The organism is Kluyvera sp. 142486, from assembly GCF_046569695.1.
Classification (GTDB): Bacteria; Pseudomonadota; Gammaproteobacteria; order Enterobacterales; family Enterobacteriaceae; genus Kluyvera.
Genome location: NZ_JBKHUI010000004.1, coordinates 1 through 57671, shown reverse-complemented (window position 1 = coordinate 57671; position 57671 = coordinate 1). Strand labels below are relative to the sequence as shown.

The window sequence follows — 57671 nt, the reverse complement described above, 5'->3', positions numbered from 1 at the left end:
CTGGCTGATACGCAGCGCTGAGGCGATAACCTGTCCAAGATGCTGGAAGGCACCGGTAACCGGCGCAAGCGCCTCAAAGGCCGCCAGCGCGCAGAAGACAAAGAGTGCAATCAGCGCGCCGGGCTGGCTGTTGCTGCCAACGCCGCCAGCGGCTAACCACAGCATGGAGACCACGGCGACGCCGCCAATCAGTAGCATTAAGGCTTGAGAAAGGGCGGTCAGTTCAGACTGACGGCGCTGGGCATCGTGCCAGTTGAGTTCGGTTTGCTCCATCTGCTTACGATAACGCTGGCTGGCGTTAAAGATAGTCAGCTCAGCTTGCCCCTGCAACCAGCCAGTTAACTGCTGGCGATACTGCCCGCGCAGGCTCGTTAACTGCTCGCCAGTGGGTTTACCCGCACGATAGAACAGCGGCGGTAGTATCAGCAGCGTGGCCAGCATAATGCCGCCGAGGGTCAGCGCCAGACCAACGTCCAGCAGACAAAGCCCGGCGGTCACCACCAGAATGACGACCAGCGCACCGACTAATGGCGAAATAACGCGCAGATAGAGGTGGTCGAGGGTATCGACGTCCGCCACCATACGGTTGAGCAGTTCGCCCTGATGAAAACGCGCCAGCCCGGCGGGTGACAGCGGCAGCAACTTGCTGAAGGTAAAGACCCGCAGGTGTTGTAAAACGCGGAAGGTCGCATCATGGCTGACCAGACGCTCAAAGTAGCGCCCGGCGGTACGGATAATCGCCGCGCCGCGCACGCCGGCAGCAGGCAGCATGTAGTTAAAGGTGTAAGCGCCCGCGAACCCGACAACCGCTGAGGCGGAGAGGAACCAGCCGGAAAGGGTCAGTAAGCCAATACTCGCGAGCAGGGTGATAATCGCCAGCACAACGCCCAAGCTTAACAGCCACTTGTGGCGTTTATAGAGCGCCAGATAAGGTAACAGTGCGCGCATTTAAATCTCCTCCTGACGGCTAGCCAACAGGCTGGCAAACACACCGTTAGCATCAACCAGCTGTTGATACGTTCCCTGCTCAATAATCTGACCGTTTTCCATCACCCAGATAGCGTCCCAATCGGTAATACCTTCAAGCTGATGGGTGACCATTAGCGTGGTTTGTTGGGTCGAGGCTTCGGTGAGCGCCTGCATCACACGTTGCTCGCTGTGGGCATCAAGACTTGCGGCAGGTTCATCCAGCAGCAGCAGACGGCAGGGGGCGAGCAGGGCACGGGCGACAGCGACGCGCTGAGCCTGACCCACGGACAGACGCGCGGCCTGTTCTCCGACCACTGTGTCGATACCGTCAGGAAGTTGCGGCAGAAATTCGCTGACCCAGGCTTTATCCAGAGCTTGTTGCAACTGGTGCTCGCTGGCTTCCAGATTGCCGAGCAGGACGTTCTCGCGCAGCGTAGCCGCTGGAAGCTGCGGGTTTTGTCCAACCCAACTCATCATGCGGTGCCAGCCTTCCGGGTGCAGGTTGCGTAATTCAACGCCGTTCACTTTCAGCGAACCGCTGTAGGGCAGGAAACCGGCAAGCGCATTCAGCAGCGAGCTTTTACCGGAGCCGCTCAGGCCAACCAGCACGGCACGTTGCCCGGCGTTAAGCGTAAAGTTCAGCGGCCCAGCCAGCATTTTGCCTTCCGGCGAGGTGATAAACAGATCCACGGCGTGAAGGGTAACCGGCTCACTGGTGTCCAGCGTCTGGTCACCTTGCTCAGGATGCGCCAGCGGCGCTTCAAGGAACGTTTTCAGGCTGTCGGCGGCGCCAACGGCCTGTGCCTTGGCGTGATAGAAGGTGCCTAAATCACGCAGCGGCTGGAAGAATTCAGGAGCCAGAATCAGCGCGAGAAAGCCGGAAGAGAGCGTCACTGCGGTACCGTAGCTGCCGAAGTTTAGCTCGCCGAGATAGGAGAAGCCGAAATAGACGGCGACCAGTGCAATAGAGAGCGAGGTAAAGAATTCCAGTACGCCGGAGGAGAGGAAGGCCAGTCGCAACACTTCCATCGTGCGTTGACGGAAATCCTGCGATGCTTCACGAATGCTTTCCGTTTCCGCTTCGCCACGACCAAAGATACGCAGCGTATCCATGCCCCGCAGGCGGTCGAGGAAGTGACCGCTCAGGCGCGCCAGCGCCAGGAAGTTGCGGCGGTTGGCATCGGCAGCGCCCATCCCCACCAGGGCCATAAACAGCGGAATTAACGGCGCAGTTACCAGCAGTATTAACGCGGCGACCCAGTTGGAAGGGAAGATCGCGACCACAATCAGCAGCGGCACGCAGGCCGCCAGCGCCATCTGCGGCAGATAGCGGGCGTAGTAATCGTGCATATCATCGATTTGTTCGAGGATAAGCGTCGCCCAGCTTCCGGCCGGCTTGCCCTGAATCCAGGCCGGACCAGCCTGCTGCAGGCGGTCAAGCACCTGACGGCGAATTTCAAATCGAATCTGTTGCCCGGCGTGAAAACCAACGCGCTCCCGCAGCCAGACGACCCAGGCGCGCAGGATAAAGATCAGCACCAGCTGGATAAACGGCAGCAGCAACGCTTCTCGCGGGATGTTCTCCATAATCATGTGATGGAGAATGCGGGCAAGGAACCAGGCCTGGGCGATGATCAGTACACCGCTAACGAAGCCGAGCAGACGGGAGGTCATCAACCAGCGGCGTGACAGGACGCTTTGCTGTTTGAGCCAGCGGGTGAGTTCTTGTTGGCGACTTTTATTCATTGGGCGCTTAGCAGGTGCTTATGGCTAATGGTTTCAGTTATGGGCGCGGCAATGTTACATCGCAGAAAAAATAAAGGCGACTTATCGTCGCCTTTTTTACTTTTGTTACTGACTTGTAAAGATTATTTGCACGCGTCAGCCAGACCGTCGAGGTAGCGCTCAGCGTCCAGCGCGGCCATACAGCCGGTACCCGCAGAGGTGATTGCCTGACGGTAAATGTGGTCCATTACGTCACCCGCCGCGAACACGCCAGGGATGCTGGTTTGCGTTGCGTTACCGTGAATGCCGGACTGCACTTTGATGTAGCCATTTTCCAGCGCCAGTTGGCCTTCGAAGATCGCGGTATTTGGGCTGTGGCCGATAGCCACGAACAGACCCGCGACGTCCAGCGATTCAATCTCGTCGTTTTCAGTAGAACGCAGACGCAGACCGCTCACGCCCATCTGGTCGCCGGTCACTTCTTCCAGCGTACGCTTGGTGTGCAGTACGATATTGCCGCTTTCCACTTTATCCATCAGACGTTTGATCAGGATTTTTTCCGCACGGAAAGAATCACGACGGTGAATCAGATGCACTTCTGATGCGATGTTGGACAGATACAGTGCTTCTTCCACTGCGGTGTTGCCGCCGCCGATGACCGCGACTTTCTGGTTGCGGTAGAAAAAACCGTCGCAGGTAGCGCAGGCAGAAACGCCGCGGCCTTTAAACGCTTCTTCTGACGGCAGGCCCAGATAGCGGGCAGAGGCGCCGGTGGCGATGATTAACGCATCGCAGGTGTACTCGCCGCTGTCGCCGGTCAGGCGGAACGGACGGTTTTGCAGATCCACGCTGTGAATATGATCGAAAATAATTTCGGTCTCAAACTTAGTGGCATGTTCGTGCATACGTTCCATCAGCAGTGGACCGGTCAGGTCGCTTGGATCGCCAGGCCAGTTTTCCACTTCTGTGGTGGTGGTCAGCTGACCGCCTTTTTCCAGCCCGGTAATCAGTACCGGTTGCAGGTTTGCGCGTGCAGCATAGACCGCAGCGGTGTATCCCGCAGGTCCAGAACCAAGGATTAACAACTTACTGTGTTTGGCCGTGCCCATGAGATCCCCATAATTGTTGGCAGACATTGCTCTGGATTGTAGGGAATTTGTAGACGTAAAAAAAGAGCACAGCGATTTTGTTAACGATATGTGTAATAGAATGAGCCGATTGATTGGCTATTTTAACATCAAAAAATATAACTATTTCTACTGCCACGCCGATGATTATAAGACGATTACATGTGAAACCGGACCCAGGATTCATGAATATGTGGCATGTTGTACTAAAAAAAGATGTTTTGCTTTGACAATCCCCTAAGCTTTTGCGACAACATTCAAGGAAGAAGAAAAGCAGTGTTTCGCGTGTGGTGAATTTTCATGCACGCAAATACCATTTTTACCCGGATCACTGAAATCTACGTATGGTGTGGACAGACATCATACGTGATGTCGGAGGGTGGCCGTTAGGCGCCGGGGCTTCTCATACGCATACCCTGGGATATTCGTCGTTGCAGCAACAACGGCGCATTGAAATCGGGAGAAGGCTCTGAACAGTGAAGTGCACAGAGTCAAGACAGGAGTAGGGAAGGAATACAGAGAGACAATAATAATGGTAGATAGTAAAAAACGCCCTGGCAAAGATCTCGACCGCATCGACCGCAACATTCTCAATGAACTGCAAAAAGATGGGCGTATTTCGAACGTCGAGCTTTCCAAAAGAGTAGGACTTTCTCCGACCCCGTGCCTTGAGCGCGTACGTCGTCTGGAACGACAGGGTTTTATTCAGGGCTATACCGCGCTGTTAAACCCGCATTACCTTGATGCATCGCTGCTGGTTTTTGTTGAGATTACTCTGAATCGCGGTGCACCAGACGTGTTTGAACAATTTAACGCCGCTGTGCAAAAACTTGAAGAAATTCAAGAGTGTCACTTGGTTTCCGGCGATTTCGACTATCTGTTGAAAACCCGCGTACCGGACATGTCGGCTTACCGTAAACTTCTTGGCGAGACCCTGCTGCGCCTGCCAGGCGTGAACGACACCCGTACTTACGTCGTTATGGAAGAGGTTAAGCAGAGTAATCGTCTGGTAATTAAGACCCGCTAAAACGGAACAGGTGCAAAATCAGCGTAGTTTGATTACACTCCTGTTAATCCATACAGCAACAGTGTCGGCGCAATCTGGCACTGTTGTCCGTTTTAGCATTCGGCACCTGGAGAGCCTTTCTTGAGCCAGGAATATACAGAAGACAAAGAAGTCAAACTCACAAAACTCAGCAGCGGACGCCGGCTCCTTGAGGCGTTACTCCTTTTATGCGCCATTTTTGCCGTTTGGTTAATGGCTGCACTACTGAGCTTCAATCCTTCCGATCCTAGCTGGTCGCAAACGGCCTGGCACGAACCGATCCACAATTTATGTGGTGCTCCTGGCGCATGGCTGGCCGATACGCTGTTCTTCATCTTCGGCGTGATGGCTTACACCATACCGGTCATCATTGTTGGTGGCTGCTGGTTTGCCTGGCGACACCGTTCGAACGATGAGTACATCGACTACTTCGCCGTCTCGCTGCGCCTGATTGGCGTACTGGCGATCATCCTTACTTCATGCGGACTCGCGGCGATAAACGCCGATGATATCTGGTACTTTGCCTCCGGCGGCGTGATTGGCAGCCTGCTCAGCACCGCGCTGCAACCGATGCTGCACAGCAGCGGCGGGACCATTGCGCTACTCTGCATCTGGGCCGCAGGTCTGACGCTGTTTACCGGCTGGTCATGGGTCAGCATTGCCGAGAAAATGGGCAGCTGGATCCTCAATATTCTGACGTTCGCCAGCAACCGAACCCGTCGTGACGACACCTGGGTTGATGAAGACGAGTACGAAGAAGAAGACGAATATGAAGACGACGGCGAGGAGACGCAGAAAGCGTCCCGTGAATCTCGTCGTGCGCGCATCCTGCGAGGTGCGCTGGCACGCCGTAAGCGGATCGCCGAAAAATTCTCTAACCCGATGGTGCGCAAAACGGACGAGGCGCTGTTCTCTGGTCGTCGTATGGACGAACCGGAAGAGGCAGGTCGCTATGCGGCTCAGGTCGATCCTGATGATGTGCTGTTCTCTGGCGCCAGCGCGACGCGTGCCGCCGAATATGATGAGTACGATCCTCTACTGAGCGGCCATACCGTCGCTGAGGCCGTTGCCGTTACAGGCACAACGGCGTGGGCCGCTGACCCAACATTAGCTGCGCCGTCTATGAACGAGCAGCCTGTAGCTGCACCTGCCGTTGAATGGCAGGCCGTTCCAGCGCCAACGGCGGGTGAACCGGTTATTGCACCTGCGCCAGAAGGATGGCCGCCGGTACAGCAACCTGCTTATGAGCAGCCACAGTATGCACAACCGCAGCAGCCTGCTTATGAGCAGCCACAGTATGCGCAACCGCAGCAGCCTGCTTATGAGCAGCCACAGTATGCACAGCCGCAGCAGCCTGCTTATGAGCAGCCACAGTATGCACAGCCGCAGCAACCTGCTTATGAGCAGCCACAGTATGCACAGCCGCAGCAGCCTGCTTATGAGCAGCCACAGTATGCACAGCCGCAGCAGCCTGCTTATGAGCAGCCGCAGTATGCGCAACCGCAGCAGCCTGCTTATGAGCATCCGCAGTATGCACAGCCGCAGCAACCTGCTTATGAGCCGCCGCAGCATGCACAACCGCAGCAGCCTGCTTATGAGCAGCCGCAGCCAGAACAACCCTATATCGCGGAATCGGATTATCTGAACGTGCCACAGGCTGAACCAACGCCTGTCGTAGAGCCAGAACCGGTAGTGGAAGAGGAGGTTAAACCTGCTCATCGTCCGCCGCTGTACTATTTCGAAGAAGTGGAAGAGAAACGCGCACGTGAGCGTGAACAGTTGGCGGCGTGGTATCAACCCATTCCGGAACCGTTAGCGCCAATGGAACAGCGGGCATCTACCGCGCCGTCCATTCCAGTTTCTGTACCAGAACCTTCCGCTGCTGTTGCACCGGTCGCAGCGAGCGTCCGTCATGCGGCAGCTGCCGCCACCGGAACCGCCGCCGCTGCGGCTTCGGCACCGTTGTTTAGCCCAGCTGAAGGTCCACGTGCGCAGGTTAAAGAAGGCATTGGCCCACAGCTGCCACGCCCTAACCGCGTTCGCGTGCCGACGCGCCGCGAACTGGCCTCTTACGGCATCAAGCTGCCATCGCAGCGGATGGCCGAAGAGCGCGCAGCCCGTGAAGCTGAGCGCTATCAGCCTGATGATAATCAGCCCCTGACCGACGACGAAGCAGATGCTCTGCAGCAGGATGCGCTGGCTCGTCAGTTTGCCGCCTCGCAGCAGCAACGCTATGGCGAAGCGGACGAGCAGGATAACTATGATTTCGAAGAGAACGATGAAGATGTTGCTGCAGAAGCGGAACTGGCACGCCAGTTCGCTGCATCTCAGCAGAATCGTTACGCCAGCGAACAGCCACAAGGCGCGCACCCGTTCTCTCTCGACGATTTTGAATTCTCGCCGATGAAAACGCTGGTGGATGAGACGCCGAAAGCGCCGTTGTTCACGCCGAGCGTGATGCCGGAGCCTGCGGTGACGCCGCCGCCTCAACAGCCGCTGCAGCATGCTCAAGGCTACCATCAGCCGCAGCAACAGCATGCACCTCAGCAACAGTATGCTCAGCCACAACAGCATGTGCAGCAGCCTGCACATCAGCCGGTAACGCCACCGCAGCAGGAGAGCCTGATTCACCCGCTGCTGATGCGTAACGGCGACGATCGTCCGCTGCAGAAGCCGACGACGCCTCTGCCATCGTTGGATCTTTTAACACCGCCGCCAACGGAAGTGGAGCCGGTGGACACCTTTGCGTTGGAACAGATGGCGCGTCTGGTGGAAACTCGTCTGGCCGACTATCGCATTAAAGCGGACGTCGTTAACTACTCGCCGGGGCCGGTTATCACCCGCTTCGAGCTGAACCTGGCGCCGGGCGTGAAGGCTGCGCGTATTTCGAACCTGTCCCGTGACCTGGCCCGTTCGCTGTCGACGGTTGCCGTGCGCGTGGTTGAAGTCATTCCTGGCAAACCGTACGTTGGCCTTGAACTGCCGAATAAAAAACGTCAGACCGTCTATCTACGCGAAGTGCTGGATTGCGATAAATTCCGCGATAACCCATCACCGCTGACGGTGGTACTGGGTAAAGATATCGCCGGTGAACCGGTGGTGGCCGATCTCGCGAAAATGCCACACCTGCTGGTTGCCGGTACCACTGGTTCTGGTAAGTCCGTCGGCGTGAACGCCATGATCCTCAGTATGCTCTATAAAGCGCAGCCTGAAGATGTCCGCTTCATCATGATCGACCCGAAAATGTTGGAACTGTCAGTGTATGAAGGGATCCCGCATCTGCTGACTGAAGTTGTCACCGACATGAAAGACGCCGCTAACGCCCTGCGCTGGAGCGTCAACGAAATGGAACGTCGTTATAAGCTGATGTCGGCGCTTGGTGTTCGAAACCTTGCCGGTTATAACGAAAAAATTGCCGAAGCGGCGCGCATGGGCCGTCCGATTCCTGACCCTTACTGGAAACCGGGCGACAGTATGGATGCCACGCATCCGGTGCTGGAAAAACTGCCGTATATCGTGGTGCTGGTCGATGAATTTGCCGACCTGATGATGACCGTCGGTAAGAAAGTGGAAGAGCTGATCGCACGCCTGGCGCAGAAAGCGCGTGCAGCGGGTATCCACCTGGTACTGGCAACCCAGCGTCCATCGGTGGATGTGATTACCGGTCTTATTAAGGCCAACATTCCAACCCGTATTGCGTTTACGGTTTCCAGTAAAATTGACTCCCGTACTATCCTTGACCAGGGCGGCGCTGAGTCACTGCTGGGCATGGGTGATATGCTCTATGCTGGTCCAAACTCGAACAACCCGGTGCGCGTGCACGGCGCATTTGTCCGTGACCAGGAAGTGCACGCAGTGGTTCAGGACTGGAAGGCTCGCGGTCGTCCGCAGTACGTTGATGGCATCACCTCCGACACCGAAAGCGAAGGCGGCGGCGGTGGCTTCGATGGCGGCGAAGAACTGGATCCGTTGTTCGATCAGGCGGTCAATTTCGTGACCCAGAAACGCAAAGCGTCAATCTCCGGCGTACAGCGCCAGTTCCGCATTGGCTACAACCGTGCTGCGCGTATCATCGAACAGATGGAAGCGCAGGGGATCGTCAGCGAACAGGGGCACAACGGCAACCGTGAAGTGCTGGCACCGCCGCCGTTCGATTGATTGCAAAGATGGGTAAATAAGTCAGAATTCAGTATTTTCTTCTGTCACCGCTCTGGGCGAAGTCTTAGAGTGAGTGCCAGAGGCTCTCCTGCCGGGAGCATGAGGCTAATTAAGGATTATTAATGAAAAAGATCGCGATCACGTGTGCATTACTTTCCAGCTTTGTTGTCAGCAGCGTATGGGCTGATGCCGCAGGCGACCTGAAAAGCCGTCTCGATAAAGTCAGCAGCTTCCATGCCAGCTTCACTCAGAAAGTGACTGACGGCAGTGGCAACGCGGTGCAGGAAGGTCAGGGCGATCTGTGGGTAAAACGTCCAAACCTGTTTAACTGGCATATGACTCAACCGGATGAAAGCATCCTGGTGTCTGACGGCAAAACCCTGTGGTTCTACAACCCGTTTGTTGAGCAGGCTACCGCTACCTGGCTGAAAGACGCGACCGGCAACACACCGTTTATGCTGATTGCGCGTAACCAGGCCAGCGACTGGCAGCAGTACAATATTCAGCAGACCGGTGATGATTTCGTACTGACACCGCGCGGCAACAATGGCAACCTGAAGAAATTCACCATCAACGTAGGGCGCGATGGCACAATCCATCAGTTCAGCGCGATTGAGCAGGACGATCAGCGCAGCAGCTACCAGCTGAAATCGCAGCAGAACGGCGCAATCGACGCTTCCAAATTCACCTTTACACCGCCGCAGGGCGTGACGGTGGACGATCAGCGTAAGTAAGAGGCATGCGTGGGCAATTTGTCGCTCGATTTTTCGGATAACACCTTCCAACCTCTGGCCGCCCGTATGCGGCCAGAAAACTTAGCGCAGTATATCGGCCAGCAGCATCTGCTGGCTGCCGGTAAGCCATTGCCGCGCGCCATTGAAGCTGGTCATCTGCATTCTATGATCCTTTGGGGGCCGCCAGGTACCGGTAAAACGACGCTGGCGGAAGTGATTGCTCGCTACGCTAATGCTGATGTTGAGCGGATCTCCGCCGTCACCTCCGGGGTGAAAGAGATTCGCGAGGCTATTGAGCGCGCTCGACAGAACCGCAACGCCGGTCGCCGCACCATTCTGTTTGTCGATGAAGTCCACCGTTTCAACAAAAGCCAGCAGGACGCCTTTCTGCCGCATATTGAAGACGGCACTATCACCTTTATCGGCGCAACCACTGAAAACCCATCGTTTGAGCTAAATTCGGCGCTGCTTTCCCGTGCGCGCGTCTATCTGCTGAAATCCCTGACCACCGAGGATATTGAGCAAGTGCTTACTCAGGCGATGGAAGACAACGCGCGCGGCTACGGCGGGCAGGATATTGTCCTACCGGACGAGACGCGCCGTGCAATTGCCGAACTGGTGAACGGCGACGCACGACGTGCGCTGAACACGCTTGAAATGATGGCTGATATGGCGGAGCTGGATGATTCTGGCAAGCGCGTGTTGCAGCCTCAACTTCTGACCGAAATTGCCGGTGAGCGTAGCGCCCGCTTTGATAACAAAGGCGACCGCTTCTATGACCTGATTTCGGCGCTGCATAAATCGGTTCGCGGCAGCGCGCCCGATGCCGCGCTCTACTGGTATGCCCGTATTATTAGCGCAGGTGGCGATCCGCTGTACGTCGCGCGCCGCTGCCTGGCCATTGCCTCTGAGGATGTCGGTAACGCGGACCCGCGCGCTATGCAGGTGGCGATTTCTGCCTGGGACTGTTTTACCCGCGTCGGCCAGGCCGAAGGGGAGCGCGCTATCGCTCAGGCAATTGTCTACCTGGCCTGTGCGCCGAAGAGCAACGCGGTCTACACCGCCTTTAAAGCCGCGATGGCCGATGCCCGCGAACGTCCTGATTACGATGTGCCAGTGCATCTGCGCAATGCGCCGACCAAACTGATGAAAGAGATGGGCTATGGGCAGGAGTATCGCTACGCCCATGATGAGCCCAACGCCTACGCCGCTGGCGAAGAGTATTTCCCTAGCGAAATGGCACAAACTCGCTACTATCACCCGACTAACCGAGGTCTTGAAGGCAAGATTGGCGAAAAGCTCGCCTGGCTCGCTGAACAGGATCAAAATAGCCGCACAAAACGCTACCGCTAGTGCAGTCGTTGCGGTAATGTTGTCGACGTACCTCTGCGACCACGGGCTGTGGTCGCATACTCCACTTTCAATTCGATAAGCATAGGATAAGCATGCTCGATCCCAATCTGCTGCGTACAGAGCCAGACGCAGTCGCAGAAAAACTGGCACGCCGGGGCTTTAAGCTGGATGTAGATAAACTTCGCGCTCTTGAAGAGCGTCGTAAAGTACTGCAGGTAGAAACCGAAAATCTGCAGGCAGAGCGTAACTCGCGATCGAAATCCATCGGCCAGGCGAAAGCACGCGGGGAAGACATTGAGCCTTTACGCCTGGAAGTGAACAAGCTTGGCGAACAACTTGATGCCGCTAAATCAGAGCTGGATGTTCTGCTGGCTGAGATTCGCGATATTGCGCTGACAATCCCGAACATCCCGCATGACGACGCACCGATTGGCCGTGACGAAAACGACAACGTCGAAGTTAGCCGCTGGGGCACCCCGCGCGAATTCGATTTCGAGGTTCGTGACCACGTAACCCTGGGTGAAATGCACAGCGGTCTCGATTTCGCTGCGGCTGTGAAGCTGACCGGTTCACGTTTCGTCGTGATGAAAGGCCAGATTGCCCGTATGCACCGCGCGCTGTCGCAGTTCATGCTGGATCTGCACACCGAACAGCACGGCTATAGCGAAAACTATGTGCCTTATCTGGTTAACCAGGACACCCTGTACGGCACGGGCCAACTGCCAAAATTCGCCGGCGACCTGTTCCACACTCGTCCGCTGGAAGAAGAAGCTGATAGCAGCAACTACGCGCTGATCCCAACGGCAGAAGTGCCGCTGACCAACCTGGTGCGCGATGAAATCATCGACGAAGACGATCTGCCGATCAAAATGACCGCGCACACGCCGTGCTTCCGCTCTGAAGCGGGTTCCTACGGCCGTGATACACGTGGTCTGATTCGTATGCACCAGTTCGACAAAGTTGAGATGGTGCAGATCGTTCGTCCAGAAGATTCCATGGAAGCACTGGAAGAGATGACCGGCCACGCGGAGAAAGTCCTGCAACTGCTGGGCCTGCCGTATCGTAAAATTATCCTGTGTACTGGTGATATGGGCTTCGGCGCCTGCAAAACCTATGACCTCGAAGTCTGGGTTCCAGCGCAGAACACCTATCGTGAGATCTCTTCTTGCTCTAACGTCTGGGACTTCCAGGCGCGCCGCATGCAGGCTCGCTGCCGCAGCAAATCCGACAAGAAAACACGTTTGGTTCACACCCTGAACGGGTCTGGCCTGGCAGTTGGTCGTACGCTGGTTGCTGTGCTGGAAAACTACCAGCAGGCAGATGGTCGCATTGAAGTACCTGAGGTACTGCGCCCTTACATGAACGGTCTGGAATACATCGGTTAATCCTTCCTGTTCCACAAAAAAGCGCCGCAAGGCGCTTTTTTTATATCCGCATTGATACTGAACAATACCTCTCCCGGCAGAACGTTTAATACTCCCTTCCAGGTAACACCAGCATATAAAACTACAATAATAGCATTTCGTTATATAAGTAACTATATAACGAATCATGTTTTCAATGTTAGCAACGAAGTGAGAGTCCATGAAAACTGAAACCCCCGATGCTTTACTGGCAACTGAGGTCAGCCGTCGTGGTTTGATGAAAACCACGGCCATAGGCGGACTGGCGATGGCCAGCAGTGCGTTTACGCTTCCCTTCAGCCGTATTGCGCACGCCGCAGAGGCGATTGCGCCAACCACGGCGGTAGAGCGCGTGACCTGGAGTGCGTGTACGGTAAACTGTGGAAGCCGCTGCCCGCTGCGCATGCATGTTGTCGATGGCGAGATTAAATACGTCGAAACGGATAACACCGGCGATGATAACTACGATGGCCTGCATCAGGTTCGTGCCTGTCTGCGCGGTCGATCCATGCGTCGTCGCGTTTATAACCCGGACCGTCTGAAGTACCCGATGAAGCGGGTAGGCAAACGCGGTGAAGGCAAATTCGAGCGCATCAGCTGGGAAGAAGCCTTTGATACCATTGCCGACAATATGAAACGCCTGATCAAAGATTACGGTAATGAATCTATCTATCTTAACTACGGTACCGGTACCCTCGGTGGTACGCTGACTCGCTCCTGGCCGCCGGGTAAAACGCTGGTTGCACGTCTGATGAACTGCTGCGGTGGCTATCTGAACCACTACGGTGACTACTCTTCCGCACAGATTGCCGCGGGCCTGAACTACACCTACGGCGGTTGGGCGGACGGTAACAGTCCGTCAGATATCGAAAACAGTAAGCTGGTCGTGCTGTTTGGTAATAACCCTGGCGAAACGCGTATGAGCGGCGGCGGGGTGACCTACTATCTGGAGCAGGCGCGTCAGAAATCTAATGCGCGCATGATTATCGTTGACCCGCGTTATACCGATACCGGTGCCGGGCGCGAAGATGAGTGGATCCCAATCCGCCCGGGCACCGATGCGGCCCTGGTTTCGGCGCTGGCGTGGGTGATGATCACCGAAAACCTGGTCGATCAGCCATTCCTCGACAAATACTGTGTCGGCTACGATGAAAAAACGCTCCCGGAAGGCGCTCCTGCCAACGGTCACTACAAAGCCTATATTCTTGGGCAGGGCAGCGATACCACGGCGAAAACGCCGGAGTGGGCATCCACCATTACCGGTATTCCAGCGGAGCGTATCGTTAAGCTGGCGCGCGAAATTGCGCTAGCGAAACCAGCCTATATCTCCCAGGGTTGGGGTCCGCAGCGTCATGCTAACGGCGAAATTGCCACCCGTGCTATCTCCATGCTGTCGATTCTGACCGGTAACGTCGGGATCAACGGTGGCAATAGCGGTGCGCGTGAAGGCTCCTATGAGGTGCCGTTTGAGCGTATGCCAACGCTGGAAAACCCGGTACAGACCAGCATTTCTATGTTTATGTGGACTGATGCGATCGTCCGTGGGCCGGAAATGACGGCGCTGCGTGATGGCGTTCGTGGCAAAGACAAGCTGGATGTACCGATCAAAATGATCTGGAACTACGCTGGCAACTGCCTGATTAACCAGCACTCTGAAATCAACCGTACTCATGAAATTCTGCAGGACGATAAGAAATGCGAAATGATTGTGGTGATTGACTGCCACATGACGTCGTCGGCAAAATATGCCGATATCCTGCTGCCAGACTGCACCGCGTCTGAACAGATGGATTTCGCGCTGGATGCCTCCTGCGGCAACATGTCCTACGTTATCTTTACCGATCAGGTCATCAAACCGCGCTTTGAGTGCAAAACGATCTATGAGATGACCACCGAGCTGGCGAAACGTATGGGCGTAGAGCAGCAGTTCACCGAAGGGCGGACGCAGGAAGGGTGGATGCGGCATCTGCATGAGCTTTCTCGTCAGGCCGTGCCGGAACTGCCTGACTTCGATACCTTCCGTAAACAGGGCATCTTCAAGCAGCGTGATCCGGAAGGGCATCACGTGGCCTACAAAGCCTTCCGCGAAGATCCGCAGGCTAACCCGTTGACCACGCCGTCAGGGAAAATTGAGATCTACTCGCAGGAGCTGGCAAAAATTGCCGCGACCTGGGAGCTGCCTGAAGGCGATGTTATCGATCCGTTACCGATCTACACCCCTGGTTTTGAGAACTACAACGATCCGCTGGCCGAGAAATTCCCGCTGCAGCTGACCGGTTTCCACTACAAAGCTCGCGTTCACTCAACCTACGGCAACGTTGATGTACTGAAAGCTGCCTGTCGTCAGGAGATGTGGATCAACCCACTGGATGCGAAGAAACGCGGTATCGCCAATGGCGATCGCGTGCGTATCTTTAATGACCGTGGAGAAGTGCATATTGAAGCTAAGGTAACGCCGCGCATGATGCCGGGCATCGTCGCGCTGGGTGAGGGGGCTTGGTACAACCCGGATGCTAAAGGTATCGACCAGGCAGGGAGCATTAACGTGCTGACCACCCAACGTCCGTCGCCGCTGGCGAAAGGCAACCCATCGCACACGAACCTTGTCCAGGTTGAGAAGGTGTAAGGAGTAACCGATGACTACCCAATATGGCTTTTTTATTGACTCCGCTCGTTGCACCGGTTGTAAAACCTGTGAGCTGGCCTGTAAAGATTACAAAGACTTAACTCCTGATGTTAGCTTCCGTCGTATTTACGAATACGCAGGCGGCGACTGGCAGGAGGACAACGGCGTCTGGAATCAGAACGTCTTTGCTTACTATCTGTCCATCGCCTGTAACCACTGTGAAGATCCGGCCTGTACCAAAGTGTGCCCAAGCGGCGCGATGCACAAACGCGAAGACGGCTTTGTGGTGGTTAACGAAGATGTCTGCATAGGCTGTCGTTACTGCCATATGGCCTGCCCGTACGGTGCGCCGCAGTACAACGAAGCCAAAGGTCATATGACCAAATGCGACGGCTGTCATGAGCGTGTGGCGGAAGGCAAAAAGCCGATTTGCGTGGAATCCTGTCCGCTGCGTGCACTGGACTTTGGTCCTATCGAAGCGTTGCGTCAGAAGTACGGGCAACTGGCGGCGGTGGCGCCGCTGCCGTCCGCGCACTTCACCAAACCCAGCATTGTGATTAAACCCAACGCCAATGCACGTCCGTGCGGCGATACCACTGGCTATCTGGCCAATCCGAAGGAGGTGTGAGATGGGAAGTGGATGGCATGAATGGCCGTTGATGATCTTCACGGTATTTGGGCAATGTGTGGCGGGCGGATTTATCGTTCTGGCGCTGGCATTGATGAAAGGGCAACTGCCTCGTGAAAAGCAGCAGCGCATAGTGCTGAGTATGTTTGCGCTGTGGGTGCTGATGGGCATTGGCTTTATCGCTTCGACCATGCACCTCGGTTCACCGATGCGTGCCTTTAACTCGCTGAACCGCGTAGGTGCCTCCTCGCTGAGTAACGAAATTGCCAGTGGCGCAATCTTCTTTGCCGTCGGCGGTATCGGCTGGCTGCTGGCGGTCACCAATAAGCTTTCCTGCGCGCTGCGCAGCGTATGGCTGGTGGTGACGGCGGTACTGGGTGTGATGTTTGTCTGGATGATGGTGCGCGTCTATAACACCATTGATACCGTACCCACCTGGTACACCATCTGGACGCCGCTGAGCTTCTTCCTGACGCTGTTCATCGGCGGCCCGCTGCTCGGTTATCTGCTGCTGCGCTGGGCAGGCGTTGAAGGTTGGGGCATGCGTCTGCTTCCGGTTATCAGCCTGGCGGCACTGGTGGTGAGCGTGATTGTCACCACGATGCAGGGCGTAGAGTTGGCGTCGATTCAAAGCTCAATTCAGCAGGCTTCGGCCCTGGTGCCTGACTATGGCTCGCTGATGGCGTGGCGTATTGTCGCCATCGCCCTGGCGCTGGTTTGCTGGGTGGCGCCGCAGCTCAAAGGCTACCAGCCTGCGTTGCCGTTGCTGAGTCTGGCGTTTGTGTTGGTGCTGGTGGGGGAGATGCTGGGTCGCGGTGTTTTCTATGGCCTGCACATGACCGTCGGTATGGCGGTCGCTAGTTAAGCAAAATAAGCTGCCAGGGCCACGTGCCCTGGCACTTTTTGTCCATGAATTTTTTCAACTGAACCTTCCTCGATTGTTTCTCCTATTTTTCAATAAAAACAAAATAATAAGATAACTTAAACGATGCTTATCGATGCGTTGAATAAGAAACGTCAATCGTTGAGTCATAAAGCCCTGAATCGCTGAAATCAGGTGGATTGACAATGTTTTTGGCGGTGGCATGATGCGCACGAAATCTGTCTATCCTCACGGTTTGAACCCATGTCCACCTATACTCGCCCAGTGCTATTGTTGCTCTGTGGCTTACTCTTATTGACGCTGGCGATCGCGGTATTAAACACGCTCGTCCCGCTCTGGCTCGCCCATGAAAACTTGCCAACCTGGCAGGTGGGAGTGGTCAGCTCGTCCTATTTTACCGGCAACCTGGTGGGTACCATGCTCACTGGGCGACTGATTAAGCGCCTTGGCTTTAATTTCAGCTACTACATTGCGTCGCTGATTTTCGCCGCGGGCTGCGTTGGGCTGGGCTTTATGGTGGGTTTCTGGAGCTGGATGTTCTGGCGCTTTATCGCGGGCGTTGGCTGCGCCATGATTTGGGTGGTGGTGGAGAGTGCGCTGATGTGTAGCGGCACTTCGCGCAACCGTGGCCGTCTGCTGGCGGCCTATATGATGATGTATTACATCGGTACCGTGCTGGGGCAGATTATCGTTAGCCGCCTGCCGACGGACATGGCGACCATTCTTCCGCTGATGACCGGCGTGGTGCTGGCGGGTATTTTACCGCTGCTGTTTACCCGAATCCTGAACCAGCAGGAGGACGCGCAGGACGCAAGCACACGCGTCTGGCCGATGTTCAAACTGCGTCAGGCACGTCTGGGTGTAAATGGCTGCATTATTTCCGGTATCGTGCTGGGCTCACTCTATGGCCTGATGCCGCTGTACCTGAATCACCGCGGCGTCAGTGACTCCGGGATTGGATTCTGGATGGCGGTGATGGTCAGCGCCGGCATTCTGGGGCAGTGGCCGATTGGCCGTCTGGCAGACCGCTATGGCCGCCTGATGGTACTGCGCGTGCAGGTCTTTGTGGTGATTGTCGGCTGCCTGGGTATGCTGAGTCAGGCCGCGATGGCACCGGCGCTATTTATCCTCGGCGCAGCGGGATTCACGCTGTATCCGGTAGCGATGGCCTGGGCGTGTGAGAAAGTGGAGCATCATCAGCTGGTCTCCATGAATCAGGCGCTGCTGCTGAGCTATACCATTGGTAGCCTGGTTGGGCCGTCGCTGACGGCGATGCTGATGCAAAACTACTCTGATAACCTGCTGTTTATCATGATTGCCGGGGTATCGTTCGTCTATCTGATGATGCTGCTGCGCAAAGCCGGGCATCATCCTACGCCGGTGGCCCACGCCTGATCCTGTAGGCGCGTTGTGGCAACGTAACGCGCCAATCTTCCAGCATCACTATACTCAGTGATGCTGTGCTGCTTTTGCGTAGGTGAGGGCGAGCCTATATTCCTCTGACTTCCAGAAAATAAACCCGATTAAATGTGCGAGATGTTGGAATTTTGCACGTCTACGTTATCCATTTTGGAATAGTACTCGCATAATCTCCGTCGAAAAAAATCGCACTCGCGAATAATAACATTCAAGGAACGGAATTTATGGCAAGCGAACAAGAAAAGCAGCTGCGGTGGTATAACATCGCGCTGATGTCGTTTATTACGGTTTGGGGTTTCGGCAACGTCGTCAACAACTACGCCAACCAGGGGCTGGTGGTTGTTTTCTCATGGTTATTTATCTTCGCGCTCTATTTCACGCCCTATGCGCTTATCGTCGGTCAGCTTGGTTCGACCTTTAAAGACGGTAAGGGGGGCGTCAGTACCTGGATTAAAAATACGATGGGTCCGGGGCTGGCCTATCTGGCTGCCTGGACTTACTGGGTCGTCCATATTCCCTATCTCGCGCAGAAGCCTCAGGCCATCCTGATTGCGCTCGGTTGGGCGATAAAGGGAAATGGCTCGCTTATCACCGAGTATGGCGTGGTGGCGCTCCAGGGCTTCACGCTGGTGCTTTTCGTCTTCTTCATGTGGGTAGCATCCCGAGGGATGAAATCGCTGAAGCTGGTAGGATCGATTGCCGGAATCGCCATGTTCGTGATGTCGCTGCTGTACGTGGTGATGGCGGTCACGGCCCCCGCTATTACTGAGGTGAAAATTGCCACCACCAACATCACCTGGCAAACCTTTATCCCGCACTTTGACTTCACCTATATCACCACTATCTCGATGCTGGTATTTGCCGTGGGCGGCGCGGAAAAAATCTCGCCTTACGTCAATAACACCCGTAATCCAGGCAAAGAGTTCCCGCGTGGGATGATCTTCCTGGCGGTGATGGTTGCCGTGTGCGCCATCCTCGGATCGTTGGCGATGGGGATGATGTTCGACTCAAACAATATTCCTAACGACCTGATGGCGAACGGCCAGTATTACGCATTCCAGAAACTGGGCGATTACTACCATATGGGCAACACCCTGATGGTGATTTACGCCATCGCGAACACTCTGGGACAGATTGCCGCGCTGGTGTTCTCGATTGATGCACCGTTGAAGGTACTGCTCAGCGATGCCGACAGTCGCTATATCCCGCAGAAGCTCTGCAAAACCAATGCATCGGGTACGCCAGTCAATGGCTACTTGTTAACGCTGGTGCTGGTGGCGCTGCTGATTATGCTGCCGACGCTCGGCATCGGTGATATGAACGATCTCTACAAATGGCTGTTGAACCTGAACTCAGTAGTGATGCCGCTGCGCTATCTGTGGGTGTTCGTGGCGTTTATTGCGGTGATTCGTCTGGGGCAGAAATACCAGTCGGAGTATGTCTTTATCCGCAACCGGAAGCTTGCGCTGACCGTTGGCGTATGGTGCTTCCTGTTTACCGCGTTTGCCTGTCTGACCGGTATCTTCCCGAAGATGGCCGCCTTTACGCCTGAGTGGGCTTTCCAGCTGTCGCTTAACGTCGCCACGCCGTTTGTGCTGGTGGGATTAGGGCTGATCTTCCCGCTGCTGGCACGCAAACAACGTTAGAGCGAGCAAAGGGGATCAAAGGAGAACGATCCCCTGGGCGGTTATCGGTTGGCGGTCAGCAAGGCGAACTGCTGCTGGCTGCTGACGCTAGCCAGATGGTCTAAATGGTTATCCTCATCTAGCCAGCAGACCAGTCGCTGGATGGTCTGAATATGCTGGTCGCCGTTCGCTGCGGCCAGCACCACAATCAATCGTACGTCAGGGTGGCCGGGAAAGGCTACGGCTTCGGCGCAGCAAAGTAGCGACAGACGACTCTGCTGGCTTAACACCCCTTCTTCTGGACGAGCATGCGGCAGCGCAAATTCAGGACTAAGAATGTACCAGGGGCCGCTTTGCTCGGTAGTACTGATGATAGCTTGCGCATAGCTAGCGCTGATATCGCCTTGCTCTTCCAGCGGTTGGCAAGCAAGCTTAACGGCACTGCGCCAATCGAGTTTTCGAGCGGTGAACTGTCGAGCGGCAAAGAGCGCATTACCCATAATGAGTCTCCTGATGGTAAAGCCACCCGATGCTATGGGTGGCTGGGTCCTTGTTAGCTGAGCGCGCGGTACAGCGCGTCGCCGGAAATTCCGTATTTTGTCTTTAACTGCCGACTGTTCCCGGACTCAGTGAAGGTATCTTGTGTTCCCAGACGAGTCAGGCGGGCGGGATGGGCAACTTGCGCCAGCGTTTCGGCTATCTGCCCGCCAAGCCCACCGTTGACCGTATGATTCTCCAGTGAGGCGATTACTGGGCACCCTTCAATCAGCGCATAGAGAGCCTGTTGATTGAACGGCTTCAGCGTGGCCACGTGGATCAGTTTCCCTTTTTTCCCGCTGGCAAGGAGCTTTTCATACCCCTCGGTGGCCTGTTCAAGTACGGTCCCTTCAAAGATAATCGCAAAGTCATTGCCACTATCAGCAATAGCGGCGATATCTCTCACCCGCGGGACGACAGACTTATCTCGTACTGGCATGGGTTCACGCGCTACGCGGATGTAGACCGGCCCTTTGATGCTCACCGCCTGTTCAAATGCCTCCGCAACCTCTTCGGCATCCGCTGGGGTTAAAATCGTCAGGCCGGGAAGGACACGCGTCAGCGCCAGATCTTCTAGCGCGTGGTGCGATGCGCCGTCTGGGCCATCATCCATACCCGGGTGGCTGCCCACGAGCTTAATGTTTGCTTTGGCGTAGCAGGCCTGTCGCAGCTGGGTCCATGCTGTTCCGGTCACGAACATCGCGAAATTCACGTAAAAGGGGATGTTGCCTTCCAGCGCCTGACCAATGGCGAAGCTCATGGCTGAGCCTTCGGCAATGCCCATTTCAAAGAATGCATCGGGATAGGCCGTTTCAAATTGGTCGGTGCGCGTGGAGCTGGCTAAATCGCTATCGATGGCGACAATCGGGTAGCCTTTTTGCTTCAGGGCGATCAGAGCATGACCGATTTCATCGCGGGGTGCTTTCATCATTGCAACTCCTCCATTGCCTGCTGATACTGCTCGGTTGTTGGGGTTTTGGAATGCCAGTCGCCGTTGTTTTCCATGTAGCTCACGCCGCAGCCTTTAGTGGTGTGGGCGATAATGGCGATGGGTTTTCCTTTAAGATGGCGGGATAGCATCAGCGTGTCGGCAACCTGATGCATATCGTTGCCATTTTGCAGTTCCAGGACGTGCCAACCGAAATGGCGAACTTTATCTGCAAGGGGTTCCAGGTTGATGACCTGATTCACCGGGTCGTGCGAAGAGAAGCCGTTGTAGTCGATAATTGCCACCAGGTTGTCTATCTTCATATGCCCCGCCTGCTGTAACGTCTCCCAGATTTGTCCTTCATGCATTTCACCGTCACCAAGAATGGCGAAGACACGTTGAGTTTCACCGCGCTGTCTTTTGGCCGCAGCCATCCCGAAAGCGATGGACAATCCCTGGCCTAATAGCCCGGTTGTGGCATCGACTTCGGGCAGCGATTTGATGCTGGGGTGGCCCTGTAAACGAGAGTTAATCTGACGGAACGTACTGAATTCGCTACGGTCTATTTTCCCTTTCTGGTAGAGCATGGCGTATTGCGCGGCTACGGCATGGCCTTTACTCATTACGACCCGGGCGCGCGGCATTGCGGATAAATCTACTTCTTCATTGTAGATCCATGTCAGGATATCAATGATGGAAAGGGCGCCTCCGGGGTGACCAATACCCGACTCATAAATCATGCTGACAATGTCACGGCGCGCGCTCAATGCATGAGACTTCAGTTGCTCGATATTCATAGATTTTCCTTTTATGGCAGCATTTTGCCGATGTAGTAGACAACCAGACCCAAGGCGACAAAGTCGGTTTCAGGGAAGCTGGTCCCCGATAGCCCTACGGACTCCATGATTGGATAGATAAGCGCAGGGCCAATCCCTATCAGGATCCCGGTGATAAAACTGCCAGCAATGGCCCCTTTCCAGCCGCCGGAAGCATTGCCAAATACTGCCGCTGTGGCGCCGATGAAGAAGTAAGGGATAGCGACGGGAATAATCACCGTTTGGCCGAGGAGGGCGAGGAAGCCCATAACGACCAGGCCGCCGACGAACGAGGAGATAAATCCCAGCACTGTGGCCGTAGGTGCGTAGGGGAAGACCACCGGACAGTCGAGAGCCGGTTTAGCATTAGGGATAAATTTTTCTGAGATACCAAGGAATGCCGGTACGATCTCCGACAGCAGAAGTCGAACGCCGGTAATGATTATGTATAGCGATGCGGTGAAGGTCAGTGATTGATACAGTGGATAAACCAGCCAGTGCATGCCGCCTGCGGCGGCGGTAACTGCGGTTTTCCCGGCGGCCAGGGCTGCAATGTAGTAGAAGATACTGACAGAAATCGAGACCGAGACGATATAGTCTTTGAAGATTCCCAGCCAGCCTGGGAGGTTGAGCTTTTCCGTGGATTGTCTCGGATCTCCCACCTTCGAGCCAATCCATCCGGACGCTGCATAAGCCAGAGTGACGTAATGCCCCATGGCGATTTCGTCATTACCGGTTATCTTGCGCATCCACGGTTGGGCGATAGCCGGATACAAGCAGGCCGCCATGCCGAGTAAAATGGATCCGACGGCGATTGTCGTGAGATCGCCATAGCCCAGCGCTTTAAGCGTGACGGTGAGCAGCGCGGAAAGATACAGGTTGTGTTGCCCGGTCAGGAAAATGTACTTAAACGGTGTAAAACGGGCAAAGAATAGATTCCAGCCGAAGCCAAGAACCATAATTAGCGAAACGCACATCGCAAATTTGGTTTGCGCCAGGCCGGTTAATGCTTCGGCTAGCGGCATTACGCCTTTGAGACCGAAACCGTCGCTGAACAAGGTTTGAAAATTGCCCAGCGATGATACGGCCAACCCGGCGCCACCGGCAAAGACCAGGAAGCCGACGATAGTTTTAAAGGTACCAGAGAGTACCTTTTCAATCGGTTTACGCTGGATCAGTAGCCCGATGAGTGCAATAAAGCCAACTAAAAGTGGGGTTACGCCCAGAATGTCGAATACAATGAACTTTAGGAGATCCATATTTCCCCCGAGAGGTTAGTTGTTTTGAACGACGCTGGTGAGCGCAGATTCCATTTCTTCGCTGTTCATCAAATCGGTGATGCCGATTGCCCTGAACCCGGCCGCTTCAATTTCATCGGTGAGGTCGCGCATGGTGATAACAAAATCAATACCTTGCCAGGTGGCAAGCCCGGACAAGACATCGTGCTCAAGATCGATGTCCCAACCATGTTTATCAATGATTTTTTGGGCTTTGATTTTAAGCATCAATGAGCTACCCATACCGGTACGACAGACGATAAGACCTTTCATGAGACGTTCTCCTATTTGTGAAAATAATTATTTTTTATTATCATTACTTCGATAAAAATTATTATCACAAAGCAAACCGAAGAATGTGACTGAATTTGCATTTTGTGCAAAAAGGCGAAAAATGAGCCAGATAGATTGTAATTTATTGATAAACATAAGAAATGAGGCGTCTGGATTAAGCCCTATCCTTGAAAAAGTTGGGCGTTTTATCACAGAGAATCCTGATTTCGTGATGAGACACACGATTTCCGAGCTGGCAGATTCAATTGATACCAGTGAAGGCAGCATTACGCGTTTTTGTCGAGCGTTTGGGTTTAAGGGGTTTTCAGACTTCAGAACCGCGCTGGCGTTAGAGCAGGGAGCTGCGCGTTCGGGTGATGATATGGGTGAAGAGACCTCTGCGGTTATCGCCAGCATCCGTGACAGTAATGCGATCGTTGATAGCATCGAGCTACATTCGGTAGCCATATGGCTGAATCAGCTTAGCAATATCGCTATTTACGCGGTGGGTACCGCAGTACCGGTAGCTCAGTTTTTGCAGATGAATCTGGCGCAAATGGGGAAAATTGCTAACTTTATCGACCGCTCATATCCCTCGGTCATTTCACCGCTTGCGGATGGCGACAAGACGGGGATTATCGTTATTCATACTGAACAGACCTCCGCTGATATGATTCAGGTACTGGCGTTGGCGAAGAAGCAGGGAATCAAAATCTTATCGCTAACCCGAGGAGCATTTGCACCGTTGAACCGACTGTCTGACTGGAATTTGCAGGCGGCCGTTGCGTTACAGGGAGAGGGGGAATCAGGGTTTGCAGAGATCGCCGGAGCCATGATGGTGGCGGATCGCCTGTTAAGCGAGCTGGAAGGACAGGACGAACGCTATAGCCAGTGCCGGAAGGCGCACCAGAAGCGCATTTTCTCGATTGAGAGTGTGACGAACAAGCTGTCGGAATATTTTATGTCATAACCAAAAAGAACCCGGCGTCGCTTGCGCTCGGCCGGGCCTTACATCTGACAAATCTGTAGCCCGGCCGAGCGTAAGCAACGCCGGGGCGAGCAGGGGAGTTAGTACATCACCTTGTGACCATACTGCTCGAGGATGCCTTTCACGCGTTCCATGGTCTCTTTCTTCGGCGGGTGCACGCCGTCCAGCTTGTACTCTTCGCCCATCGCCACCCACTTGTGTTTACCCAACTCGTGATAAGGCAGTAGCTCGATTTTCTCAACGTTGCCCATATCGCGGGTAAACTCGCCGAGTCGATGTGCTGAGTCGTCATCGTCTGACCAGCCAGGTACCACGACGTAGCGGATCCAAACGTTAATGTTTTTCTTCGACAGATACTGGGCAAACTCCAGTGTACGATGGTTGGAGACGCCGACCAGGTTCTGGTGAATGTCGTCGTTCATCTGTTTAAGATCGAGCATGACGAGGTCGGTAACCTCCAGCAGCTCATCAATCACCGGATCGTAACGACGGACGAAACCGTTGGTATCGAGACAGGTATGAATACCTTCTTTGTGACAAGCGCGGAACCAGTCGCGCACAAACTCGGCCTGCAGAATAGCTTCACCGCCGGACGCGGTCACGCCGCCGCCGGATGCATTCATAAAGTGGCGGTAGGTCACCACTTCTTTCATCAACTCTTCAACGGTGATCTCTTTACCGCCGTGGGTGTCCCAGGTATCACGGTTGTGGCAATACAGGCAGCGCATCAGGCAGCCCTGGAAGAAGGTAATAAAACGGATGCCTGGGCCATCAACGGTGCCACAGGACTCAAAGGAGTGAATACGACCAATTACAGACATTGCGGTGTTATCTCCAGTTCTTCCCGGCTTTACAGCCAGGTTTGCGAGCACGGTTATAAAGCCGCGTCGAGTTTATTTTGCTTGTTAACTTCAGTATAGAAGTCAGCAAGCAAAATCCACTCAGCGAGTGTTGATTATAAGAAAGGCCCCACCGAGGTGGAGCCTTCATTTTACGCGTTTTTAATCGCGATTTCAGTCAAATCTATTAGATAGATTGAGTGAAAGTACGGGTAATAACGTCCTGCTGCTGTTCTTTAGTCAGGGAGTTAAAACGTACTGCGTAGCCAGATACACGGATAGTCAGCTGAGGATATTTCTCAGGGTTTTCCATCGCATCGAGCAGCATTTCGCGGTTCATAACGTTAACGTTCAGGTGCTGACCGCCTTCGATAGACGCTTCGTGGTGGAAGTAACCATCCATCAGACCTGCAAGGTTGGTTTTACGAACATCGTCGTCTTTACCCAGAGCGTTAGGAACGATAGAGAAGGTGTAAGAGATACCATCTTTAGCGTAAGCAAACGGCAGTTTAGCAACGGAGGTCAGAGAGGCAACAGCACCTTTCTGGTCACGACCGTGCATTGGGTTAGCACCTGGGCCGAATGGCGCGCCAGCGCGACGACCGTCTGGGGTGTTACCAGTTTTCTTACCATAAACCACGTTAGAGGTGATGGTCAGAACAGACTGAGTCGGGATAGCGTTACGGTAAGTAGTCAGTTTCTGAATTTTCTTCATGAAACGTTCTACCAGGTCAACCGCCATGTCATCGACGCGAGCGTCGTTGTTACCAAACTGCGGGTATTCGCCTTCGATTTCGAAGTCAACAGCCAGACCGTTTTCATCACGAATCGGTTTAACTTTCGCATATTTGATTGCAGACAGGGAGTCAGCAGCAACGGACAGACCAGCGATACCACACGCCATGGTGCGGATAACGTCACGGTCGTGCAGCGCCATCAGAGAAGCTTCGTAGCTGTACTTGTCGTGCATGTAGTGGATGACGTTCAGCGCGGTGACGTACTGTTTAGCCAGCCAATCCATGAAGTGGTCCATACGATCCATAACTTCGTCGTAGCTCAGAACGTCGCCTTTCATTGGCTCAGTTTTAGGACCAACCTGCATTTTCAGTTTTTCATCAACGCCGCCGTTGATGGCGTACAACATGGTTTTCGCCAGGTTTGCACGTGCACCGAAGAACTGCATTTGTTTACCAACGATCATTGGGCTTACGCAGCAAGCGATAGCGTAGTCATCGTTGTTAAAGTCAGGACGCATCAGGTCATCGTTCTCGTACTGCAGAGAAGAGGTGTCGATGGACACTTTAGCGGCATATTTTTTGAACGCCAGTGGCAGTTTCTCAGACCACAGAACGGTGATGTTCGGTTCTGGAGAAGGACCCATGGTGTACAGGGTATTCAGGAAACGGAAGCTGTTTTTGGTAACCAGAGTACGGCCATCAACGCCCATACCTGCGATAGATTCAGTCGCCCAGATTGGGTCACCGGAGAACAGTTCATCATACTCAGGGGTACGCAGGAAGCGAACCATACGCAGTTTCATGACCAGGTGGTCAATCATTTCCTGAGCGTCTTGCTCAGTGATTTTGCCTGCTTTCAGGTCACGTTCGATGTAGATATCCAGGAAGCTGGAAGTACGACCGAAGGACATTGCAGCGCCGTTCTGAGATTTAACCGCAGCCAGGTAGCCGAAGTAAGTCCACTGGATAGCTTCCTGAGCGTTGGTAGCCGGACCAGAGATGTCGTAGCCGTATTTAGCAGCCATCTCTTTGATCTGACCCAGCGCACGGTGCTGTTCAGAGATTTCTTCACGCAGACGGATAGTCGCTTCCAGGTTTACGCCGTTTTCCAGGTCAGACTGCAGAGACAGGAACTGTGCGTATTTGTCTTTCATCAGGAAGTCGATACCGTACACCGCGATGCGACGGTAGTCACCGATGATACGACCACGGCCGTAAGCATCTGGCAGACCAGTCAGAACGCCAGATTTACGGCAGTTCAGAATGTCTTTGGTGTAAACATCGAATACGCCCTGGTTATGGGTTTTGCGGTATTCGGTGAAGATTTTTTTGATCATTGGATCCAGTTCGCGATCATACGCTTTGCAGGAACCTTCGATCATTTTGATGCCACCGAACGGGATAAGAGCACGTTTCAGTGGGGCTTCAGTCTGCAGACCAACGATTTTTTCCAGCGACTTATTAATGTAGCCAGCGTCGTGGGAAGTGATGGTTGAAGCTACGGCGGTGTCAAAGTCAACTGGCGCATGGGTGCGGTTTTCCAGTTTAACGCCTTCCATAACGCTGTCCCACAGCTTGGTGGTCGCTTCAGTAGCGCCAGCCAGGAAGGACTCGTCACCCTCATATGGAGTGTAGTTTTTCTGGATGAAGTCACGTAAGTTTACTTCATTCTGCCAATCACCTTTGGTAAAACCTTCCCAGGCTGCGGCTAACTTTTCATTAAGTTCGGACATGTAACACCTACCTTCTTAAGTGGACTTTTTATTTACTGCCTGGAGCAATCGTCAATTAATGACGGTCACCGCCACGCAGGTAAATGACCCAGTATGTCAACCCGACCAACAAACCGCCGCCGATGATGTTCCCGATGGTGACAGGAATCAGGTTATCGGTGATGAAGTGCATCACGGTCAGGTGAGAGAAACTTTCCGGAGTAGAACCGATAGCGGTCCAGAATTCCGGGCTAGCAAAATCGCGTATTACGATACCCATCGGGATCATAAACATGTTTGCGATACTGTGCTCAAAACCGCTGGCAACGAACATAGCAACCGGTAAAACCATAATCATGGCTTTATCCATCAGGCTGCGGCCAGAGTAGCTCATCCACACCGCCAGACAGACCATCAGGTTCGCCAGGATGCCGAGAGCGACGGCTTCGATAAATGTATGGTGCATTTTGTGGTCAGCGGTTTGCAGGACGTTTAGCCCCCATCCGCCGTTGGCCGTCATGTACTCGCCGGACAGCCACATCAGCAGCACAAAGAGCAAGCAGCCAATCAGGTTACCAACATAGACGTTGAGCCAGTTTTTCGCCAATTGACCCCAGGTTATGCGGCCGCTAGCTTTCGCCACCACGATCAGCACGGTAGAGGTAAAGAGGTCTGCGCCACAAATCACGCAAAGAATTAAGCCCAGGGAGAAGCAAATACCACCAATGAGTTTCGCGATGCCGAATGGCATACCAGCGGTACCCGTGGTTGCGGTAATGTAAAAAACAAAAGCAATCGAGATAAAGACGCCCGCAGTAATCGCCAGATAAAAGGTTTTCAGCGGATGCTTGGTTGCTTTATAGACACCTGCTTCTTCGGCAACTTTGGCCATCGCAGCAGGAAGGAGTAGATCAAAAGGGTTGTCAGCTTTCACACTAACTCTCTCTTTTTATTTAATCGGCGACGAGATACTAACAAAGCATTATAGATGAGAATTTGATATAGATCATATCTCGCCTGGCTTATAGGCCTGAAGAACGAATGGTTTTTCAACGAACTCAGGGTAATTTATTGAATCTAATAATAAAAATAAATTTTAAGATTTGCAAATTCAGTTGAATTTTTTCTTTACCCTTCATTTTATGAGTTAATTAAAATGGAGTAATCATTATGTAAATTCACAATAAATGTAAGCTACTAAATATCGTGTTTACTTATGTTTAACTTTATTTTCACAGTTCTATGAGGCAGAGCGTGAAAATAAAAATAGGGGCCAATAATTGGCCCCGTAATATAGCGTAGACTGTACGTTAAACCTACTTTTTCTGTGGGAAAGATCCTACTTAGCCCAGAAAGCCGCTTTCGCGCGCTGCAGCTTCTCGTAGGCCTGCAGAAGCGACTGATGCGCAGGGAAGGCTTCCAGGGAGCCATCAGCAGGCTGCAGGCCATAGAAGGCCTCTTCACCGCTCAGTGCTGCGCTGGCCGCTTCTACGGCATCGGCACCGTACATGCGGACGAAAGCGTTCAGGTACTGCAGAGGTTCACGTTCTTCTTCCTGAGACAGCAGTAGCAGCGTTTGCAGACAACGGTAGTAGTTAGCACGCTCTGCGCTGAACACAGAAGCATTGAACTCCATGGTCCACTCGGTCCAGATCAGCGCCTGCTCGAGGTCGCCGCCCGCCAGTGCCAGCATGGCTTTTAGTTCACCAACGCGCAGGGTCGACCAGCCGTTATTTGGACCGGTGGCCAGGCCCAGCAGCTCGCGTACGCGGGTGAAATCATCCAGGCCTTCATCATCCATCTGTTCGATAAGATTCAGGTACTCTTCTTTTTCCCATTCGCTGCCCGGCAGGGAGAGAATGGTGTCGCGCAGGTGGCTGCCCATATTATTGTTGGCGAGCCACAGATCTTCTGCCGGATAGATATCGGACATGCCCGGTACGATGATACGGCAAGCGTAAACGCTCAGATGCTCGTAGTCGGCGATGTATACTTCTTTATCTTCTTCTTTGAAGATAGCCATCAGCGTGGCGAACTCTTCTTCGGTGGTGCCTGAGAAGTTCCAGTCGGCAAACGGATAGTCGGCGTCCTGTTTGAACATGTCCCAGGAGATCAGACCGCTGGAGTCGATGAAGTGGGTTTCAAGGTTAGTGTGTTCTGCCACTTCTTCGTCGTCGAAGGTCGGTGGGGTGAACACATCGAGATCTTTCAGGCCGCGGCCCTGCAGCAGTTCGGTAACCGTACGCTCCAGCGCTACGCCGAAATCAGGGTGCGCGCCGAAGGAGGCGAAGCAGGTACCGTTGGCTGGGTTGAACAGCACCACGCAGATAACCGGATATTTACCGCCTAATGAACCGTCGTAAGCGAAAATTGGGAAACCTTCCGCTTCCAGCGTTTTGATGGACTCAACCACGCCTGGGTAGCGTGCCAGCACGTCGGCCGGAATTTCCGGCAGGCTGATGCTTTCTGCGATGATACGGTTTTTCACGTAGCGTTCGAAGACTTCCGACAGCCCCTGGACGCGGGCTTCATTACGGGTATTACCCGCCGACATGCCGTTAGAAACGTACAGGTTAGCCACGATGTTCATTGGAATATAGATGGTTTCACCGTCGGACTGACGGGTAAACGGCAGGCCGCATACGCCGCGATCGTCGTTGCCGGACTGCAGGTCGACCAGCATGCTGGCGGTCAACTGATCGTCAGGATCGTAGAACGCACGCAGGCGAGCATCGAGCAGGCCTTCTGGCACTTCGTCGTCGTCGGTTAACGGGAACCATTTTTCGTTCGGATAGTGAACGAACGGGTCGTTAGCGATTTTGTCACCCAGCCAGAAGTCGGCGAAGAAGTAGTTGGTGGATAGACGTTCAAAATACTCGCCCAGCGCGGAGGCCAGCGCGGCTTTTTTAGTTGCGCCTTTACCGTTGGTAAAGCACAGAGAGCATGCCTTATCACGAATATGCACCGACCAGACGTTAGGAACCGGGTTCAGCCAGGAGGCTTCTTCAATATCGAAGCCCAGGTCGAGCAGCTTTTGCTGGAAGCGAGCGATGGAATCTTCCAGTGCGGCATCTTTGCCGGGAATATAGGTTTGCGTCATAGCAATCTCTTTTGTCGTACGGAAAGCGCGCAATGATACGGGTTTTGCGTGACAGGTGCTATCTCCGGCGAAAATAAAAGGTGGCGCTATGCTTATAGAAAATAACCTTTTATTAAGGCATAAAAATGAAAGTGTTTGATCTCCAAAGGATGGCGTTTGATAAAGTTCCACCTGAATTTTTGGCTGAAGTGGTAATCAGAAGCTTATTCACTTTCGTATTAGTCTTTTTATTCCTCAAAATGACCGGACGACGCGGCGTTCGCCAGATGTCGCTGTTTGAAGTTCTGATAATTCTGACGCTCGGCTCGGCGGCGGGAGACGTGGCATTTTATGACGATGTGCCGATGCTGCCTGTCTTTGCGGTTTTTGTGTCCCTTGCCTTACTTTACCGTCTGGTGATGTGGCTGATGGCAAAAAGTGGAAAAATCCAGGATCTGCTGGAGGGTAAAGCTATTGTCATCGTAGAAGAAGGGCAGTTAGCCTGGGAAAACGTGCGTAAAGCGAATATGACCGAGCTCGATTTTTTTATGGAGCTGCGGCTTAGCAGTATCGAGCAGTTGGGTCAGATTCGCTTAGCCATTATGGAAACTAACGGGCAGATAAGCGTGTTCTATTACGACGATGAAGATGTTAAACCGGGATTGTGTATTTTACCGGACAGTTTGACTCAGCGATTTAACGTCGTGCCAGGGCCCGGTCAATACGCCTGTGTAAAATGTAGCTATATCGTCAGTATGCAGGCGGGCGATCATCAATTATGTCCGCGCTGCATGAATCCGATATGGATGAAGGTTAGTCGGGCTAAACGCATTGCCTGACAGGAATTTTGTCGGTTTAGCTGCGTCAGGATGGCAGAATGTATTGTGTGATGGGTGCCGCATTTTGCGGGGCAAAAGTTTTAGACATTGCGGCGCGTGTCACTGAATGATAAAACCAATATCCACAGTTATTACTTATGGCTTTTAGCGTGGTGAGGGAAAATGGCTCAGGTCTTTAATTTTAGTTCAGGTCCGGCAATGTTACCGGCAGATGTTCTTAAACTGGCGCAGAAAGAACTGTGCGACTGGAACGGCTTAGGTACGTCGGTAATGGAAGTTAGCCACCGCGGTAAAGAGTTTATCCGTGTGGCGGAAGAAGCAGAAAAGGATTTCCGCGACCTGCTTAACATCCCTTCCAACTATAAAGTGCTGTTCTGTCACGGCGGCGGTCGCGGCCAGTTCGCGGGCGTACCGTTGAATATTCTTGGCGACAAAACCACGGCGGACTACGTTGACGCAGGCTACTGGGCGGCAAGCGCGGTTAAAGAAGCGAAAAAATATTGCACCCCGAACGTCATTGACGCCAAAGTGACCGTTGACGGCAAGCGCGCGGTGAAACCGATGCGCGACTGGCAGCTCTCTGACAACGCGGCTTATCTGCACTACTGCCCGAACGAAACTATCGACGGCATTGCCATCGAAGAGACGCCAGACTTTGGTAAAGACGTGATTGTTGCCGCCGATTTCTCCTCAACTATTCTTTCTCGCCCAATCGACGTAAGCCGTTATGGCGTTATTTACGCTGGCGCGCAGAAAAACATCGGCCCGGCGGGCTTAACGCTGGTTATCGTGCGTGAAGACCTGCTGGGTAAAGCGCATGTTGCTTGCCCATCTATTCTCGACTACACCGTGCTGAACGATAACGACTCCATGTTCAACACGCCGCCGACTTTCGCCTGGTATCTGGCGGGGCTGGTCTTCAAATGGCTGAAAGAGCAGGGCGGCGTTGCTGCAATGGACCGCATTAATCAGCAGAAGGCCGATCTTCTGTATAACACCATTGATGGCAGCGATTTCTATCGTAACGACGTGGCAAGCACCAACCGTTCACGTATGAACGTGCCGTTCCAGCTGGCGGACAGCGCGCTGGACAAATTGTTCCTCGAAGAGTCCTTTGCGGCGGGTCTGCATGCGCTGAAAGGCCACCGCGTGGTGGGCGGGATGCGTGCTTCTATCTATAACGCCATGCCGCTGGCAGGCGTACAGACGCTGACGGAATTCATGCAGGATTTCGAACGTCGTCACGGTTAATCTGATTTTTTATTCATCCCCACGGCCTGCCCGTGGGGTTTTTACTTCTGTTTTTTGAGAGTTGAGTTTCATGGAATCCCTGACGTTACAACCTATCGCGCGCGTCGATGGCACGATTAACCTGCCTGGTTCTAAAAGCGTGTCTAACCGCGCTTTGCTGCTGGCGGCTTTAGCGCGCGGCACGACCGTTCTGACTAACCTGCTGGACAGCGATGATGTCCGCCACATGCTGAACGCGTTGAAGGCGCTGGGAATTCAATACACCCTGTCTGATGACCGCACCCGCTGTGAAGTGACCGGCAACGCCGGCCCGCTGCAGGCCTCTGGCGATCTGGAACTGTTCCTGGGCAACGCCGGTACCGCAATGCGTCCGTTGGCGGCAGCGCTGTGTCTTGGCACAAACAATATCGTCCTGACCGGCGAACCGCGTATGAAAGAGCGCCCGATTGGTCACCTGGTTGACGCTCTGCGTCAGGGCGGCGCGCAGATTGAGTATCTGGAGCAGGAAAACTATCCGCCGCTGCGCCTGAAAGGCGGTTTTAACGGTGGCAGCGTTGAGGTAGACGGCAGCGTCTCCAGCCAGTTCCTGACCGCGCTGCTGATGACGGCGCCGCTGGCACCGCAGGATACGACTATCACCATTAAAGGTGACCTTGTCTCCAAACCGTATATCGACATCACGCTGCATCTGATGAAAACGTTTGGTGTTGAAGTAGAAAACCAGAACTACCAGCGCTTTATCGTGCGTGGCGGCCAGCAGTACGTTTCTCCGGGCCAGTATCTGGTCGAAGGCGATGCCTCGTCTGCGTCCTACTTCCTCGCCGCGGGCGCCATTAAAGGCGGTACCGTGAAGGTGACGGGGATTGGCCGCTATAGTGTGCAGGGCGACATTCGCTTTGCTGATGTGCTGGAAAAAATGGGCGCAACCATCACCTGGGGCGACGATTTCATCGCTTGTACCCGTGGCGAGTTGAACGCTATCGATATGGATATGAACCACATTCCTGATGCGGCGATGACTATCGCGACGGCAGCGCTGTTTGCGAAAGGGACAACCACGCTGCGCAATATCTACAACTGGCGCGTGAAAGAGACTGACCGCCTGTTCGCGATGGCGACCGAACTGCGTAAAGTGGGAGCGGAAGTGGAAGAGGGCGAAGACTACATTCGCGTTACGCCACCAGCAGCGCTGAATTTTGCCGAGATTGGCACCTACAACGATCACCGTATGGCGATGTGCTTCTCGCTGGTGGCGCTGTCGGATACGCCGGTCACCATTCTTGACCCGAAATGTACGGCGAAAACCTTCCCGGACTATTTCGAACAGTTGGCGCGCATCAGTACGTTAGCGTGATAGTCAGTTTTGTCTGTATAAACGCCGGTGGAATGCCGGCGTTTTCGTTCATTCCTATGGGCGAAAAGTAAATCCGTGTCAGTTTTAAACCTCCTCCGGCGTCAGCCCTCTATACTTATCTATTCTCCTGTACTTCATGGGGCTAATTCTGGAATTCGCAGACAAAGGTAACCGTCCGGCCCAGAGATGCGTATAATGCGCGGCGTTTACGTTATATATGCCTTTTGTTAAGGAGAAAGAGATGACGGCAATTGCCCCGGTAATTACCATTGACGGCCCAAGTGGCGCGGGTAAAGGCACGCTGTGCAAAGCAATGGCAGAAGCATTGCAATGGCATTTGCTGGACTCAGGCGCAATCTATCGCGTGCTGGCTTTGGCCGCGCTGCACCATCATGTGGACGTTGCTTCTGAAGACGCGTTAGTACCACTGGCCGTGCATCTGGACGTACGCTTCGTCTCTACGGACGGCACGCTGGAAGTCATTCTGGAAGGTGAAGACGTTAGCGGCGAAATTCGCACTCAGGAAGTGGCCAATGCGGCTTCGCAAGTGGCCGCGTTTCCACGCGTGCGCGAGGCGCTGTTGCGCCGTCAGCGCGGTTTCCGTGAAGCGCCTGGCCTGATTGCAGATGGCCGCGATATGGGGACCGTGGTGTTCCCGGATGCGCCGGTGAAAATTTTCCTTGATGCCTCATCGGAAGAACGCGCACACCGCCGCATGCTACAGTTGCAGGAAAAGGGCTTTAGTGTTAACTTTGAGCGCCTTTTGGCAGAGATAAAGGAGCGTGATGACCGCGATCGTAATCGTGCTGTTGCGCCACTGGTTCCTGCCGCCGATGCTTTAGTGTTGGATTCCACCACCTTAAGCATTGAGCAAGTAATTGAAAAAGCGTTAGACTATGCGCGCCAGAAACTGGCAATCGCGTAAAACGCGACCGAATTTGCAGTACCCCCGCTGCAATGGATTGACAGCGGGTATGTGAAACAACCCCATCCGACATGGTGTCAGGTGGACGTTAATATTAACCTGAAGATTAAACATGACTGAATCTTTTGCTCAACTGTTTGAAGAATCCTTAAAAGAAATCGAAACCCGCCCGGGTTCCATCGTTCGTGGTGTTGTTGTTGCTATCGACAAAGATATCGTACTGGTTGACGCCGGTCTGAAATCTGAGTCCGCCATTCCGGCAGAGCAGTTCAAAAACGCCCAGGGCGAGCTGGAAATCCAGGTTGGTGACGAAGTTGACGTTGCTCTGGATGCAGTAGAAGACGGCTTCGGTGAAACCCTGCTGTCCCGTGAGAAAGCTAAACGTCACGAAGCTTGGATCACGCTGGAAAAAGCTTACGAAGAAGCTGAAACTGTAGTTGGTGTTATCAACGGCAAAGTTAAAGGTGGCTTCACTGTTGAGCTGAACGGTATTCGTGCGTTCCTGCCAGGTTCCCTGGTAGACGTTCGTCCAGTGCGTGATACTCTGCACCTGGAAGGCAAAGAGCTTGAGTTCAAAGTAATCAAGCTGGACCAGAAGCGTAACAACGTTGTTGTTTCTCGTCGTGCCGTTATCGAATCCGAAAACAGCGCAGAGCGCGATCAGCTGCTGGAAAACCTGCAGGAAGGCATGGAAGTTAAAGGTATCGTTAAGAACCTCACTGACTACGGTGCATTCGTTGATCTGGGCGGCGTTGACGGCCTGCTGCACATCACCGATATGGCTTGGAAACGCGTTAAGCACCCAAGCGAAATCGTAAACGTTGGCGACGAAATCACTGTTAAAGTGCTGAAGTTCGACCGCGAGCGTACTCGTGTTTCTCTGGGCCTGAAACAGCTGGGCGAAGATCCATGGGTAGCTATCGCTAAGCGTTATCCAGAAGGTACCAAACTGACTGGTCGCGTGACCAACCTGACCGACTACGGCTGCTTCGTTGAAATCGAAGAAGGCGTTGAAGGCCTGGTTCACGTTTCCGAAATGGATTGGACCAACAAAAACATCCACCCATCCAAAGTTGTTAACGTTGGTGACGTAGTGGAAGTTATGGTTCTGGATATCGACGAAGAACGTCGTCGTATCTCCCTGGGTCTGAAGCAGTGCAAAAACAACCCATGGCAGCAGTTCGCGGAAACCCACAACAAGGGCGACCGTGTTGAAGGTAAAATCAAGTCTATCACTGACTTCGGTATCTTCATCGGCCTGGACGGCGGCATCGACGGCCTGGTTCACCTGTCTGACATCTCCTGGAACGTTGCAGGCGAAGAAGCAGTTCGTGAATACAAAAAAGGCGACGAAATCGCTGCAGTTGTTCTGCAGGTTGACGCAGAACGTGAACGTATCTCCCTGGGCGTTAAACAGCTCGCAGAAGATCCGTTCAACAACTGGGTTGCTCTGAACAAGAAAGGCGCTATCGTTAACGGTAAAGTCACTGCAGTTGACGCTAAAGGCGCAACCGTAGAACTGGCCGACGGCGTTGAAGGTTACCTGCGTGCTTCTGAAGCATCCCGTGACCGCGTTGAAGATGCAACTCTGGTTCTGAGCGTTGGCGACGACGTTGAAGCTAAATTCACCGGTGTTGATCGTAAAAACCGCGCAATTAGCCTGTCCGTACGTGCTAAAGACGAAGCTGACGAGAAAGATGCAATCGCTACTGTTAACAACAAACAGGAAGAAGGCAATTTCTCCAACGCAATGGCTGAAGCATTCAAAGCAGCTAAAGGCGAGTAATCTTACGCATTCGGGTTTAACAACCTGAAATGTGATGAGTTTACTTGACAGATTACAGGTTTCGGCCTGTAATCTAGCACAAAGGGCGGCTACGGCCGCCCTTGTTTAATAGGCTGTTAGCTAATTTTCCTTGAAAGGAAACCGGAGGAATCATGACCAAGTCAGAATTGATTGAAAGACTTGCCAGCCAGCAATCCCATATCCCTGCTAAGGCAGTGGAAGATGCGGTGAAAGAGATGCTGGAGCATATGGCTTCTACCCTTGCACAGGGTGAGCGTATTGAAATCCGCGGTTTCGGCAGCTTCTCTCTGCACTACAGAGCACCACGTACCGGGCGTAACCCGAAGACTGGCGACAAAGTGGAACTGGAAGGCAAGTACGTGCCGCACTTTAAGCCGGGTAAAGAACTGCGCGATCGCGCCAATATTTACGATTGAGTTTCTTTCGCCGTCTGACGATAAACTTGGTTGAGAGAAAAGCACCTGCGGGTGCTTTTTTCATGTCTCCAGTTTGGCTTCGAATGGATATCTGGAATCTCTCCCGCATATTTATTGTCACTTCTGCATGTCCTGAACATTCCTCTGAACACGCCTCGCAGTCGGGATAATTGCCATGCGACAGGGAGGCCTGTACGCGCGACACTCCAGTAAACAAGGAGGTGTTGATGCGTTTACCTGGGCTTGCCTGCTGCACGTTAGCCGGTATTTTGCCGCTGACCGTCCTGCCAAATTTACCCTCTCTTAACGTTATCTATATCGCCATTGCGGCGTTGATAGCGCTGGGCCTTTGTGTGGCGTCTGGGAGAGCTGTAAGCATTACCGGTCTGATGTTTTGTTGGGGTGTACTGTCGGCATGGCAGGTACAATGGCCCGCTGAGACGATCCCAGGTAAAAACCGGCAGGTTGAGATTGTCCTGACGCAGAGCGATGGGCAAACGACGCATCAGGGGAAGATAACGCACCTTGGCGGGCAACACCTGTATCCCAGCCCCCTTATTACACTGTATGGCAATTATTTGCCGCAACAGCCTTGCGTGGGGCAGCGCTGGCGTATGACGATTCGCGCCCGGGCGGTGCATGGGCAACTTAACGACGGTGGATTTGACGGCCAACGCTACGCCTTTTCGCAACACCGCCCGTTAACTGGCCGTATGGTGACGGCGCAGGTACTGGATAGCCGCTGTAACCTGCGTGCTCGGTATCTTGCTTCGCTGCAAACGACGCTGGAGGGTTTTCGTTGGCGGGAGGTGATGCTGGCGCTGGGTATGGGCGAGCGGCTGTCAGTATCGCCGGAGATCAAAATGCTCATGCAGGAGACCGGAACATCACACCTTATGGCGATATCCGGGCTGCATATCGCGCTGGGAGCATCGCTTGGTTGGCTGTTTATTCGCGGTATCCAGTTTTTCCTGCCCGGTTGGCTTATCAACTGGCGATTGCCGTTAATCATCTCGCTGGCGAGCGGGTTTGCCTATGCGTGGCTGACTGGAATGCAGCCGCCAGCGCTACGCACCGTTGTGGCGGCGCTGATCTGGTGCGCCTTACGTCTGAGTGGTCGACGCTGGACGGGGTGGGAGGTGTGGCTTTGCTGCCTGGCGGCAATGGTGTTTATCGACCCGCTGGCGGTGCTTTCCGATAGTTTATGGCTGTCGGCATTTGCTGTCGCCACGCTCATCTTCTGGTACCAATGGGCACCGCTGCCAACTGAAGCCTATCCGCGCATGCTGCGCCCGTTGGTGGGCCTTATTCACCTGCAACTGGGGCTTATGCTGCTGCTGGCACCGCTGCAGATTCTGCTTTTTCACGGCGTCAGCATAACGTCGCTTTTTGCAAACCTGATTGCGGTGCCGGTGGTGACGTTTGTGGCGGTCCCGCTGATTCTCTTTGCCATGTTGATGCATCTATGCGGGCCGAGCTCAGTGGAAATGGTGGCCTGGCATGCAGCTGATGAGGTCATGTCGGCGGTGTTTAGCTATCTGCGTATGCTACCTGCGGGGTGGTGGAATATCGGGAGCGCATGGTTAGGTGTTTCTCTGCTACCGTGGGTGGCATTGGCGTTGTGGCGGCTACACGGCTGGATTCGGTATCCCGCGTTAGTACTCTCAATGTGCGTGCTGCTCTCTTTTCCCGTCTGGCGAAAAACGCCGCCAGATCGCTGGCAGGTCTCTATGCTGGACGTAGGGCAGGGGCTAGCGATGGTTATTTCTCGGGGGGATAAAGCGCTACTCTATGATACTGGCCTGGCATGGCCGGAGGGCGATAGCGGTGAGCAGTTGATTATTCCCTGGTTACGCTGGCATCAACTGACGCCGCAGGGAATCATTCTCAGCCACGATCATCTGGATCACCGCGGTGGATTGCTATCAATACAAAAAGTCTGGCCGCAGACGTGGATCAAAAGTCCGTTGGGATGGGTAGGCCATCAACCCTGCGCTCGCGGCGAGCGCTGGCATTGGCAGGGACTCACCTTTCAGGCTCTATGGCCGCTGCCGGGGCAGCCCTCCAAAGGTAACAACGGGTCGTGTGTGGTCAGGATAGATGATGGGAAGAACAGCATTCTGCTAACGGGAGATATTGAATTATCGGCAGAAATGGCCATGATTAGCCGTTTCTGGCAGCCTTTTGCGTCTACAATTATTCAGGTTCCACATCATGGCAGCTCGACTTCCTCGGGTATGGCACTGATACAACGGGTGGGCGGCGCTGCCGCTTTGGCTTCCGCATCCCGCTATAACGCGTGGCGACTGCCTTCTGCAAAGGTGAGGGCTCGCTATCTCCAGCGCCAATATGGCTGGTTTGATACCCCGCATCAGGGGCAGATAACCGTGACATTCAGTGCGAATGGCTGGCGCATCGAAGGCCTACGAGATCAACTTTTACCTCGTTGGTATCATCAGTGGTTTGGCGAGACTCACGATAACGGGTAGAATATGCGGCTATTTCAACACAAGCTGGTTTTTTGAATGCAGAACGACAAAGATCTCTCCACGTGGCAGACCTTCCGCCGGCTCTGGCCGACTATTGCACCGTACAAAGCAGGGCTACTCGTGGCGGGCGTTGCGTTAATCCTTAACGCAGCCAGCGATACCTTCATGCTATCGCTTCTTAAACCGTTACTGGATGATGGTTTTGGTAAAACGGATCGCTCAGTGCTGCTGTGGATGCCGCTGGTTGTTATTGGCTTGATGATCCTGCGTGGTATCACCAGCTACATCTCCAGTTACTGTATTTCCTGGGTTTCCGGCAAGGTCGTGATGACCATGCGTCGCCGGTTATTCGGTCATATGATGGGAATGCCGGTCTCTTTCTTCGATAAGCAGTCGACCGGTACGCTGCTGTCGCGTATTACTTACGATTCCGAACAGGTTGCATCCTCTTCATCAAACGCGCTGATTACCGTAGTGCGTGAAGGGGCATCTATCATTGGCCTGTTCATCATGATGTTTTACTACAGCTGGCAACTGTCGATTATTCTTATCATTCTGGCGCCTATTGTTTCGTTCGCTATACGCATTGTCTCTAAACGCTTCCGTAACATCAGTAAAAACATGCAGAACACCATGGGCCAGGTAACCACCAGCGCTGAACAGATGCTGAAAGGGCATAAAGAAGTGCTGATGTTCGGTGGCCAGCAGGTGGAAACCAACCGCTTCGATAAAGTCAGCAACAAGATGCGTTTGCAGGGTATGAAGTTGGTTTCAGCGTCCTCAATCTCTGACCCAATTATTCAGCTGATTGCATCACTGGCGCTGGCGTTCGTGCTGTATGCTGCGAGCTTCCCGAGTGTGATGGAAACTCTGACGGCCGGTACCATCACCGTGGTCTTCTCCTCCATGATTGCCCTGATGCGTCCACTGAAATCGTTAACCAACGTCAACGCGCAGTTCCAGCGCGGGATGGCTGCCTGCCAGACGCTGTTCTCTATCCTTGATAGCGAGCAGGAAAAAGACGAAGGCAAGCTGGACGTTGAACGTGCGAAAGGCAACGTTGAATTCCGCAACGTGACTTTCACCTATCCTGGTCGTGAAACGCCTGCGCTGAAGAATATCAACCTCGCCATTCCTGAAGGAAAAACGGTCGCGCTGGTAGGGCGTTCAGGCTCGGGTAAATCGACCATCGCAAGCCTGCTGACCCGCTTCTACGACATTGATGAAGGTGAAATTCTGCTCGATGGTCACGACCTGCGCGAGTATAAGCTGACTTCTCTGCGTAACCAGGTCGCACTAGTATCGCAGAACGTGCACTTGTTCAACGACACGGTGGCGAACAACATTGCCTATGCTCGTACCGACGAGTTCAGCCGTGAGCAGGTTGAAGAAGCCGCTCGCATGGCCTATGCGATGGACTTTATCAATAAGATGGATAACGGCCTCGATACCATCATCGGTGAAAACGGCGTGCTGCTTTCCGGCGGCCAGCGTCAGCGTATCGCCATTGCGCGCGCGCTGCTGCGCAATAGCCCAATCCTGATCCTCGATGAAGCGACCTCAGCGCTGGATACCGAGTCCGAACGTGCGATTCAGGCAGCCCTCGACGAATTGCAGAAAAATCGCACGTCGCTGGTGATTGCCCACCGTCTGTCGACCATAGAACAAGCTGACGAGATTATCGTGGTTGAAGATGGTCGTATTGTTGAGCGCGGCAGCCATACCGATCTGCTTGCGCAGCGCGGCGTTTACGCGCAGCTGCACAAAATGCAGTTTGGCGAATGATAGCGAAAATCTGGTCGGGCGAATCGCCGCTTTGGCGTTTACTGCTGCCGCTCTCCTGGCTATACGGCCTGGTGAGCGGCATCATCCGCCTGTGCTACCAGCTAGGGATTAAGAAATCCTGGCGTGCGCCGTGTCCGGTGGTCGTGGTGGGAAACCTCACGGCGGGCGGCAATGGCAAAACGCCGGTGGTTATCTGGCTGGTGGAGCAACTCCAGCGTCAGGGTATTCGCGTTGGCGTGGTGTCGCGCGGCTATGGCGGTAAAGCGGAGCGTTATCCGCTGCTATTAACCGCTGAAACCACCACGGCGCAGGCGGGCGATGAACCTGTGTTGATTTTCCAGCGTACCGGCGCGCCCGTGGCGGTCTCCCCGGTGAGAGTCGATGCGGTGAAAGCGCTGCTGGCGGCTCATGACCTGCAACTGATCGTCACCGACGATGGCCTGCAACACTACCGTCTGGCACGTGATAAAGAGATTGTGGTTATCGACGGCGTGCGCCGCTTTGGCAACGGCTGGTGGCTGCCCGCGGGGCCAATGCGTGAGCGGGCGTCAAGGCTGGAAACGGTGGATGCCCGCATCGTAAACGGCGGCAACGCGCAGCCGGGGGAGATCCCGATGACGCTGCAGCCCGGCGATGCCATTAATCTGCTGACCGGCGAACGCCAGCCCGTCTCGAACCTGCAAAATGTGGTGGCGATGGCCGGTATTGGTCATCCCCCGCGCTTTTTTGCCACGCTGAACGCCTGTGGCGTGAATCCGGTGCGTACGGTTGCGTTAGCGGATCATCAGGCGCTAACCGAAGCAGATGTTCAGGCGCTGGTTGCGCCGGGGCAAACGCTTATCATGACGGAAAAAGACGCGGTCAAATGCCGCCACTTTGCGCAGGAAAACTGGTGGTATCTGCCGGTCGATGCCGTACTATCCGGCGATCGCGCGCAGACGCTGCTTCAGGAACTGATTACCCTCGCTCGACGCTAAACGGCGGCGGGCGATCGTCTGGGGAGCCCGCATGTCTGAATTGCATCTTACCCTTCGTGGCGCGCGCCATCTTCACCTTGCGGCTCAGGGATTGCTTACTCGCCCGCGCCGTCAGCCCAAAGCGGGCGATATCCTTCCGGCCATCCGGCAAATGTCTCTGTTGCAGATAGACACCATCAACGTGGTGGCGCGCAGCCCCTATCTGGTGCTGTTCAGCCGCCTTGGCGCCTACCCATCAACCTGGCTTGATGACGCGCTGTCTCGCGGTGAGTTGATGGAGTACTGGGCGCACGAAGCCTGCTTCCTGCCGCGCAGCGACTTTCCGCTGGTTCGTCACCGCATGTTGTCGCCGCATAACATGGGTTGGAAGTACCATCAAAGCTGGATGGACGAACATGCCGACGATATCGCGGCTCTGAAATCCCATATTGCCGAAAACGGTCCGGTTCGCTCTGCCGATTTTACCCATCCGCGTAAAGGGGAGAGTGGATGGTGGGAGTGGAAGCCGCACAAGCGCCATCTCGAAGGGCTGTTTACCGCCGGGGAGGTGATGGTTATTGCGCGGCGTAACTTCCAGCGAGTCTACGATCTGACCGAACGCGTTATGCCGCACTGGGATGATAAGAAACAGGCGCTGCCGCAGTCGCAGGCTGAGGCCGTGATGTTGGAAAACAGCGCCCGCAGTCTGGGGATTTTTCGCCCCGAGTGGCTGGCGGACTACTATCGCCTGCGTCGACCAGATTTAGCAGCGCTGCTGGCAGGTTGGCAGGAACGGCAGTTGGTGGTTGCGGTTAACGTCGACCAACTTGGCGAAATGTGGGTTCACCATAGTCTGTTACCGGAGTTGATGCGAGCGCTGGAAGGTAAGCTCAATGCCACACACAGCGCGGTGCTTTCACCGTTTGATCCCGTGGTATGGGATCGCAAACGCGCAGAACAGTTCTTCAACTTTACCTACCGCCTTGAGTGCTACACACCTGCGCCGAAACGCCAGTACGGCTACTTCGTGCTGCCGTTGCTGCATCGCGGAGAGATAGTTGGGCGCATGGACAGCAAAATGCATCGTGCTGACGGCGTGCTGGAGATTTTTGCCCTGTACCTGGAAGCGGGCGTACGCGTCAGCCAGCAGCTTGAAAAGGGATTGATGCTGGCGATTAACGATTTTGCACGCTGGCAGGGGGCGACGCGGGTGAGGCTTGGTACAGTTGCTGAAAAACTCTTTAATGAACAACGACAGGGTTGGGAGATTGACGCAGGCCGGTAGCGCTCTATGATATGCTGCACTGGTTTTCGATACGGCCCATCAGGAGGAACCATGGATCACCGTCTACTTGAAATTATTGCCTGCCCGGTTTGCAACGGCAAACTCTATTACAGCCAGGACAAGCAAGAACTGATTTGCAAACTTGATAATCTGGCGTTTCCCCTGCGTGACGGTATCCCCGTATTGCTGGAAAACGAAGCCCGCGCTTTAGCTGCTGAAGAGAATCGCCCATGAGCTTTGTCGTGATTATTCCGGCGCGTTTTGCCTCTACGCGCCTGCCGGGTAAACCGTTGCAGGATATCAACGGTAAGCCGATGATTGTGCACGTGCTGGAACGCGCGCGCGAATCCGGAGCCGATCGCATCATCGTGGCGACCGATCATGCTGAAGTAGCAAAAGCCGTGGAAGCTGCGGGTGGTGAAGTTTGCATGACCCGTGCCGATCATCAGTCCGGAACTGAACGTCTGGCGGAAGTGGTTGAGAAATGCGGCTTTAGCGATGACACCGTTATCGTTAACGTCCAGGGCGACGAGCCGATGATCCCGGCGGTGATTATCCGTCAGGTAGCGGAAAATCTGGCGGCCAGCCACTCCGGCATGGCAACCCTGGCGGTGCCAATTCATGATGCAGAAGAAGCCTTTAACCCGAATGCGGTGAAAGTGGTGATGGACAAGGACGGCTATGCGCTTTACTTCTCCCGCGCCACCATACCGTGGGATCGCGATCGTTTTGCCAAAAGCCGGGAGGACATTGGTGATACGCTGCTGCGCCACATTGGTATTTACGGCTACCGTGCCGGGTTTATTCGCCGCTACGTGAACTGGGCGCCAAGTCCGCTGGAGCATATTGAAATGCTCGAACAGCTGCGCGTGCTGTGGTACGGCGAAAAAATTCACGTTGCCGTGGCGAAAGAAGTGCCGGGAACGGGCGTTGATACGCCAGAAGACCTGGCGCGCGTACGCGCCGAACTGAAGTAATCCTGTCGCCCCCGATCGCGGGGGCTATTCTCGCCTGAGTATTTCCTGACTTTCGGTTGCAATTTTGATCTTGTCTGGTGAAATTCACTTTTCATATGCTCATTATGAAAGCAATGGCTTTTATAGGGGTAATCGACATGGAACAGCTACGTGCAGAACTCAGCCACCTGCTGGGCGAATCGCTCAGCCGCGTGGAATGTATCAACGAGCAGACGGACACCGCGCTGTGGTCGCTTTATGATGCCGAGGGGAACCCGATGCCGTTGGTGGCGCGGAGCTTTTCATCTCCAGGCGTGGCGCGTCAACTGGCGTGGAAAATCTCTATGCTGGCGCGCAGCGGTACCGTACGCATGCCGGTGGTGTACGGGGTCATGACCCATGAAGAGCATCCAGGGCCGGACGTGCTGCTGCTTGAGCGTCTGCGCGGTGTGCCGGTGGAAGCGCCAACCCGTAACCCTCAGCGGTGGGATGCGCTGAAAGATCAAATCGTTGAAGCACTGTTGGCGTGGCATCGGGTTGACAGCTCAGGGTGCGTTGGCTTTGTTGACGGCACGCAGGAAAATAGCTGGCCGCACTGGTATCGCCAGCGTATTGAAGTGCTATGGGGTACGCTCAATCTCTATCAGAATACCGGCCTGACGATGCAGGATAAGCGGCTGCTGTTCCGCACTCGCGAATGTCTGGACGCGTTGTTTGACGGCTTTAGCGATAACTGCGTGCTGGTGCATGGGCACCTGACGCTACGCAGTATGCTGAAAGATTCGCGCAGCGATCAGCTGCTGGCGATGGTAGGGCCGGGGGCGATTCTCTGGGCGCCACGGGAATATGAACTGTTCCGCCTGCACGACAGCGGGCAGGCGGAACAGTTGCTGTGGCACTATCTCCAGCGCGCGCCGGTCGCCGAAGCATTTCTCTGGCGGCGCTGGCTCTATCTTTTATGGGACGAGGTGGAAAAGCTGGTCAACACTGGCAAATTCAACCGCGCCAACTTTGACCTTGCTGCAACGTCACTGCGCCCCTGGCTCGCCTGAATCCCCTTTCAGCCACTGCCAGACTCTCCCCAGCGTTTCATATCCGACCCGGTCGCTGTGCATCAGCCAGACCGGGGAAGGGATGATACGCTCCCACGGGTTGAGCGGTGACGTAATGGCTAACTGGTTGGCTGGAGCAGGCAGCGGGTGTAACCCGGCATGCTGGAAGAAAATCATGGCGCGAGGCAGATGAGATGCTGATGTGACCAGCAGGAAAGGGGCGTCGCCGATCGCGGCCTTCACGGCGCTAGCTTCTTCTTCGGTATCTTTCGGCGTATCCAGCACGATAATCTCACTGCGCGGTACGCCCAGACTTTCAGCCACTCGAGCTCCCGCCTCTGCGGTACTCACCGTATTGGTTTGGGCCCGAGCGCCGGTAAAGATGATTTTCGAACCCGGATTGGCCTGCCACAGGCGCATGCCTTCCGTTAGTCGCGGCAGGCTGTTATTAATCAGGTTCGAACTTGGTGCCCATTCCGGGTTCCAGGTGTATCCACCGCCAAGCACGACCACGTACTGCACCGGTTGTTCGCCGCGCCAGGTGGGATACTTATCCTCAATCGGTTTAAGCAGCCCATCGGCTACGGGCTGCAGGCTGAGCAGCAGTAGGGCTAACCATCCCAGGGTAATACCGGCTTTCCCCAATTTTTGAAAGCGAGTGAACCAGACCAGGATTATTCCCAAACCTATCAACAATAGAAGCAGGGGCAGCGGCAGCATCATGCCGCCGATATACTTTTTCAGCGTAAAAAGCATCCGGCACCGTACCTTTTTTAACCATCCGACCGTATGAATGCAGCGATATTACACCAGATAGCTTCATTATCGCCGTGGGTGTGACAAAATAGCCCCTTTGCCACTGGCGATGTGAGGATGTCCTGTGAAGGATCGCAATTTCGATGACATTGCGGATAAGTTTTCCCGCAATATATACGGTACCACGAAGGGACAGCTGCGCCAGGCTATTCTGTGGCAAGATCTTGACGCCCTGCTGGCGAAAATGGGGCCGCAGCCGCTGCGTATCCTGGATGCCGGCGGTGGTGAAGGCCAGACGGCCATCAAAATGGCGGAGCGCGGACACCATGTCACTCTGTGCGATCTTTCCGCTGAAATGATCGATCGGGCAACTCAGGCCGCTAGCGAGAAAGGTGTGAGCCACAACATGCATTTCGTACAATGCGCGGTCCAGGATGTGGCGGAGCATTTGGAAAGCCCGGTTGATCTGATATTGTTTCACGCTGTGCTGGAGTGGGTGGCCGAACCGCAGGATGTGCTCAAAACGTTGTGGTCGGTGCTGCGCCCGGGCGGCGCATTATCATTAATGTTCTACAATGCAAACGGCCTGTTGATGCGTAACATGGTGGTCGGCAACTTCGATTACGTGGTGTTAGGCATGCCGAAAAAGAAAAGACGCACGCTGTCGCCGAACTACCCGCGCGACCCGCAGCTGGTCTATGGCTGGCTGGAAGAGATGGGCTGGCAAATTAACGGGAAAACCGGCGTGCGGGTGTTTCATGATTACCTGCGCGATAAGCAGATGCAAAAGAACAGCTTTGAGATTTTGCTGGAGCTTGAAACGCGCTATTGCCGTCAGGAACCGTATATTAGCCTGGGGCGCTATATTCATGTCACCGCGCTGAAGCCGCAGACAGAAACAAGGATAAACGATGAGTGAATTTTCCCAGACAGTCCCCGAACTGGTTGCCTGGGCCAGGAAAAATGATTTCGCCATTTCGCTACCCGTCGATAGGCTCTCGTTTTTGCTGGCTATTGCAACGCTGAACGGTGAACGACTGGAAGGTGAAATGACGGAAGGCGAGCTGGTGGATGCGTTCCGTCACGTCAGTGATGCGTTTGAGCAAACCAGTGAAACCATCGGCACTCGCGCCAATAACGCGATTAACGACCTGGTTCGCCAACGTCTGCTGAACCGCTTTACCAGCGAAATCACGGAAGGGAACGCCATCTATCGTCTGACCCCGCTGGGGATTGGCATTACCGACTACTATATTCGCCAGCGCGAATTCTCTACCCTGCGCCTCTCCATGCAGCTGTCGATTGTCGCTAGCGAATTGAAGCGCGCGGCGGATTCTGCCGACGAGGGCGGCGATGAGTTCCACTGGCACCGTAACGTCTACGCACCGCTGAAGTACTCGGTGGCGGAGATTTTTGACAGTATCGATCTGACGCAGCGCATCATGGATGAACAGCAGCAGTCGGTGAAAGACGACATCGCGCAGTTGCTGAACAAAGACTGGCGCGCGGCGATCTCCAGCTGTGAACTGCTGCTCTCTGAAACGTCCGGCACTCTGCGCGAACTCCAGGATACGCTGGATGCAGCGGGCGATAAGCTACAGGCCAACTTGCTGCGCATTCAGGATGCCACGCTGAGCCATAACGACCTGCACTTTGTCGACCGACTGGTGTTCGATCTGCAAAGCAAGCTTGACCGCATCGTGAGCTGGGGCCAGCAGGCGATTGACCTGTGGATTGGCTACGACCGCCACGTGCATAAATTTATCCGTACCGCTATCGACATGGATAAAAACCGCGTCTTTGCTCAGCGCCTGCGCCAGTCGGTGCAGTCTTACTTCGACGCGCCGTGGGCGCTCACTTATGCCAGTGCCGATCGTTTGCTGGACATGCGTGATGAAGAGATGACGCTGCGCGATGAAGAGGTCACCGGGGAACTTCCGCCGGATTTAGAGTACGAAGAATTTAACGAAATTCGCGAACAGCTCGCCGCGCTAATTGAAGAACAGTTGGCTATCTATCGAACCAAACAGCTGCCACTGGACCTCGGCCTGGTGGTGAAAGAGTACCTGGTGCAGTACCCGCGCGCGCGTCACTTCGACGTGGCGAGGATTGTGGTAGACCAGGCGGTACGTTTGGGCGTGGCGCAAGCAGATTTCACCGGACTGCCGGCTAAATGGCAGTCGATTAATGATTACGGAGCCAAGGTACAGGCGCATGTCATCGATAAATATTGAACAAGTGATGCCGGTTAAACTGGCACAGGCCCTGGCCAACCCCCTTTTCCCTGCGCTGGATAGCGCGCTGCGCGCTGGTCGTCACATCGGTCTGGATGAACTAGACAACCACGCCTTTTTGATGGATTTCCAGGAGTATCTGGAAGAGTTTTATGCTCGCTATAACGTGGAGTTGATCCGTGCGCCGGAAGGGTTCTTCTACCTGCGTCCGCGCTCCACCACGCTGATTCCGCGCTCGGTCTTATCCGAACTGGACATGATGGTTGGCAAAATTCTTTGCTACCTCTATCTCAGCCCGGAACGTCTGGCTAACGAAGGTATCTTCACCCAGCAAGAGCTGTATGACGAACTGCTGGCATTGGCTGACGAAGCCAAACTGCTGAAGCTGGTCAACAACCGCTCCACCGGCTCTGACCTTGACCGTCAGAAGCTGCAGGAAAAGGTGCGTTCCTCGCTCAACCGCCTGCGCCGTCTCGGGATGGTGTGGTTTATGGGGCACGATAGCAGCAAATTCCGCATTACCGAATCGGTGTTCCGCTTCGGCGCTGACGTTCGCTCCGGCGATGACGCGCGGGAAGCGCAGTTGCGCATGATCCGCGATGGCGAAGCGATGGCTATCGAAAACCATCTGCAGCTCAATGACGAGAACGACGACAATCAGCAGGATAGCGGGGAGGAAGAGTAATGATCGATCGCGGTAAATTTCGTTCGCTAACGCTGATTAACTGGAACGGGTTCTTTGCCCGTACCTTTGATTTAGATGAACTGGTGACCACGCTCTCGGGCGGTAACGGTGCCGGTAAATCGACCACCATGGCAGCCTTCGTCACGGCGCTGATTCCAGACTTAACCCTGCTGCACTTCCGTAACACCACGGAAGCCGGGGCCACCAGCGGCTCTCGCGATAAAGGACTGCACGGTAAGCTGAAAGCAGGCGTCTGTTACTCGGTGCTGGACGTCATGAACTCACGTCACCAGCGCGTGGTCGTCGGCGTACGTCTGCAGCAGGTTGCCGGGCGCGACCGTAAAGTCGACATTAAACCCTTTGCTATTCAGGGCCTGCCGACCTCCATCCAGCCGACGCAGCTGCTGACCGAAACGATGAACGAGCGTCAGGCGCGCGTGCTGAGCCTGCAGGAGCTGAAAGATAAACTCGATACCATTGAAGGCGTACAGTTCAAGCAGTTCAACTCGATTACCGACTACCATGCGCTGATGTTCGATCTGGGCATCGTCGCACGCCGTCTGCGCTCTGCGTCCGACCGTAGTAAATTCTACCGTCTGATTGAAGCGTCGCTGTACGGCGGTATATCCAGCGCCATTACGCGTTCACTGCGTGACTACCTGCTGCCGGAAAACAGCGGTGTACGCAAAGCGTTCCAGGATATGGAAGCGGCGCTGCGCGAAAACCGCATGACGCTGGAAGCGATTCGCGTCACCCAGTCTGATCGCGACCTGTTTAAGCACCTGATTTCTGAAGCGACCGACTACGTGGCCGCGGACTACATGCGTCACGCCAATGAGCGACGTGTGCATCTTGATAAAGCGCTGGAATATCGCCGCGAACTGTTCACTTCTCGCTCCCAACTGGCGGCCGAGCAGTACAAGCACGTCGATATGGCCCGTGAACTGCAGGAGCACAACGGGGCAGAAGGGGATCTGGAAGCCGATCATCAGGCCGCCAGCGACCATCTGAACCTGGTGCAGACCGCTCTGCGCCAGCAGGAAAAAATTGAACGCTATGAAGCGGACTTAGATGAGCTGCAAATTCGTCTGGAAGAACAGAACGAAGTGGTCGCCGAAGCCGCCGAGCAGCAGGAAGAGAACGAAGCGCGCGCTGAAGCCGCCGAGCTGGAAGTGGATGAGCTGAAAAGCCAGCTTGCTGACTACCAGCAGGCGCTGGACGTTCAGCAGACACGCGCTATTCAGTACACTCAGGCGCTGCAGGCGCTGGAGCGTGCAAAAGCGCTGTGTCATTTGCCGGACTTAACGCCGGAAAGCGCGGATGAATGGCTGGAAACCTTCCAGGCCAAAGAGCAGGAAGCGACCGAAAAACTGCTGACGCTCGAACAGAAAATGAGCGTGTCGCAGACGGCGCACAGCCAGTTTGAACAAGCGTTCCAGATTGTTGAAGCAATCAACGGCCCGCTGGCACGTAACGAAGCCTGGGAAGTGGCGCGCGAATTGCTGCGCGATGGCGTTAACCAGCGTCATCTCGCGGAGCAGGCGCAGCCGCTGCGCAGCCGTTTGAACGAGCTGGAACAGCGTCTGCGCGAGCAGCAGGAAGCCGAGCGCTTGCTGGCTGACTTCTGCAAACGTCAGGGTAAACAATACGGTATCGACGAACTCGAAAAGCTGCATTATGAGCTGGAAGCACGTATCGCCGCCCTGAGCGATTGCGTGAGCGATGCCCGTGAACAGCGCATGGCGCTGCGTCAGGAGCAGGAACAGCTGCAGTCGCGTATCTCATCGCTGATGCACCGCGCGCCGGTATGGCTGGCGGCGCAAAACAGCTTAAACCAGCTATGTGAGCAGAGCGGCGAGCAGTTTGAGTCCAGCCAGGACGTCACCGAATACCTGCAACAACTGCTGGAACGTGAACGTGAAGCCATCGTCGAACGTGACGAAGTTGGCGCGCGTAAACGTGCCGTGGATGACGAAATTGAACGTCTTAGCCAGCCTGGCGGTTCTGAAGACCCGCGTCTGAATACGCTGGCGGAACGTTTTGGCGGCGTGCTGCTGTCCGAGATTTATGATGACGTCAGCCTCGATGATGCGCCGTACTTCTCCGCGCTGTACGGGCCGTCTCGTCACGCCATCGTGGTGCCGGATCTGTCGCAGATCGCCGAGTATCTTGAAGGACTGGAAGATTGCCCGGAAGATCTCTACCTGATTGAAGGGGACCCGCAATCCTTCGATGACAGCGTATTCAACGTCGATGAACTGGAAAAAGCGGTGGTGGTAAAAACCTCCGACCGCCAGTGGCGTTATTCCCGCTTCCCATCGCTACCGCTGTTTGGCCGCGCAGCGCGCGAAAGCCGCATTGAGAGTCTGCACGCTGAGCGTGAAGGGCTGTCCGAACGGTTTGCGACCCTGTCGTTCGACGTACAGAAAACCCAGCGTCTGCACCAGGCGTTCAGCCGCTTTATCGGCAGCCATTTATCGGTAGCGTTTGAGGACGATCCGGAAGCGGAAATCCGCAAACTGAACACCCGTCGCAACGAGCTGGAGCGTGCACTCAGCAGCCACGAAAGCGACAACCAACAACAGCAGGCACAGTACGAGCAGGCAAAAGAGGGCGTGGCCCAGCTTAACCGCCTGCTACCGCGTCTGAGCCTGCTGGCCGACGAAACGCTGGCCGACCGCGTTGAAGAAATCCAGGAGCGTCTGGACGAAGCTCAGGAAGCCGCGCGCTTCATTCAGCAGCACGGCAACCAACTGGCCAAACTGGAGCCGATCGTTGCTGTTCTGCAGAACGATCCGGAGCAGTTTGAACAGCTGAAAGAAGATTATGCCTGGTCACAGCAGGTGCAGCGCGAAGCGCGTCAGCAGGCGTTTGCCCTGGCGGAAGTGGTGCAACGTCGCGCGCACTTTGGCTACTCCGACTCAGCAGAAATGCTCTCCGGCAACAGCGATCTAAACGAAAAACTGCGTGAACGTCTGGCGCAGTCGGAAAGCGAGCGTAGCCGCGCCCGTGAAGCGCTGCGTACCCACGCCGCACAGGTCAGCCAGTACAGCCAGGTTCTGGCGTCACTGAAAAGCTCCTACGACACCAAGAAAGAGCTGCTGAACGATCTCTATAAAGAACTGAAAGACATTGGCGTGCGCGCCGACGCGGGTGCTGAAGAGCGTGCACGAATTCGCCGCGACGAACTGCATGCACAGTTGAGCAACAACCGTGCGCGCCGCAATCAGCTGGAAAAAGCGTTGACCTTCTGCGAAGCAGAGATGGATAACCTGACCCGTAAGCTGCGCAAGCTGGAACGCGATTATCTCGAAATGCGCGAACAGGTGGTGAGTGCGAAAGCGGGTTGGTGTGCGGTGATGCGTCTGGTGAAAGACAACAACGTTGAACGCCGTCTACACCGTCGCGAGTTGGCCTATCTCTCCGCCGACGATCTACGCTCTATGTCGGATAAGGCGCTGGGTGCGCTGCGTCTGGCCGTGGCGGATAACGAACACCTGCGCGATGTGCTGCGCATGTCTGAAGATCCGAAACGTCCGGAACGTAAGATCCAGTTCTTCGTCGCCGTTTACCAGCACCTGCGCGAGCGTATTCGCCAGGATATCATCCGCACCGACGACCCGGTCGAAGCCATCGAACAGATGGAAATCGAGCTGAGCCGCCTGACGGAAGAGCTGACCAATCGCGAACAGAAGCTGGCGATCAGCTCCCGAAGCGTGGCGAACATTATCCGCAAAACCATTCAGCGCGAGCAGAACCGTATCCGCCAGCTGAACCAGGGCCTGCAGAGCGTGTCGTTCGGTCAGGTCAACAGCGTGCGTCTGAACGTTAACGTGCGTGAGACTCACTCGATGCTGCTGGACGTGCTCTCTGAACAGCACGAACAGCATCAGGATCTGTTCAACAGCAATCGCCTGACCTTCTCGGAAGCGCTGGCGAAGCTGTATCAGCGTCTGAATCCGCAAATCGATATGGGGCAGCGTACGCCGCAGACCATCGGTGAAGAGCTGCTCGACTACCGTAGCTACCTGGAGATGGAAGTTGAGGTTAACCGTGGGTCCGACGGCTGGCTGCGTGCGGAATCCGGTGCGCTGTCGACCGGTGAGGCTATCGGTACCGGGATGTCGATTCTGGTAATGGTGGTACAGAGCTGGGAAGATGAAGCGCGTCGTCTGCGTGGTAAAGACCTCTCTCCGTGCCGTCTGCTGTTCCTTGATGAAGCCGCACGTCTGGATGCCCGCTCTATCGCTACGCTGTTCGAACTCTGCGAACGTCTGGAGATGCAGCTTATTATCGCGGCGCCGGAAAATATCAGCCCAGAGAAAGGCACCACCTACAAGCTGGTACGTAAAGTGGTGAATAACCATGAGCACGTACACGTGGTGGGTCTGCGCGGCTTCGCTGCCCAGTTGCCGGAAACGCTGCCAGGTACTGCCGACGCATCGTAGCATATAGCCCGGACGAGCGAAGCGACTCCGGGAAATGGCACTAAATCCGAAAACAGAATTTAAGGCGACATTTATGTCGCCTTTTTTGTTATCCGTATTTAGCCTATAGCGCGTTATTATCTTTAGACTTCTTTACATTTCACCGGGCAAAAAAGTTTTTGTCTTTATATACTGAAGGTGAGCCCACGTTACGGGTCTTTGTATATTTAACAGGGGGCAAGGGATGTTGCTGAAAAAAGAAAATGGTCGTCGGTTGTCAGCGGTGAGTTTGTGTCTGGCAATGACGTTTGCTCCACTGTTTACCGCTGCTGCGGGCGAGCCAGAACTCGTGCCGTCTGATAGTAGCGCACTGCCTGCAGAACCTTCTCCGGTACTGCTCCAACCGGGTGCGCAATCGCCCGTGATGGCAAACCTTGTCGGCACTCAGCCACTGGCGGACGGCGCGGCGGCGAAAAGCCGTGCTGAGATCCAGTCGATACTGCCTGCCGGCTATCAACCCGTCTATATGAACCCGCTGGTGACGCTCTACGCCGCTCGCGAGATGAAACCGATGTGGGATAACCGCGATGCGGTCCGTGCCTTCCAGCAGCAACTTGCGGAAGTGGCTATCGCCGGTTTCCAGCCGCAGTTTACCCAATGGGTTGAACTGCTCACTAATCCCAACGTCAGCGGTATGGCTCGCGACGTTGTGCTCTCCGATGCGCTGATGGGCTATTTGCACTTTATTAGCGGCATTCCGGTTCAGGGCAACCGCTGGCTGTACAGCGATAAACCTTATACCCTGGCGACGCCGCCGCTGTCAGTGATGAATAAGTGGCAGATGGCGCTGGATAACGGTTCACTGGTGCCGTTTATTACCGCTCTGGCACCGAAGCATCCGCAGTATGCGGTGATGCATCAGGCGCTGCTGGCGCTGGTGGGGGATACCCGCCCATGGCCGAAATTGACCTCCACGACGGCGCTACGGCCAGGCCAGTGGAGCAGCGACGTGCCTGCACTGCGTGAAATTCTGCAGCGTAACGGCGTGCTGGATACCAGTCCGGCGATCCCGCTACCGGGGGATGACGTCGGCAAAACGAAAAAAGCAGCGAAGAGCGCACCTGCGGCCTACGATCGTCAGTTGGTAGATGCGGTTAAGCGTTTCCAGGCGGCGCAGGGCTTAGGGGCTGATGGGGTGATCGGCGCTTCAACGCGCGATTGGCTCAACGTCTCTTCCGCAGAACGTGCAGGTGTGCTGGCGCTGAATATTCAACGTTTGCGCCTGCTGCCGGGGAAAGTCTCTACCGGAATTATGGTCAACATTCCTGCGTATTCGCTGGTCTATTATCTCAACGGCAGCGAAGCGCTGGCTTCACGCGTTATCGTGGGGCGCCCGGATCGTAAAACGCCGATGATGAGCAGCGCGCTAAATAACGTGGTGGTCAACCCGCCGTGGAACGTACCGCCAACGCTCGCGCGCAACGACATTCTGCCAAAGCTGCGTAATGACCCTGGGTATCTGGAGCGCCACAACTATACCGTGCTGCGTGGATGGAACAGTAAAGAAACTATCGATCCGTGGCGCGTGGATTGGTCAACGATCACGCCGTCGAATTTACCGTTCCGTTTCCAGCAGGCGCCGGGCGACCATAACTCATTGGGCCGCTATAAGTTTAATATGCCAAGCTCAGACGCGATTTATCTGCATGATACGCCTAACCATAATCTGTTCCAGAAAGATGCGCGGGCTTTAAGTTCGGGATGCGTGCGGGTAAATAAAGCCTCTGATTTAGCAAATATGCTGTTACAAGATGCAGGCTGGAATGACGCTCGTATATCTGATGCGCTGAAGGAAGGTAATACGAGATACGTTAATATCCGGCAGAATATTCCGGTTAATCTCTATTATCTAACCGCCTTTGTTGGCGCTGATGGTCAGACACAATATCGAACAGATATTTACAATTACGATGTCACGGCGCGATCCGGCGCACAAATTTTGCCAAAAGCGGAACAATTAATCAGATAAATGAAGTAGTTCAGGTAATGTAGTGGTCGAATAAAAAGCGTAGATACCAGTCCCGAATGTCTGGGGCTGGTGGTTCTGCGCTACAGGCCGCCTTGACGCTGGCTTTGATGCCCGGTAAGGTGCAATACGTGCGCCAGAAGTGCATATATTTCGATCACATTTACTGACTGTAGACCTGATTATCATGGACAAATTTGACGCTAATCGCCGCAAACTGCTGGCGTTAGGTGGGGTTGCGCTGGGCGCTGCCGCCATCTTACCCACGCCTGCACTTGCGACCCTCTCGACCCCTCGTCCACGTATTTTAACGTTGAGTAATCTACATACGGGCGAGTTGCTAAAAGCCGAGTTTTTTGACGGCCGAGGCTATATTCAGGATGAATTAGCAAAACTAAACCATTTTTTCCGTGACTATCGCGCGAATAAAATAAAGAGCATCGATCCTTCATTGTTTGATCAGCTCTATCGCCTTCAGGGATTATTAGGAACAAATAAGCCTGTGCAATTAATCTCCGGGTATCGTTCCCTTGATACCAATAATGAGCTGCGAGCGCACAGCAGTGGGGTAGCGAAAAAGAGCTACCACACTAAAGGTCAGGCAATGGATTTCCATATTGAAGGTATTTCATTAAGTAATATACGCAAAGCAGCGTTATCTATGCGCGCAGGTGGTGTAGGATATTACCCACGTAGCAACTTTGTGCATATTGATACCGGTCCGGTTCGGCACTGGTAACTCTACGCCCGACAGTTCAGATGCGCTGATGTATCTGAACGGTGCTGAGTATAAACAGGAGCAGCATGAATTATCGTATTATTCCGGTCACTGCGTTCGCGCAGAACTGTTCGTTGATCTGGTGTGAGCAAACTAAACTGGCGGCGCTGGTCGATCCAGGTGGTGATGCTGAGACCATTAAACAGAAAGTTGCCGAGGCTGGCGTGACGTTGCAGCAAATTTTGCTGACCCATGGTCATCTTGATCATGTGGGTGCGGCGGCGGAACTGGCACAGTACTACGGTGTGCCGGTGATTGGGCCGGAAAAAGAAGATGAGTTCTGGTTGCAGGGGCTGCCGGCACAAAGTCGAATGTTTGGTCTGGACGACTGCCAGCCGCTGACGCCGGATCGCTGGCTAAATGAAGGCGATACCGTCAGCGTGGGCAACGTGAAGCTGCAGGTACTGCACTGCCCAGGGCACACGCCAGGTCATGTGGTTTTCTTTGATAATGATGCGCGGTTGCTGATTTCCGGCGATGTGCTGTTTAAAGGCGGCGTAGGGCGCAGTGACTTCCCGCGCGGTGACCACGCGCAGCTGATTGACGCTATCAAGCGCAAGCTGCTGCCGCTGGGTGATGACGTGAAGTTTATTGCCGGGCATGGGCCGATGTCGACAATCGGCTATGAACGTCAGCATAATCCGTTCCTACAGGATGAACTTCCCGTCTGGTAAGTGACTAGTCCTGATATAGGTTGACAGTTTTCTGTCGATAAAACGCCTGATGAACGTCATCGGGCGTTTTGTACTTCAGGGCCAGATGTGGCCGTT

Annotated in this window: 44 protein-coding genes (1 of these 44 running past the window's edge); 31 read left to right on the top strand and 13 right to left on the bottom strand. The window is 54.5% G+C overall.

Going from position 1 to position 57671, the window contains the following annotated elements; all coding sequences use genetic code 11:
• The 3 genes from cydC to trxB form a co-directional block, all read right to left on the bottom strand.
• Positions 1–948: the 5' portion of a heme ABC transporter ATP-binding protein/permease CydC gene (cydC, locus tag ACLGE8_RS06020; RefSeq protein ID WP_410997199.1), read on the bottom strand. 774 nt of this gene lie to the left of the window's left edge; 948 of the gene's 1722 nt are visible here — the first part of the coding sequence; the start codon lies at positions 946–948; its stop codon lies off the left edge, out of view.
• The gene (cydD, locus tag ACLGE8_RS06015; protein ID WP_410997197.1) at positions 949–2715 is read right to left on the bottom strand and encodes a heme ABC transporter permease/ATP-binding protein CydD; all 1767 of its coding nucleotides are present in this window, start codon (positions 2713–2715) and stop codon (positions 949–951) included. It lies immediately after the preceding gene.
• Between the two features lie 122 nt (positions 2716–2837).
• Positions 2838–3803: a thioredoxin-disulfide reductase gene (gene trxB, locus ACLGE8_RS06010; protein ID WP_410997195.1), complete on the bottom strand. Its 966-nt coding sequence runs from the start codon at positions 3801–3803 to the stop codon at positions 2838–2840.
• 550 nt (positions 3804–4353) lie between these two features.
• Between trxB and lrp the strand changes: the two genes are divergently transcribed.
• From lrp to ACLGE8_RS05960, 10 genes are all read left to right on the top strand, one after another.
• The gene (lrp, locus tag ACLGE8_RS06005) at positions 4354–4848 is read left to right on the top strand and encodes a leucine-responsive transcriptional regulator Lrp (protein ID WP_000228469.1); all 495 of its coding nucleotides are present in this window, start codon (positions 4354–4356) and stop codon (positions 4846–4848) included.
• Positions 4849–4968: 120 nt separating this feature from the next.
• The gene (locus ACLGE8_RS06000; protein WP_410997193.1) at positions 4969–9024 is read left to right on the top strand and encodes a DNA translocase FtsK 4TM domain-containing protein; all 4056 of its coding nucleotides are present in this window, start codon (positions 4969–4971) and stop codon (positions 9022–9024) included.
• A gap of 122 nt (positions 9025–9146) precedes the next feature.
• Positions 9147–9758: an outer membrane lipoprotein chaperone LolA gene (gene lolA / locus ACLGE8_RS05995; RefSeq protein ID WP_185666578.1), complete on the top strand. Its 612-nt coding sequence runs from the start codon at positions 9147–9149 to the stop codon at positions 9756–9758.
• 9 nt (positions 9759–9767) lie between these two features.
• A complete protein-coding gene (gene rarA, locus ACLGE8_RS05990; protein ID WP_410997191.1) occupies positions 9768–11111 on the top strand; it encodes a replication-associated recombination protein RarA in 1344 nt (447 codons plus the stop codon).
• A gap of 92 nt (positions 11112–11203) precedes the next feature.
• Entirely contained in the window at positions 11204–12496 is a 1293-nt protein-coding gene (gene serS / locus ACLGE8_RS05985) for a serine--tRNA ligase (protein WP_410997189.1), read from the top strand.
• Between the two features lie 199 nt (positions 12497–12695).
• Positions 12696–15140 (top strand): dimethylsulfoxide reductase subunit A, encoded by a 2445-nt coding sequence (dmsA, locus tag ACLGE8_RS05980; RefSeq protein WP_410997187.1) that lies wholly within the window; start codon positions 12696–12698, stop codon positions 15138–15140.
• Positions 15141–15150: 10 nt separating this feature from the next.
• Entirely contained in the window at positions 15151–15768 is a 618-nt protein-coding gene (locus tag ACLGE8_RS05975) for a DMSO/selenate family reductase complex B subunit (RefSeq protein ID WP_410997185.1), read from the top strand.
• Position 15769: 1 nt separating this feature from the next.
• A complete protein-coding gene (locus tag ACLGE8_RS05970) occupies positions 15770–16633 on the top strand; it encodes a dimethyl sulfoxide reductase anchor subunit family protein (protein ID WP_410997183.1) in 864 nt (287 codons plus the stop codon).
• A gap of 261 nt (positions 16634–16894) precedes the next feature.
• A complete protein-coding gene (locus tag ACLGE8_RS05965; protein ID WP_410997181.1) occupies positions 16895–18046 on the top strand; it encodes an MFS transporter in 1152 nt (383 codons plus the stop codon).
• 248 nt (positions 18047–18294) lie between these two features.
• Positions 18295–19716: an APC family permease gene (locus ACLGE8_RS05960; protein ID WP_410997179.1), complete on the top strand. Its 1422-nt coding sequence runs from the start codon at positions 18295–18297 to the stop codon at positions 19714–19716.
• Between the two features lie 41 nt (positions 19717–19757).
• Here ACLGE8_RS05960 and ACLGE8_RS05955 read toward each other — a convergent pair whose 3' ends face one another.
• From ACLGE8_RS05955 to ACLGE8_RS05935, 5 genes are read right to left on the bottom strand one after another with little or no spacing between them, the layout of a single operon-like run.
• Entirely contained in the window at positions 19758–20195 is a 438-nt protein-coding gene (locus ACLGE8_RS05955; RefSeq protein WP_410997177.1) for a PTS sugar transporter subunit IIA, read from the bottom strand.
• A 53-nt stretch (positions 20196–20248) separates the two neighbouring features.
• The gene (locus ACLGE8_RS05950) at positions 20249–21160 is read right to left on the bottom strand and encodes a transketolase family protein (RefSeq protein ID WP_410997530.1); all 912 of its coding nucleotides are present in this window, start codon (positions 21158–21160) and stop codon (positions 20249–20251) included.
• Positions 21160–21957, bottom strand: coding sequence for a transketolase (locus ACLGE8_RS05945; RefSeq protein WP_410997175.1), 798 nt, complete (start codon positions 21955–21957; stop codon positions 21160–21162). The genes ACLGE8_RS05950 and ACLGE8_RS05945 overlap by 1 nt, the downstream gene beginning before the upstream one ends.
• Positions 21958–21968: 11 nt before the next feature.
• Positions 21969–23234 carry a PTS ascorbate transporter subunit IIC gene (locus ACLGE8_RS05940; protein ID WP_410997173.1) on the bottom strand — a complete coding sequence of 422 codons (1266 nt, stop codon included), beginning with the start codon at positions 23232–23234 and terminating at the stop codon, positions 21969–21971.
• Positions 23235–23249: 15 nt separating this feature from the next.
• On the bottom strand, positions 23250–23525 hold the full coding sequence (locus ACLGE8_RS05935; RefSeq protein WP_410997171.1) for a PTS sugar transporter subunit IIB: 276 nt from the start codon (positions 23523–23525) through the stop codon (positions 23250–23252).
• Between the two features lie 121 nt (positions 23526–23646).
• On the opposite strand from ACLGE8_RS05935, the gene ACLGE8_RS05930 reads away from it, so the two are divergent.
• Positions 23647–24495: a MurR/RpiR family transcriptional regulator gene (locus ACLGE8_RS05930; RefSeq protein ID WP_410997169.1), complete on the top strand. Its 849-nt coding sequence runs from the start codon at positions 23647–23649 to the stop codon at positions 24493–24495.
• Positions 24496–24593: 98 nt separating this feature from the next.
• Here the strand turns inward: ACLGE8_RS05930 and pflA are convergent, their stop codons facing one another.
• The 4 genes from pflA to ycaO form a co-directional block, all read right to left on the bottom strand.
• A complete protein-coding gene (gene pflA, locus ACLGE8_RS05925) occupies positions 24594–25334 on the bottom strand; it encodes a pyruvate formate lyase 1-activating protein (RefSeq protein WP_035892443.1) in 741 nt (246 codons plus the stop codon).
• Between the two features lie 205 nt (positions 25335–25539).
• Entirely contained in the window at positions 25540–27822 is a 2283-nt protein-coding gene (gene pflB, locus ACLGE8_RS05920; RefSeq protein ID WP_410997167.1) for a formate C-acetyltransferase, read from the bottom strand.
• A 55-nt stretch (positions 27823–27877) separates the two neighbouring features.
• On the bottom strand, positions 27878–28735 hold the full coding sequence (focA, locus tag ACLGE8_RS05915) for a formate transporter FocA (protein WP_368300613.1): 858 nt from the start codon (positions 28733–28735) through the stop codon (positions 27878–27880).
• Between the two features lie 405 nt (positions 28736–29140).
• Positions 29141–30901, bottom strand: coding sequence for a 30S ribosomal protein S12 methylthiotransferase accessory factor YcaO (gene ycaO / locus ACLGE8_RS05910; protein ID WP_410997165.1), 1761 nt, complete (start codon positions 30899–30901; stop codon positions 29141–29143).
• Positions 30902–31026: 125 nt separating this feature from the next.
• Here ycaO and ACLGE8_RS05905 point away from each other — a divergent pair, with 125 nt between their 5' ends.
• The 13 genes from ACLGE8_RS05905 (at position 31027) to ACLGE8_RS05845 (ending at position 45995) form a co-directional block, all read left to right on the top strand.
• Entirely contained in the window at positions 31027–31719 is a 693-nt protein-coding gene (locus tag ACLGE8_RS05905) for a DUF421 domain-containing protein (RefSeq protein WP_410997163.1), read from the top strand.
• 162 nt (positions 31720–31881) lie between these two features.
• Positions 31882–32970, top strand: a complete 1089-nt coding sequence (gene serC / locus ACLGE8_RS05900; protein ID WP_410997161.1) for a 3-phosphoserine/phosphohydroxythreonine transaminase — start codon at positions 31882–31884, stop codon at positions 32968–32970.
• Positions 32971–33040: 70 nt separating this feature from the next.
• Positions 33041–34324 carry a 3-phosphoshikimate 1-carboxyvinyltransferase gene (gene aroA / locus ACLGE8_RS05895; RefSeq protein ID WP_410997159.1) on the top strand — a complete coding sequence of 428 codons (1284 nt, stop codon included), beginning with the start codon at positions 33041–33043 and terminating at the stop codon, positions 34322–34324.
• Between the two features lie 241 nt (positions 34325–34565).
• Positions 34566–35249 carry a (d)CMP kinase gene (cmk, locus tag ACLGE8_RS05890; RefSeq protein WP_410997157.1) on the top strand — a complete coding sequence of 228 codons (684 nt, stop codon included), beginning with the start codon at positions 34566–34568 and terminating at the stop codon, positions 35247–35249.
• Positions 35250–35361: 112 nt separating this feature from the next.
• Entirely contained in the window at positions 35362–37035 is a 1674-nt protein-coding gene (gene rpsA / locus ACLGE8_RS05885; protein ID WP_185666566.1) for a 30S ribosomal protein S1, read from the top strand.
• Positions 37036–37187: 152 nt separating this feature from the next.
• A complete protein-coding gene (gene ihfB, locus ACLGE8_RS05880; RefSeq protein WP_015965094.1) occupies positions 37188–37472 on the top strand; it encodes an integration host factor subunit beta in 285 nt (94 codons plus the stop codon).
• A 227-nt stretch (positions 37473–37699) separates the two neighbouring features.
• Positions 37700–39961, top strand: coding sequence for a ComEC family protein (locus tag ACLGE8_RS05875; RefSeq protein WP_410997155.1), 2262 nt, complete (start codon positions 37700–37702; stop codon positions 39959–39961).
• Between the two features lie 36 nt (positions 39962–39997).
• Positions 39998–41746 (top strand): lipid A ABC transporter ATP-binding protein/permease MsbA, encoded by a 1749-nt coding sequence (gene msbA / locus ACLGE8_RS05870; RefSeq protein WP_410997153.1) that lies wholly within the window; start codon positions 39998–40000, stop codon positions 41744–41746.
• Positions 41743–42723 carry a tetraacyldisaccharide 4'-kinase gene (gene lpxK / locus ACLGE8_RS05865; RefSeq protein WP_410997151.1) on the top strand — a complete coding sequence of 327 codons (981 nt, stop codon included), beginning with the start codon at positions 41743–41745 and terminating at the stop codon, positions 42721–42723. The genes msbA and lpxK overlap by 4 nt, the downstream gene beginning before the upstream one ends.
• 31 nt (positions 42724–42754) lie before the next feature.
• Positions 42755–43987, top strand: coding sequence for a winged helix-turn-helix domain-containing protein (locus tag ACLGE8_RS05860; RefSeq protein WP_410997149.1), 1233 nt, complete (start codon positions 42755–42757; stop codon positions 43985–43987).
• Positions 43988–44038: 51 nt separating this feature from the next.
• Positions 44039–44221, top strand: a complete 183-nt coding sequence (gene ycaR / locus ACLGE8_RS05855; RefSeq protein ID WP_185666561.1) for a protein YcaR — start codon at positions 44039–44041, stop codon at positions 44219–44221.
• Complete coding sequence (gene kdsB, locus ACLGE8_RS05850) at positions 44218–44964, top strand: 3-deoxy-manno-octulosonate cytidylyltransferase (protein WP_410997147.1); 747 nt, start codon at positions 44218–44220, stop codon at positions 44962–44964. Before ycaR ends, kdsB begins: the two co-directional genes overlap by 4 nt.
• A 137-nt stretch (positions 44965–45101) precedes the next feature.
• A complete protein-coding gene (locus ACLGE8_RS05845) occupies positions 45102–45995 on the top strand; it encodes a YcbJ family phosphotransferase (RefSeq protein ID WP_410997145.1) in 894 nt (297 codons plus the stop codon).
• On the opposite strand, the gene elyC is transcribed toward ACLGE8_RS05845, so the two are convergent.
• Positions 45972–46751 (bottom strand): envelope biogenesis factor ElyC, encoded by a 780-nt coding sequence (gene elyC, locus ACLGE8_RS05840; protein ID WP_410997143.1) that lies wholly within the window; start codon positions 46749–46751, stop codon positions 45972–45974. The genes ACLGE8_RS05845 and elyC overlap by 24 nt on opposite strands.
• A gap of 124 nt (positions 46752–46875) precedes the next feature.
• On the opposite strand from elyC, the gene cmoM reads away from it, so the two are divergent.
• The 7 genes from cmoM (at position 46876) to ACLGE8_RS05805 (ending at position 57575) form a co-directional block, all read left to right on the top strand.
• Complete coding sequence (gene cmoM, locus ACLGE8_RS05835; RefSeq protein ID WP_410997141.1) at positions 46876–47670, top strand: tRNA uridine 5-oxyacetic acid(34) methyltransferase CmoM; 795 nt, start codon at positions 46876–46878, stop codon at positions 47668–47670.
• Complete coding sequence (mukF, locus tag ACLGE8_RS05830; protein ID WP_035892424.1) at positions 47663–48985, top strand: chromosome partition protein MukF; 1323 nt, start codon at positions 47663–47665, stop codon at positions 48983–48985. Before cmoM ends, mukF begins: the two co-directional genes overlap by 8 nt.
• Positions 48966–49670, top strand: coding sequence for a chromosome partition protein MukE (gene mukE, locus ACLGE8_RS05825; protein ID WP_410997139.1), 705 nt, complete (start codon positions 48966–48968; stop codon positions 49668–49670). The genes mukF and mukE overlap by 20 nt, the downstream gene beginning before the upstream one ends.
• The gene (gene mukB, locus ACLGE8_RS05820) at positions 49670–54118 is read left to right on the top strand and encodes a chromosome partition protein MukB (RefSeq protein ID WP_410997137.1); all 4449 of its coding nucleotides are present in this window, start codon (positions 49670–49672) and stop codon (positions 54116–54118) included. The genes mukE and mukB overlap by 1 nt, the downstream gene beginning before the upstream one ends.
• A gap of 223 nt (positions 54119–54341) precedes the next feature.
• Positions 54342–56126, top strand: a complete 1785-nt coding sequence (gene ldtD / locus ACLGE8_RS05815; protein ID WP_410997135.1) for a L,D-transpeptidase — start codon at positions 54342–54344, stop codon at positions 56124–56126.
• Positions 56127–56310: 184 nt separating this feature from the next.
• Positions 56311–56862, top strand: a complete 552-nt coding sequence (locus ACLGE8_RS05810) for a YcbK family protein (protein ID WP_185666553.1) — start codon at positions 56311–56313, stop codon at positions 56860–56862.
• Positions 56863–56927: 65 nt separating this feature from the next.
• The gene (locus tag ACLGE8_RS05805; protein WP_410997133.1) at positions 56928–57575 is read left to right on the top strand and encodes an MBL fold metallo-hydrolase; all 648 of its coding nucleotides are present in this window, start codon (positions 56928–56930) and stop codon (positions 57573–57575) included.
• Positions 57576–57671 lie beyond the last annotated feature (96 nt).

Coding starts and splice junctions, on each gene's coding strand:
- ACLGE8_RS05810 (WP_185666553.1), top strand. CDS start 56,311: ATGGACAAATTTGACGCTAATCGCCGCAAACTGCTGGCGTTAGGTGGG.
- trxB (WP_410997195.1), bottom strand. CDS start 3,803: ATGGGCACGGCCAAACACAGTAAGTTGTTAATCCTTGGTTCTGGACCT.
- ACLGE8_RS05845 (WP_410997145.1), top strand. CDS start 45,102: ATGGAACAGCTACGTGCAGAACTCAGCCACCTGCTGGGCGAATCGCTC.
- ACLGE8_RS05875 (WP_410997155.1), top strand. CDS start 37,700: ATGCGTTTACCTGGGCTTGCCTGCTGCACGTTAGCCGGTATTTTGCCG.
- elyC (WP_410997143.1), bottom strand. CDS start 46,751: ATGCTTTTTACGCTGAAAAAGTATATCGGCGGCATGATGCTGCCGCTG.
- lrp (WP_000228469.1), top strand. CDS start 4,354: ATGGTAGATAGTAAAAAACGCCCTGGCAAAGATCTCGACCGCATCGAC.
- ACLGE8_RS05860 (WP_410997149.1), top strand. CDS start 42,755: ATGTCTGAATTGCATCTTACCCTTCGTGGCGCGCGCCATCTTCACCTT.
- ACLGE8_RS05935 (WP_410997171.1), bottom strand. CDS start 23,525: ATGAAAGGTCTTATCGTCTGTCGTACCGGTATGGGTAGCTCATTGATG.
- lolA (WP_185666578.1), top strand. CDS start 9,147: ATGAAAAAGATCGCGATCACGTGTGCATTACTTTCCAGCTTTGTTGTC.
- ACLGE8_RS05950 (WP_410997530.1), bottom strand. CDS start 21,160: ATGAAAGCACCCCGCGATGAAATCGGTCATGCTCTGATCGCCCTGAAG.
- ACLGE8_RS05970 (WP_410997183.1), top strand. CDS start 15,770: ATGGGAAGTGGATGGCATGAATGGCCGTTGATGATCTTCACGGTATTT.
- ACLGE8_RS05960 (WP_410997179.1), top strand. CDS start 18,295: ATGGCAAGCGAACAAGAAAAGCAGCTGCGGTGGTATAACATCGCGCTG.
- rpsA (WP_185666566.1), top strand. CDS start 35,362: ATGACTGAATCTTTTGCTCAACTGTTTGAAGAATCCTTAAAAGAAATC.
- mukB (WP_410997137.1), top strand. CDS start 49,670: ATGATCGATCGCGGTAAATTTCGTTCGCTAACGCTGATTAACTGGAAC.
- serC (WP_410997161.1), top strand. CDS start 31,882: ATGGCTCAGGTCTTTAATTTTAGTTCAGGTCCGGCAATGTTACCGGCA.
- aroA (WP_410997159.1), top strand. CDS start 33,041: ATGGAATCCCTGACGTTACAACCTATCGCGCGCGTCGATGGCACGATT.
- ACLGE8_RS05965 (WP_410997181.1), top strand. CDS start 16,895: ATGTCCACCTATACTCGCCCAGTGCTATTGTTGCTCTGTGGCTTACTC.
- ACLGE8_RS05805 (WP_410997133.1), top strand. CDS start 56,928: ATGAATTATCGTATTATTCCGGTCACTGCGTTCGCGCAGAACTGTTCG.
- ACLGE8_RS05930 (WP_410997169.1), top strand. CDS start 23,647: ATGAGCCAGATAGATTGTAATTTATTGATAAACATAAGAAATGAGGCG.
- lpxK (WP_410997151.1), top strand. CDS start 41,743: ATGATAGCGAAAATCTGGTCGGGCGAATCGCCGCTTTGGCGTTTACTG.
- pflB (WP_410997167.1), bottom strand. CDS start 27,822: ATGTCCGAACTTAATGAAAAGTTAGCCGCAGCCTGGGAAGGTTTTACC.
- ACLGE8_RS05975 (WP_410997185.1), top strand. CDS start 15,151: ATGACTACCCAATATGGCTTTTTTATTGACTCCGCTCGTTGCACCGGT.
- serS (WP_410997189.1), top strand. CDS start 11,204: ATGCTCGATCCCAATCTGCTGCGTACAGAGCCAGACGCAGTCGCAGAA.
- dmsA (WP_410997187.1), top strand. CDS start 12,696: ATGAAAACTGAAACCCCCGATGCTTTACTGGCAACTGAGGTCAGCCGT.
- ihfB (WP_015965094.1), top strand. CDS start 37,188: ATGACCAAGTCAGAATTGATTGAAAGACTTGCCAGCCAGCAATCCCAT.
- ACLGE8_RS05945 (WP_410997175.1), bottom strand. CDS start 21,957: ATGAATATCGAGCAACTGAAGTCTCATGCATTGAGCGCGCGCCGTGAC.
- ACLGE8_RS05905 (WP_410997163.1), top strand. CDS start 31,027: ATGAAAGTGTTTGATCTCCAAAGGATGGCGTTTGATAAAGTTCCACCT.
- cydD (WP_410997197.1), bottom strand. CDS start 2,715: ATGAATAAAAGTCGCCAACAAGAACTCACCCGCTGGCTCAAACAGCAA.
- ycaO (WP_410997165.1), bottom strand. CDS start 30,901: ATGACGCAAACCTATATTCCCGGCAAAGATGCCGCACTGGAAGATTCC.
- kdsB (WP_410997147.1), top strand. CDS start 44,218: ATGAGCTTTGTCGTGATTATTCCGGCGCGTTTTGCCTCTACGCGCCTG.
- ACLGE8_RS05955 (WP_410997177.1), bottom strand. CDS start 20,195: ATGGGTAATGCGCTCTTTGCCGCTCGACAGTTCACCGCTCGAAAACTC.
- mukF (WP_035892424.1), top strand. CDS start 47,663: ATGAGTGAATTTTCCCAGACAGTCCCCGAACTGGTTGCCTGGGCCAGG.
- pflA (WP_035892443.1), bottom strand. CDS start 25,334: ATGTCTGTAATTGGTCGTATTCACTCCTTTGAGTCCTGTGGCACCGTT.
- ACLGE8_RS05940 (WP_410997173.1), bottom strand. CDS start 23,234: ATGGATCTCCTAAAGTTCATTGTATTCGACATTCTGGGCGTAACCCCA.
- ycaR (WP_185666561.1), top strand. CDS start 44,039: ATGGATCACCGTCTACTTGAAATTATTGCCTGCCCGGTTTGCAACGGC.
- mukE (WP_410997139.1), top strand. CDS start 48,966: ATGTCATCGATAAATATTGAACAAGTGATGCCGGTTAAACTGGCACAG.
- cmk (WP_410997157.1), top strand. CDS start 34,566: ATGACGGCAATTGCCCCGGTAATTACCATTGACGGCCCAAGTGGCGCG.
- msbA (WP_410997153.1), top strand. CDS start 39,998: ATGCAGAACGACAAAGATCTCTCCACGTGGCAGACCTTCCGCCGGCTC.
- ldtD (WP_410997135.1), top strand. CDS start 54,342: ATGTTGCTGAAAAAAGAAAATGGTCGTCGGTTGTCAGCGGTGAGTTTG.